This is a genomic window from Nocardia testacea NBRC 100365, from assembly GCF_000308775.1.
GTDB classification, from domain to species: Bacteria; Actinomycetota; Actinomycetes; order Mycobacteriales; family Mycobacteriaceae; genus Nocardia; species Nocardia testacea.
In genome coordinates, this window is record NZ_BAGJ01000029.1 from 1 (window position 1) to 57,671 (window position 57,671).

General features: G+C 68.8%; 45 protein-coding genes and 1 pseudogene (1 of these 46 running past the window's edge). 31 read left to right on the forward strand and 15 right to left on the reverse strand.

Going from position 1 to position 57,671, the window contains the following annotated elements; all coding sequences use genetic code 11:
• Positions 1–1,511: AMP-binding protein (locus ON38_RS03815; protein WP_039822421.1), on the forward strand; the 1,511-nt coding region annotated here is incomplete at its 5' end.
• A gap of 298 nt (positions 1,512–1,809) precedes the next feature.
• A complete protein-coding gene (locus tag ON38_RS03820) occupies positions 1,810–2,832 on the forward strand; it encodes an alpha/beta hydrolase (protein ID WP_039822422.1) in 1,023 nt (340 codons plus the stop codon).
• Positions 2,833–2,973: 141 nt separating this feature from the next.
• Here the strand turns inward: ON38_RS03820 and ON38_RS03825 are convergent, their stop codons facing one another.
• Positions 2,974–3,783 (reverse strand): enoyl-CoA hydratase-related protein, encoded by an 810-nt coding sequence (locus tag ON38_RS03825; RefSeq protein ID WP_039822423.1) that lies wholly within the window; start codon positions 3,781–3,783, stop codon positions 2,974–2,976.
• A 134-nt stretch (positions 3,784–3,917) separates the two neighbouring features.
• On the opposite strand from ON38_RS03825, the gene ON38_RS03830 reads away from it, so the two are divergent.
• The 3 genes from ON38_RS03830 (at position 3,918) to ON38_RS03840 (ending at position 7,443) form a co-directional block, all read left to right on the forward strand.
• Positions 3,918–5,153: a TetR/AcrR family transcriptional regulator gene (locus ON38_RS03830; protein WP_039822480.1), complete on the forward strand. Its 1,236-nt coding sequence runs from the start codon at positions 3,918–3,920 to the stop codon at positions 5,151–5,153.
• A gap of 141 nt (positions 5,154–5,294) precedes the next feature.
• Positions 5,295–6,674, forward strand: coding sequence for a serine hydrolase domain-containing protein (locus tag ON38_RS03835; protein ID WP_039822425.1), 1,380 nt, complete (start codon positions 5,295–5,297; stop codon positions 6,672–6,674).
• A 40-nt stretch (positions 6,675–6,714) separates the two neighbouring features.
• Complete coding sequence (locus tag ON38_RS03840; protein WP_039822426.1) at positions 6,715–7,443, forward strand: MerR family transcriptional regulator; 729 nt, start codon at positions 6,715–6,717, stop codon at positions 7,441–7,443.
• Between the two features lie 187 nt (positions 7,444–7,630).
• On the opposite strand, the gene ON38_RS03845 is transcribed toward ON38_RS03840, so the two are convergent.
• Positions 7,631–9,148 carry an aldehyde dehydrogenase family protein gene (locus ON38_RS03845; RefSeq protein ID WP_083872219.1) on the reverse strand — a complete coding sequence of 506 codons (1,518 nt, stop codon included), beginning with the start codon at positions 9,146–9,148 and terminating at the stop codon, positions 7,631–7,633.
• Positions 9,149–9,415: 267 nt separating this feature from the next.
• On the opposite strand from ON38_RS03845, the gene ON38_RS03850 reads away from it, so the two are divergent.
• The 3 genes from ON38_RS03850 to ON38_RS03860 all read left to right on the forward strand — a co-directional run bounded on the left by ON38_RS03850 (position 9,416) and on the right by ON38_RS03860 (position 12,590).
• Positions 9,416–10,522, forward strand: a complete 1,107-nt coding sequence (locus ON38_RS03850; protein WP_083872221.1) for an ATP-binding cassette domain-containing protein — start codon at positions 9,416–9,418, stop codon at positions 10,520–10,522.
• A 128-nt stretch (positions 10,523–10,650) separates the two neighbouring features.
• Entirely contained in the window at positions 10,651–11,478 is an 828-nt protein-coding gene (locus tag ON38_RS03855) for an ABC transporter permease (RefSeq protein WP_051164350.1), read from the forward strand.
• Positions 11,479–11,717: 239 nt separating this feature from the next.
• Positions 11,718–12,590, forward strand: a complete 873-nt coding sequence (locus ON38_RS03860; RefSeq protein WP_039822484.1) for an ABC transporter permease — start codon at positions 11,718–11,720, stop codon at positions 12,588–12,590.
• A gap of 10 nt (positions 12,591–12,600) precedes the next feature.
• On the opposite strand, the gene ON38_RS03865 is transcribed toward ON38_RS03860, so the two are convergent.
• Entirely contained in the window at positions 12,601–13,803 is a 1,203-nt protein-coding gene (locus tag ON38_RS03865; RefSeq protein WP_039822485.1) for a lycopene cyclase family protein, read from the reverse strand.
• Positions 13,804–14,390: 587 nt separating this feature from the next.
• Entirely contained in the window at positions 14,391–14,870 is a 480-nt protein-coding gene (locus ON38_RS03870) for a hotdog fold domain-containing protein (protein WP_039822428.1), read from the reverse strand.
• A gap of 464 nt (positions 14,871–15,334) precedes the next feature.
• Here ON38_RS03870 and rpsJ point away from each other — a divergent pair, with 464 nt between their 5' ends.
• The 12 genes from rpsJ (at position 15,335) to ON38_RS38150 (ending at position 21,446) form a co-directional block, all read left to right on the forward strand.
• Positions 15,335–15,640: a 30S ribosomal protein S10 gene (rpsJ, locus tag ON38_RS03875; RefSeq protein ID WP_003938093.1), complete on the forward strand. Its 306-nt coding sequence runs from the start codon at positions 15,335–15,337 to the stop codon at positions 15,638–15,640.
• 14 nt (positions 15,641–15,654) lie between these two features.
• On the forward strand, positions 15,655–16,320 hold the full coding sequence (gene rplC / locus ON38_RS03880; RefSeq protein WP_039822429.1) for a 50S ribosomal protein L3: 666 nt from the start codon (positions 15,655–15,657) through the stop codon (positions 16,318–16,320).
• On the forward strand, positions 16,317–17,018 hold the full coding sequence (gene rplD, locus ON38_RS03885) for a 50S ribosomal protein L4 (protein WP_039822430.1): 702 nt from the start codon (positions 16,317–16,319) through the stop codon (positions 17,016–17,018). Before rplC ends, rplD begins: the two co-directional genes overlap by 4 nt.
• Positions 17,015–17,320: a 50S ribosomal protein L23 gene (gene rplW, locus ON38_RS03890; RefSeq protein WP_030522697.1), complete on the forward strand. Its 306-nt coding sequence runs from the start codon at positions 17,015–17,017 to the stop codon at positions 17,318–17,320. Before rplD ends, rplW begins: the two co-directional genes overlap by 4 nt.
• 33 nt (positions 17,321–17,353) lie before the next feature.
• A complete protein-coding gene (gene rplB / locus ON38_RS03895) occupies positions 17,354–18,190 on the forward strand; it encodes a 50S ribosomal protein L2 (protein ID WP_039822431.1) in 837 nt (278 codons plus the stop codon).
• A 14-nt stretch (positions 18,191–18,204) separates the two neighbouring features.
• Positions 18,205–18,486: a 30S ribosomal protein S19 gene (gene rpsS, locus ON38_RS03900; RefSeq protein WP_030522695.1), complete on the forward strand. Its 282-nt coding sequence runs from the start codon at positions 18,205–18,207 to the stop codon at positions 18,484–18,486.
• Positions 18,483–18,881, forward strand: a complete 399-nt coding sequence (gene rplV / locus ON38_RS03905; protein WP_039822432.1) for a 50S ribosomal protein L22 — start codon at positions 18,483–18,485, stop codon at positions 18,879–18,881. Before rpsS ends, rplV begins: the two co-directional genes overlap by 4 nt.
• Positions 18,882–19,679, forward strand: a complete 798-nt coding sequence (gene rpsC / locus ON38_RS03910; RefSeq protein WP_039822433.1) for a 30S ribosomal protein S3 — start codon at positions 18,882–18,884, stop codon at positions 19,677–19,679.
• A 3-nt stretch (positions 19,680–19,682) separates the two neighbouring features.
• Positions 19,683–20,099, forward strand: coding sequence for a 50S ribosomal protein L16 (gene rplP, locus ON38_RS03915; protein WP_039822434.1), 417 nt, complete (start codon positions 19,683–19,685; stop codon positions 20,097–20,099).
• Complete coding sequence (gene rpmC / locus ON38_RS03920; RefSeq protein ID WP_039822435.1) at positions 20,099–20,338, forward strand: 50S ribosomal protein L29; 240 nt, start codon at positions 20,099–20,101, stop codon at positions 20,336–20,338. The genes rplP and rpmC overlap by 1 nt, the downstream gene beginning before the upstream one ends.
• Entirely contained in the window at positions 20,335–20,604 is a 270-nt protein-coding gene (rpsQ, locus tag ON38_RS03925; RefSeq protein ID WP_039822436.1) for a 30S ribosomal protein S17, read from the forward strand. The genes rpmC and rpsQ overlap by 4 nt, the downstream gene beginning before the upstream one ends.
• A 224-nt stretch (positions 20,605–20,828) precedes the next feature.
• A complete protein-coding gene (locus tag ON38_RS38150) occupies positions 20,829–21,446 on the forward strand; it encodes a helix-turn-helix domain-containing protein (RefSeq protein WP_373281189.1) in 618 nt (205 codons plus the stop codon).
• Here the strand turns inward: ON38_RS38150 and ON38_RS36600 are convergent.
• Both ON38_RS36600 and ON38_RS03935 read right to left on the reverse strand, forming a co-directional pair.
• Positions 21,385–21,594 (reverse strand): hypothetical protein, encoded by a 210-nt coding sequence (locus ON38_RS36600; RefSeq protein ID WP_039822437.1) that lies wholly within the window; start codon positions 21,592–21,594, stop codon positions 21,385–21,387. The two genes, ON38_RS38150 and ON38_RS36600, sit on opposite strands and share 62 nt — an antisense overlap.
• On the reverse strand, positions 21,591–21,917 hold the full coding sequence (locus tag ON38_RS03935; protein WP_039822438.1) for a winged helix-turn-helix transcriptional regulator: 327 nt from the start codon (positions 21,915–21,917) through the stop codon (positions 21,591–21,593). Before ON38_RS03935 ends, ON38_RS36600 begins: the two co-directional genes overlap by 4 nt.
• Positions 21,918–22,036: 119 nt before the next feature.
• Here ON38_RS03935 and ON38_RS03940 point away from each other — a divergent pair, with 119 nt between their 5' ends.
• From ON38_RS03940 to ON38_RS03950, 3 genes are all read left to right on the forward strand, one after another.
• Complete coding sequence (locus ON38_RS03940) at positions 22,037–23,167, forward strand: oxidoreductase (protein WP_039822439.1); 1,131 nt, start codon at positions 22,037–22,039, stop codon at positions 23,165–23,167.
• Positions 23,168–23,171: 4 nt separating this feature from the next.
• The gene (locus ON38_RS03945; protein WP_039822440.1) at positions 23,172–23,654 is read left to right on the forward strand and encodes an NUDIX domain-containing protein; all 483 of its coding nucleotides are present in this window, start codon (positions 23,172–23,174) and stop codon (positions 23,652–23,654) included.
• A gap of 94 nt (positions 23,655–23,748) precedes the next feature.
• A complete protein-coding gene (locus ON38_RS03950) occupies positions 23,749–24,345 on the forward strand; it encodes a hypothetical protein (protein ID WP_245563902.1) in 597 nt (198 codons plus the stop codon).
• Between the two features lie 18 nt (positions 24,346–24,363).
• Here the strand turns inward: ON38_RS03950 and ON38_RS03955 are convergent, their stop codons facing one another.
• The 3 genes from ON38_RS03955 to ON38_RS03965 all read right to left on the reverse strand — a co-directional run bounded on the left by ON38_RS03955 (position 24,364) and on the right by ON38_RS03965 (position 26,982).
• Positions 24,364–25,107: a CPBP family intramembrane glutamic endopeptidase gene (locus tag ON38_RS03955; protein WP_039822441.1), complete on the reverse strand. Its 744-nt coding sequence runs from the start codon at positions 25,105–25,107 to the stop codon at positions 24,364–24,366.
• A 114-nt stretch (positions 25,108–25,221) separates the two neighbouring features.
• Positions 25,222–26,223: an RluA family pseudouridine synthase gene (locus tag ON38_RS03960; RefSeq protein ID WP_218000732.1), complete on the reverse strand. Its 1,002-nt coding sequence runs from the start codon at positions 26,221–26,223 to the stop codon at positions 25,222–25,224.
• 51 nt (positions 26,224–26,274) lie between these two features.
• Positions 26,275–26,982 (reverse strand): siderophore-interacting protein, encoded by a 708-nt coding sequence (locus ON38_RS03965; RefSeq protein ID WP_039822442.1) that lies wholly within the window; start codon positions 26,980–26,982, stop codon positions 26,275–26,277.
• A gap of 160 nt (positions 26,983–27,142) precedes the next feature.
• Between ON38_RS03965 and ON38_RS03970 the strand changes: the two genes are divergently transcribed.
• The 6 genes from ON38_RS03970 (at position 27,143) to ON38_RS03995 (ending at position 38,419) form a co-directional block, all read left to right on the forward strand.
• On the forward strand, positions 27,143–28,999 hold the full coding sequence (locus ON38_RS03970) for an ABC transporter ATP-binding protein (protein ID WP_039822443.1): 1,857 nt from the start codon (positions 27,143–27,145) through the stop codon (positions 28,997–28,999).
• On the forward strand, positions 28,996–30,732 hold the full coding sequence (locus ON38_RS03975) for an ABC transporter ATP-binding protein (RefSeq protein ID WP_039822444.1): 1,737 nt from the start codon (positions 28,996–28,998) through the stop codon (positions 30,730–30,732). The genes ON38_RS03970 and ON38_RS03975 overlap by 4 nt, the downstream gene beginning before the upstream one ends.
• Before the next feature lie 260 nt (positions 30,733–30,992).
• Positions 30,993–32,045, forward strand: coding sequence for an acyl-CoA synthetase family protein (locus tag ON38_RS03980; protein WP_039822445.1), 1,053 nt, complete (start codon positions 30,993–30,995; stop codon positions 32,043–32,045).
• A 114-nt stretch (positions 32,046–32,159) separates the two neighbouring features.
• Positions 32,160–33,101 (forward strand): methionyl-tRNA formyltransferase, encoded by a 942-nt coding sequence (locus tag ON38_RS03985; RefSeq protein WP_039822490.1) that lies wholly within the window; start codon positions 32,160–32,162, stop codon positions 33,099–33,101.
• A 337-nt stretch (positions 33,102–33,438) separates the two neighbouring features.
• Positions 33,439–36,957 carry a non-ribosomal peptide synthetase gene (locus ON38_RS03990; protein WP_039822446.1) on the forward strand — a complete coding sequence of 1,173 codons (3,519 nt, stop codon included), beginning with the start codon at positions 33,439–33,441 and terminating at the stop codon, positions 36,955–36,957.
• Positions 36,958–37,117: 160 nt separating this feature from the next.
• Positions 37,118–38,419, forward strand: coding sequence for a SidA/IucD/PvdA family monooxygenase (locus ON38_RS03995; RefSeq protein WP_039822492.1), 1,302 nt, complete (start codon positions 37,118–37,120; stop codon positions 38,417–38,419).
• A gap of 128 nt (positions 38,420–38,547) precedes the next feature.
• Here the strand turns inward: ON38_RS03995 and ON38_RS37350 are convergent, their stop codons facing one another.
• The 4 genes and pseudogenes from ON38_RS37350 to ON38_RS04010 all read right to left on the reverse strand — a co-directional run bounded on the left by ON38_RS37350 (position 38,548) and on the right by ON38_RS04010 (position 44,902).
• Complete coding sequence (locus ON38_RS37350; protein WP_306306650.1) at positions 38,548–39,549, reverse strand: class I SAM-dependent methyltransferase; 1,002 nt, start codon at positions 39,547–39,549, stop codon at positions 38,548–38,550.
• A gap of 210 nt (positions 39,550–39,759) precedes the next feature.
• A pseudogene (gene nbtC, locus ON38_RS04000) lies at positions 39,760–42,756 on the reverse strand (nocobactin polyketide synthase NbtC); the annotation flags it as partial.
• A 55-nt stretch (positions 42,757–42,811) separates the two neighbouring features.
• The gene (locus tag ON38_RS04005) at positions 42,812–44,134 is read right to left on the reverse strand and encodes a beta-ketoacyl [acyl carrier protein] synthase domain-containing protein (protein WP_039822447.1); all 1,323 of its coding nucleotides are present in this window, start codon (positions 44,132–44,134) and stop codon (positions 42,812–42,814) included.
• Positions 44,135–44,161: 27 nt separating this feature from the next.
• Entirely contained in the window at positions 44,162–44,902 is a 741-nt protein-coding gene (locus ON38_RS04010) for a thioesterase II family protein (protein ID WP_039822448.1), read from the reverse strand.
• 302 nt (positions 44,903–45,204) lie between these two features.
• Between ON38_RS04010 and ON38_RS04015 the strand changes: the two genes are divergently transcribed.
• Together ON38_RS04015 and ON38_RS04020 are read left to right on the forward strand one after the other, a co-directional pair.
• Positions 45,205–49,785 (forward strand): non-ribosomal peptide synthetase, encoded by a 4,581-nt coding sequence (locus ON38_RS04015; protein WP_444543706.1) that lies wholly within the window; start codon positions 45,205–45,207, stop codon positions 49,783–49,785.
• Between the two features lie 41 nt (positions 49,786–49,826).
• On the forward strand, positions 49,827–54,926 hold the full coding sequence (locus ON38_RS04020; RefSeq protein WP_039822450.1) for a non-ribosomal peptide synthetase: 5,100 nt from the start codon (positions 49,827–49,829) through the stop codon (positions 54,924–54,926).
• A 118-nt stretch (positions 54,927–55,044) separates the two neighbouring features.
• Here ON38_RS04020 and ON38_RS04025 read toward each other — a convergent pair whose 3' ends face one another.
• Positions 55,045–56,418 carry a SagB family peptide dehydrogenase gene (locus ON38_RS04025; protein ID WP_245563903.1) on the reverse strand — a complete coding sequence of 458 codons (1,374 nt, stop codon included), beginning with the start codon at positions 56,416–56,418 and terminating at the stop codon, positions 55,045–55,047.
• A 334-nt stretch (positions 56,419–56,752) separates the two neighbouring features.
• Positions 56,753–57,671: the 3' portion of a M13 family metallopeptidase gene (locus tag ON38_RS04030; protein WP_051164353.1), read on the reverse strand. It continues 1,097 nt past the right edge of the window; only the last 919 of its 2,016 coding nucleotides appear in the window; its start codon lies beyond the right edge, outside the window — the gene reads right to left on this strand; the stop codon is at positions 56,753–56,755.

The following is a 57,671-nucleotide window of genomic DNA, read 5'->3' on the forward strand; positions in this document are numbered from 1 at the left end:
GCGCAGCCGATCCGGCTCCGGCCGGGCTGCCGCGGCGCGAGCCGCGCGACGAGGCCGAATCGGCGCCGGTCGAGCTCCCACCGGCGTTGCCGCGGCGCCGGCCGCAACCCCTCCGGGACGAGACGGCGTCGTCCGAACCCCGCGACTGGACCCTGAAGCGCTCGAAGCCCGCGGCCCCCGAACCCGAACCGGTGGACGCCCCCGGACCCGAGCTCACCGCCGACCCGGAGCCCACCACCTACCTGCGGCCGATCCCCGATGTGGAGACGACGGCCTATATGTCCCCGGTCACCGACCTCGCCGCGCGCGACGACCAGAGCACCCTGCTGTCGCTGTTCGACGAACAGGTGAGCCGGACCCCCACGGTCCCGGCCGTCCGGCAGGGCGCGCGGGTGCTGAGCTACAGCGAACTGGACCGCAAGTCCCGGGCGCTGGCCGTGGAACTGATCCGGTTCGGCGTCGGCGACGGGACCTTGGTCGCCGTGGCCATGCGTCCCGGTATCGACCTGGTGGTCGCGGTCTGCGCGGTACTGCGCGCGGGCGGTGGGTACGTGCCGGTCGATCCCGGCCGTCCGGCCGCGGAAGTCGACGAGGTACTGGCCGCGGCGGCCCCGATCTGCGTGCTGAGCACCTCGGACGAGGGCCTCACCACCGGTACCGGTATCTCGGTGGTCGCCATCGACCTGCTGTACCTGGACCTGCCGACCGATCCGTCCGCCGACCCGCCGGTCGCCGCCGACGACCTCGCCGATATCCGGTACGTCCCCGGCGGATCGGCGGGTGTCACGAGCACCCATCGGCAACTGGTCGAGCGATTGCGGCGGGCGCAGCGCAGCCACCCCTACGATTCGTCGGATCTGGTGCTGCACGCGGCGCCCACCGTCACCGACATCACGTTGTGGGAGCTGTTCCGGCCGCTGCACCACGGCGCCCAGATCCTGATGCCCGACCATCCGGGCCGGGCGGCCGACCTGTCCCGTTCGATCGCCGCCCACCGGGTGACGATCGTGCACGTGGTCCCGTCCCTGCTGGACCGGTTCCTCGATTCGGTGACCGACGGCGGCGGCCGCGCCGCGCATCCGAGCCTGCGCCGGGTCGTCGTGGACGGCGCCGCGCTCCCGCCCGGCGGTGTCGAACGGTTCACCACCGTGCTGCCCGGCGCGGAATTGGTTATCTGGTACGGCCACAACGAGACGGGTGTGATCACCGTGGGGTCGGTCGGCGGGCGGCCGGTCACCAACGACCGCGTGTATCTCCTGGACGAGCAGCTGCGACCGGTACCGCCGGGCACCGTCGGTGAGATGTACATCGGCGGTCCGCAGCTGGCCCGGGGCTACCACGCCGCCGCCGCGGAAACGGCATCGAGGTTCGTCGCCACCGGCGGCGGGGGACGGCTGTACCGGACGGGGGATCTGGTGCGCCGCCGGGACGGTGTGCTGGAATATCTCGGGCGTGTCGAACGCGTCGGCGGGTCGCTGATGAGCGGCTCCCGGCGTGGCGGGCATGATTGATCTCGCTCCGCGGTGTCACGAGTCACCTACCGGGGCGGGCGCCGGTACCGAATCCCCACAGTCCGGTCGACCGAACCGGGATATTCGGGCAACGCTACGGTAACGATATGTCCGCAAAGTACGACTACAGGGACAGAACTCCCGGGGTGGGTGAATCCTGCCCCGTTACTGTGAGGCGTTCGGGTTCCGGAGCCGGAAGTTGCGGTGTGGAAAGAGCCCGGATGAAAATTCGAGACGAAGCGAAGGTGCGAAATTGATACGTCGACTCACCCGGCGTGGCGGTAGGCGCGCCGCGGCGATGGTCGCGGCCACGGCAGTGCTGACCGGTGTGATGACCGGCCTGGGCGGTAGTACCGCCGGGGCGGACCCGATCATCGAATCCAAGACGCTGCTCGCCGACCCCACCGCGCCCGACGGGTCACGCATCGTGAAGGCCGAGTACAAGGACGACCGCAATCTGCGGTTGTACGTGAACTCGGTGGCCATGGACAAGGACATCGTCGTCGACGTCCAGCGTCCGGCCGACGCCTCGGAGCCCCGGCCGACCCTCTACCTGCTCAACGGCGCGGGTGGCGGCGAGGATTCGGCCTCCTGGCAGGCCCAGACCAACACTCTCGATTTCTTGTCCGACAAGAACGTCAATGTGATCCAGCCCATCGGCGGCGCGTGGAGCTACTACACGGACTGGATCAAGGACGACCCGGCACTGGGCCGTAACAAGTGGCGGACCTTCTTCACCGAAGAGCTCCCGCCGCTGATCGACGGCGCGCTGGGCACCAATGGCGTGAACGCCATCGCCGGTCTGTCGACCTCGGGCACCACCGTGCTGGCCCTGCCGATCGCCAAGCCCGGTCTCTACAAGGCGGCCGCCGCCTACAGCGGTTGCGCCCAGACCAGCGACCCGGTCGGTTCGGAGTTCGTGAAGCTCACCGTGAACACCTGGGGTGGTGGCGACACCGACAATATGTGGGGTCCGCAGGGTTCGCCGGAATGGGCCGCCAACGATCCGTACGTGCACGCCGAAGGCCTGCGCGGTCTGGAACTCTACGTCTCCACCGGTAACGGCCTGCCCGGCCGGTGGGACACGCTGAACGGCCCGCACACGCTGCCCGGCTCCTACGGGCTGGCCAACCAGATCCTGGTCGGCGGCGTCATCGAGGCGGGTACCAATTTCTGCACCCATAACCTGAAGACGCGGCTGGATTCCCTCGGTATCCCGGCCACCTTCAACTTCCGGGACACCGGTACCCACTCCTGGGGTTACTGGGAAGACGAGTTCAAGGCTTCGTGGCCGGTGCTGGCCCGCGGCCTGGGACTCTAGTCCCACCGCTGTTCCTCGAGCCCGTGCCGGGGCGGCCGTGCGCCGCCCCGGCACGGGCGTTTTCGTATCCGGCCGCGCCTCGGCCACGAAAACACCCGCCCTGCCGGCGGGCAGAGCGGGTGCGTGTGGCCGAAGTAGTACTTACTCCGCGAAAACGGCCTTGCGTTTGCCCAGCATGGCACCGGCGCCTTCGAAGAAGTCGGGGGACTGCAGCAGTTCGACCTGACCGGCTTTCTCGTCGGCCAGGGCCGAATCCAGAGCGCTGAGGGTGGCCCGGTTGAGCGCCTTCTTGGTGAGTTCGAGCGCGCGCCGCGGACCGTGGGAGATCTTCTCGGCGGCGGCCTCGACCGCGGCGTCGAGCTCCTCGGTGGTGGCCAGCACCTCGGTGAGCAGGCCTTCGGCGCGGGCGGTGGGAGCCGGGAGGCGTTCGCCGAGCAGTGCCATCCGCGCGGCCAGCGGGCGGCCCGCGGCCGCGGCCACCAGTGCCGCGGCGCCGCCGTCGGGCATCAGGCCGATATTGATGAATGCCAGCAGCAGGTAGGAGTCGGCTTCGGCGTAGACCAGGTCGGCGGCCAGCGCGATACCCACACCCACCCCGGCGGTCGCGCCGCGGAGGCGGACGATAACCGGTACCGGTAGGTCGACGATGGCGCGGACGAGCCGGTTGGCGGCGTCCATCACCTGGTCGGGGGTGATGCCGCGGGCGCCTTCCTCGGCGCTGGCGGCCAGATCGGCGCCGGTGCAGAAGTCGCCCCCCTCACCGGTGAGCACGACCACCCGCACGGCTTTGTCCTGTGCGGCCGCGAGGAAGGTGTCGCCGAGCGAGACGAGGGAGTCGTAGTCGAGCGCGTTCTTGCGTTTGGGCTTGGTGAGGGTGACCCGCAGTACCCGGCCGTCCTGCACGGCGGAGAAACCCGCCGGCTGCGTGGTGGGGGAATCTGTGTTGACCATGCGCGCTCCATCGAGTGCCCTCCGGTGCCGACCGGGTGGCGAATAGCGGTTAACGTTGCGAATTGTGGTTAACTTAGGTTGACTTGTCGGGCGCTGTCAACACCGGCGGCGCCGCCGAGGCGAACGGAGAATGCATGGTCGCGGATAGCAGCCGGGTGGACCCGGTGCGCGTGCGTCCGGCCGACCGTGGCAACGGCCAGGGCGGGCGGCGCCGGCCCAAGGACCGCAAGGTGCAGATCATGCGCGCCGCGGCCCGGGCTTTCAGTGAACGTGGCTACTACCCGGTCGGTGTGGACGAGATCGCGGCCGAGGTCGGGATCTCCGGCCCCGCACTGTACCGCCATTTCGCCAATAAATACGCCCTGTTGGTCGCCGCCGCGGAAGAAGGCGCCCGGCAACTGCTCGAGGCCGCCCGGGCCGCCGACGAGCCGGAAGCGAAGCCGGACGAACGTCTCGACGCCCTCATCCGGGCGGTCGCCGAGCACACGATCGAGATCCGCCGCGAGGCGGGGCTGTACCGGTGGGAGGGCCGCTATCTGGAGCAGCCCGACCGTGCCCGTATCCGCACTCTCTACAACGAGATCAACGACACGCTGGCCGCGCCGATCGAACAGCTCCGCCCGGATGCCCCGCCGGAGGACATCGCGCTACTGGCTGCCGCCGTACTCAGCGTGATCGGCAGTATCTCGGCCCATCGCACCGCCCTGTCCAGCGCCAAGCTGCTGCCGCTGCTGCACGATATGGCCTGGTCGATCGTGCGTACCGAACTGCCGCCCGCCCCGGGGGCAGGCGAACCCGACAACACTCCGCGCGGTCTGCCGGTGACGTCCAAACGGGAGCAGTTGCTCACCGAGGCGATCCGGATCTTCGGTCGCCGCGGCTACCACGAGGCCAGTATCGAGGAGATCGGCGCGGCCGTCGGGATCAACGCCTCCAGCGTCTACCGGTACTTCAGCAGTAAATCCGATCTGCTGGCGGCGGCCTTCCATCGCACCGGCGACCGGCTGGCCTTCGCCATCACCGAGGCGCTCGCCGAGGCGAGCGGGCGCGCCGACGCGGTCGACAAGATCGCCGACCGCTATGTCCGGCTGAGTTTCGCCATGCCGGAGATAATGCCGGTGTACTACGCGGAGTTCCCGAACCTGCCTCCGGCCGAACAGCACAAACTGCGGGCCATCCAGCGGCAGAACGTGCACGAATGGGCGAATCTGCTCGACGGTGACCCGACCGAGGCGCGCTTCCGGGTGCATTCGGCGATCGGCCAGGTCATCGATGTGGGCCGGTTGATCCGGTTCGATTCCCGGCCCCAGCACATGGCTCGGGTGCACGCGCTCATGATGGCGGCCATGCTGGGTTCACCCACGCGTTGACCGGCGTCGCGGGCGCCGGACCACGATACGGCGAATCCACCACCGGCGATCCTCGGAAGGGTCGCGCGACCACCGGCTCGACCGGCCGATTCCGGGGAAGGGCTTGACCTTGCCCCTGGGGCAACGTTCGACCATCGTTCCATGAGCGAAATCGAACAGGAATTGGCCGAATTCGTCGCGGTGTCGGCGGCCGGATTCGGGGTGCCGGGGGCAGCGGTGGGTGTCTCGGTCGCGGGCCGGGAGTACGTCGCGTGCCACGGTGTGACCAGTGTGGACAACCCCCTTCCGGTGGATACCGACACCGGGTTCGTCATCGGCTCCGTCAGTAAGACGTTCACCGCGACCGCGCTGATGCGACTGGTGGATCAGGGACTCGTGGAGTTGGATGCCCCGGTGCGGCGCTATGTTCCGGAATTCGCCGGTCCCCGGGTCGCCGCGCGCGAGGTGACCGTAGCGCAGCTGCTCAACCACACCGCCGGAATGGAATGGAAGCTGAGTGCCGATCCCGGCGAAGGCGACGACGCGCTGGCCCGGCATGCGGAGATGCTCGCGGCGGCGCCGCTGGTCGCGGAGCCGGGTGCGCGGGCGTCCTACAGCCAGGCCGGATTCAACCTGGCGGGCCGGATCGTCGAGAACGTCACCGGACAGACCTTCGAGGGGGCCGTCGCGACTCTGCTGTTGCGGCCCCTGGGCCTGACGCACAGCGGCTATCTGCACAACGAGGTGATGACCCGCCGCTTCGCGGTCGGCCACAACAGCGGCGGCAACGGCGACCTGGCGGTGGCCGCGCAGTGGAAGGACAACCGTTCCAACAATCCCGGTGGCGGGTTGGTGTCCTCGGTCGGCGATCTCCTGCGCTGGGCGCGGTTCCATCTCGGTGACGGCCGGGCCGCCGACGGCGACCGGATCATGCGCACCGAAAGTTTGCACCGTATGCGGGAGCAGACGGTGGAACTGCGCGGCAGCACGCTGGGCGACGCGTTCGGCATCTGCTGGTTCCTGCGCGAGGTCGACGGTGTCGCGACCATCGGGCACGGCGGATCGGGCAACGGGCAGTTCGCCGAGCTGCTGCTGGTCCCGGAACGGGACTTCGCCGTGGTCGTGATGTCCAACGCGGGCCCCGACGCGGGACTGGAATTCGATCGTGCGACGGTGCGGTGGACGCTCGAACATTTCCTCGGAATGGTGGAACGCGATCCCACGCCGCTGCCCTACGACCCGGTGCGGGCGGCCGAGATCACCGGGACCTACGAGAACGAGATGATGCGGCTCACCCTGGAAACCGACGGCACCGCGCTGGCGATCGGATGTGCCATCAAACCGGAGATCCGGGCGGCCGCGGATACTGAGCTGCCGCCCGATCTGCCGGCCGCGGCTCTCGGCCTGCTGCCCGGTGGCGCCGACGAGTACATCGTGACGGCCGGTGGCCTGGTCGGACAGCGCGGGTACTTTACCCGGGACGGCTCCGGTGCCGTGGTGGGAATCGACCTCGCCGGCCGGTTCTTCGGCCGGGCGCGGTGACGGGCCGGGTCGAGCGGCGCCGCGTCGGAAGGGAACAGTCGTGATCACCATCGGGCAGCTCGCGCGGTACGCGGGCGTGACGACCAAGGCCGTCCGCGTCTACCACGAACGCGGCCTGCTTCCCGAGCCGTCGCGCGACTCCTCCGGCTATCGGCGTTACCGTGCCGAGGACGCCGTCCAACTGGTCCGGATCAGGACGCTGGCGCAGGCGGGAGTACCGCTGGCGCGGATCGCGGAATTGCTGGCCGCCGGGCCCGGCGAATTCGCGGCGGCGCTCGCCGAGATCGATGCCGGGCTCGCCGAACGTGCCGCCGAGATCCGCCGCACCCGGGCCCGGCTCACCGAGCTGGTCAGTGGCGACCGGCTTTTCGTCTCCGCCGAGGTGGCCGGGTACCTCGATCGGCTGCGGCAGGCGGGTGCGAGCGAACGTGCCGTACGGATGGAGCGCGATATCTGGATCCTGCTGCATTCGGTGGCGCCCGAGCAGGCCGCGGCATGGGTCGCCGACAAGCTGGATGCCCTCGAAGATCCCGAGTTCGGCGCCCTGTACCTCGCGCACGATGCCGCGTTCGACTGGTCGCCCGACGATCCGCGGCTACCGGACCTGGCGGAGCGCACCGCGCGCTGGCTGGCGGGGCGGGGCGGTGTGGCGGACCGGACGATCCCCGCCCTGGATCCGGAGCTGCTCCGACTGGTGACCGGGTCGCTCGACACCAGCTCACCCGCTTGGGATCGGCTCGCCACCCTGGCGCGTGACCGGGCCGGCTGAAGGTCGCTGTCGCGGTGCGGCGACGGAACCGAACGGCACGAGACGGCCGGACCCGTCGATCACCGCGACGGCTACACCGTTCCCCATCGACCGGCCGGGCGCCGCCGACGATTCCGCGGCGGAACCGTATCCGGCGTACATGGTCGCCGCAGCACGGAAGAGTCGGCCACGGCCGGGAAGCGGTCGATCAGCCGTGGCGGAACCGGAAAACCGTGCGCGCCAGCTGCAGTCGCCGCACATTGCGGTGGAAGCTGGACAGGCCCAGCGGTTCCCCGTACCGGTTGCGGGCGATGGACAGGGTCCGGCTGAATTCGCGGAGCCCGTGTACGCCGTGGCTGTGCCCCTGCCCGTATTCGCCGACCCCGCCGAAGGGTAGCGCCGGAATACTGGCATAGGTGGTGGCGGTATTGACCGTCACCACCCCGACCCGGAGCCGTTCGGCATAGATCTCGACCTCGGCGATATCGCGGGTGAACACCGAGACCGCGATACCGCGGCCGGCATCGTTGATCCGGTCCACCGCGTCGTCGAGGTCGCGCACCTTGTTGACGATGAGGACCGGGCCGATGCCCTCCTCGGTGATGGCGACGCTCTCCTCCGGTACATCGGCCAGCACGATGGGCTCGACGTAGGGTTCGCGAATGGAATCCAGCCCGCCGACCACCGCGCGACCGCCGCGCGCCAGCGCGTCGCGGACCTGTTTGCGCACCACCTCGGTCTGCGATTCCAGGATCATCGGCCCGTAGGACGATCGCCGGTCCGCGCCGGGCTTCAGGGCACGCGCCCGTTCGGCCACCAGGTCGAGGAACTGGTCGTAGATCGAGGCCGCGACATAGGCTCGCTGGACGCCGGTCGCGTTCTGGCCCGCGTTGGCCATGGCTCCGAACACCGCGGCATCGGCGGCGTCGTCCAGTTTCGCGTCGACGTGCACGATCATCGCGCCCTTGCCGGAATTCTCGACCACCACCGGAGTCATGGTCTGCGAGCACAGCGAGATCACTTCGCGGCCTTCTGCTTCCGGCCCCGCGTACGCGATCTTGTCGACCCCGGCGCGACACAGCGCGGCCGCGGTCGAATCGTCGCCGGTGACCGCCGCGAGAACGGGTTTGTCCGGGGCGATCTCACGCCAGGTCTCGGCCAGCCACAGCCCGGTGCCGCTGGTCACCGCGTGCGGTTTGAAGACCACCGCGTTGCCCGCGGCCATGGCGTAGGCGATCGAGCCCATCGGGGTGAACACCGGATTCTGCCAGGGGCCGAGGACACCGATGACGCCCAGTGGCAGGTAACCGACCGACGCCCGCTGATTGCGGGTGAGCCAGTTGGAGGCCAGTGTTTTGCGGCCCAGCGCGGCCGCGGCGTTGCGGGCCGCCCAGTCCAGATTCTCCACGGCGAGCATGACTTCGATCGCCGCGTCGGCCTCGGGTTTGCCGGTTTCCTCGCGCAGGATCTCCACCAGTTGCGCGGCCCGGCGCGCGATGACCCGTTTCCACTCCAGCAGGAGTCGCTTGCGAGTTCCGAAACCCGCTGTCGACCACCAGTTCTCGACTGTGCGCGCGGCATGGACGGCGCGTTCGAGGTCGCTGGGGCCGGCAACGGCATAACTGCCCACCACCTCGCCGGTGCGGGGGTCGTGGGATGTGAGCACGCTCGGTCGGCCGGATCCTCCCGAACGCGCCGCCACCTCGGGCTGCGCGGTATCGGCCATGGCACTCAGATTATGGTGGTGGCGTAGCGCCGACAAGGTACGAGCACTGCCCATGGACTGTCCCAGCACCGCCGACCAGGGTGGATGACCGGCCCCGTTGTCGCTGTGAGCAAAGGCACATCCGGTTCGACCCGGTATGGGGTATAGGGCGCGCTCCGGCGCCCGGTATCTCGGCCGGTAACATCGCGCCCGGCGCCAGGGATCATCCAGGGGGATACCGCTGCGCCGGTCACCCCGCCCGCCGATCAGGCCGATAGTGGAGAGTTGATGCCGAGTTCGAACGAAGCCGTGACAGCCGCCGGCGAGAATGCCCCACCGCTTCGGCCGGTGCATTCCCGCCCCCCCGGTACCGAGACATCGAAGCACGGGAACGGCAGTGCCGCGCCGGCGCCCGCACCCGTTCTCACCAACGGCAGGCCCGCCTGGGCCGATGCCGTCCGCGTCGACGGCATCACCAAATCCTTCGGTGAGGTGCACGCGCTGCGCGGGGTGAGCTTCTCGGCCGCCCGCGGCACCGTGCTCGGCATCCTGGGGCCCAACGGCGCGGGCAAGACCACCACTGTGAAGATCCTGTCCACCCTGCTGCGTCCCGATTCCGGGGACGCGGTGGTGGCCGGTCACGATATCCGCAAGGATCCCGCCGGGGTGCGCCGCTCGATCATGATGACCGGCCAGTACGCCGCTCTCGACGAAAACCTCTCGGGCCGGGAGAACCTGGAACTCTTCGGCCGGCTGATGGGTTTGAGCAAGTCGGCGGCACGCAAGCGCGCGGACGCGTTGCTCGAGGAATTCGATCTCGTCGCCTCCGGTCGCCGCCCGGTGCGCCAGTACTCCGGCGGTATGCGGCGCCGGGTCGATATCGCCTGCGGCCTGGTGGTCCGGCCCGAAGTGGTGTTCCTCGACGAACCGACCACCGGCCTCGACCCCCGCAGCCGGCAGGGTGTCTGGGATCTGGTGAGCGCGCTGAAGGAGCAGGGCATCACCGTGCTGCTCACCACCCAGTACCTGGAAGAAGCCGATGTGCTGTCGGACAACATCATCGTGATCGACAAGGGCACGGTGATCGCGGAGGGCACCGCCGACGAACTCAAGGAGAAGACCGGCGGCAGCTACTGCGAGGTAGTCCCGCTGGACCCGACCCAGCTGGCCCGGGCCGCCACCGCACTGGGGGATCTGGTTCCGCCGGCCGTCGCCGCCGACCTGGCGGGCTCAGGACGTCTCTCCATCCCGGCGCCCGACGGTGCCGCGACGCTGGCCGAGGCGCTGCGCCGGCTGGACGCCGCCGGCATCACGCTGGCCGATATCGGGCTGCGCCGCCCGTCCCTCGACGATGTGTTCCTGTCCATCACCGGCCATGCGGGCGGCACAGCGTGAGCGAGTCAGGCCCGGAGGCGGTAGCGGAGCGTGACCACGTAGGGCCCTCGCTCATGCCCCATGGACACAGCGTGAGCGAGTCAGGCCCGGAGGCGGTAGCGGAGCGTGACCACGTAGGGCCCTCGCTCATGCCCCAGGGACACAGCGTGAGCGCTCCCGCGGTCGCGCGCCCCGACCTGTTCGGCGATCTCCCGCGAACCCGGGTGTCCGCGTTCGCGCAGTGGCGGGCGCTGACCGGACGTGTCGTCTGGACCATGATCACCAAGGGTGAGATGATCGCCGCGATCGTGATGCCGCTGGTCTTCACCGTCGGCTTCTATCTGCCGCTGCGCTATGTGATGCAGTTCCAGGGCATCGACTACGCGCAGTTCGTGATGCCGATCGTGGTGCTGCAGACCATGGCGTTCACCATGATGTCCAATGCGCAGCTGGCCGCCGTCGAGGCGCTCACCGGGTTCAGCACCCGGTTGCAGACGATGCCGATCGGCATGCTGGTACCGCTGACGTCGCGGATCGCGGCCGGGCTGTTCCGCTCGGTCGTTTCCCTGATCGCGGCCTTGATCTACGGCCACGTGATCGGTTTCGAGTTCACCGCCGGCTGGGGCCAGACCGTCGGTTTCTGTGCTTTCGCCCTCGCCGTCGGAACCGTACTGGCGGTAGGCGCGGACGGGCTGGGCAGCCTGACCAAGAGCCCCGCCTCCCTGAGCCAGGCGCTCACCCTGCCGACGCTGATCTTCGGCATGATGTCGTGCGGTTTCGTGCCCGAGACCGGGTTCCCCGAGTGGGTGCGGCCGTTCGTACGCAATCAGCCGATCACCCAGTTCGCCTACGCACTACGCGATATGGCGGGTGACGGGGTGACCTGGGAGGTGCTGCGAGTGGGATTGTTCTGGCTGGTCGGCGCCGCGGCGGTATTCACGCCGTTCGCGGTCTGGGCGAGTGTGAGGCGGTCATGACCGAAGGACACGGCATGAGCGGGTCAGGCCCGGAGGCGGTAGCGGAGCGTGACCACGTAGGGCCCTCGCTCATGACCGAAGGACACGGCATGAGCGGGTCAGGCCCGGAGGCGGTAGCGGAGCGTGACCACGCAGGGCCCGCGCTCATGACCGAAGGACACGGCATGAGCGGGTCAGGCCCGGAGGCGGTAGCGGAGCGTGACCACGCAGGGCCCTCGCTCATGACCAAAGGAAACAGCGTGAGCGTTGTCGATCGACCCACGGCGACCCGAGCGGAGGAAGCCCCGGTGCATATCGCCACGCTCGACCTGCCGCGGGTCACGCCGCGGTCCGAGCGATCGCCGGTGGTGTGGGCGGTGCACAGTTCCATCCAGTGCAAACGGCTGCTGATGGCCTGGTTGCGCGATCCGGCCACCACCATCCAGACGATCGTCTACCCGGCGCTGACGCTGGTGATGTTCTGGATCGTGCTCGACGATTCCATCTCCGGTTTCACCGGTAAGCCCGCCATCTACGGCACCGTCCCGATGATCACTCTCGTCGCGGCGATGACGGGCGCGGTGGTCAGCGCGCTGGGCTTCAAGGTCGAGAAGGCCACCGGGCTGCTCGGCCGGTTCTGGACCATGCCGGTTCATCGGGCAGCGGGCCTCACCGGGCGGCTGCTCGCCGAGGTGATCCGGATCGCGCTCACCACCGTCATCATCATCGCCGTGGGTTTCGCCCTCGGATTCCGCTTCGACCAGGGACCGTGGGCCGCACTCGGCCTGATGGGTATCCCGATTCTGTTCGGTATCGCGTTCGCGGTCTTCATCACCGGGATCGCGGCCTCCACCCAGGGCCCGCTGCTGGTCCAGCTGGTGGCCATCTTCATGAACCTCCTGCTGTTCTTCAATTCCGGTTTCGTCCCGGTGCTCGCCTACCCGAGCTGGCTGCGGTCGACGGTGGAGAACCAGCCCATGAGCTGCGCCATCGAGGCGATGAAAGGGCTGTCGCTGGGCGGTCCGGTCGCCGAACCGCTGGTGGACACCCTGCTGTGGGTGGCAGGCGCCATCCTGGTGTTCGGTTATCCCGCCGTTCGCGGCTACCGCAAGTCCGCCGAGAACAGCGGCTGAGCGCGGTCGGCTACTTCCGGGATTCGGGTGACCGCGTCTCGGAAGTGGCCGGGGCGAACGGGTAGCCGGCCCAGCGGTTCCGGTTGGTCCAGCCGACCAGGTCGTAGCGCCAGCGGAACGGCCAGGTGTGCGAGACGGTGTTGAACAGCACCGCGCCGAGCGCCGCGTAATCGTCGTGGGCCGAGAGTAGGGCGCGCTGCCCGCGCGGCGAGGCGGAGAAAAAGGAATCGAACATGGCGATCGACTGCTCGGTCGTCAACCGGCCCAACCCCCACAGGCCGCGCATCCGCATCCAATAGGTGAGCCGGGCCTGCCACGGCCACAGCGCGGCGATCGGATCCTCGCCGGCGAGGATCGCGGTGACGGCCGTATCGGCCAGCGCGAACGAATCGGCGACGCTGTAGCCGGTGCAGGGATGCATCATCCCGCCGCGCGAACCGTAGGGCACCACCTTTCCCACCCCGCTCTTCGGCGGCGGGGTGTCCAGCGGGTAGTGCGCGGCCTCGCTCGGCTCCGCGCCGGTCAGTTCGATACCGTGCGCGGCCAACCGTGCGAGGGTGCGCCTGCGCAGTTCGTGCTGCGGCATCCCGCCGCGCAGTCCGAGACTGGTCTCCTCGAAGATCACGGTGCCGTCGCCGAGTGGCACCGAGTACAGGAACGACGGCGGCTCGTCGGGCCCGGCCCCGTTCTCCGGCCGCCAGTCCAGCAGCAGGCCCTCACCCTCCCCGACCATCGGGGCCGCGGTCTCGGCGTTCACGAAGATCCCGTGCGCGCTGGCCGCACGCCGGTCGCCGAGCGGCGGCATGCCACGCGAATCCACCACCACCGCCGCGCGGATCACCGTACCGTCGGCCAGCTCGACCTCGCGCGGGTCCACCCGGGTCGCCCGCCCCGCGTACACCTGGGCGTCGTCGAGCGGTAGCGCGTCGCGCAGCAGCGGCTTGGACAGCACGCAATAGGGTCGCTCGATCTTGATCGCGGTGGTCGTCCAGACCACGGGCGCCGGGATCCGGCTCGCGATCACACTGTGCGGCAACCAATCCGGGAGTTCGTCGATCCAGCAGGAGAAAGTCGGCGGCCACAGGCGATCCGGGCGGGGATCGACGGCGGCGACCCGGAGACCGGCCACGACGGCCCGGTGGGCCAGCGCCCGCCCGGACGGGCCCAGCCCGACCACACAGATATCGAACTCACGGACCACGCTGTCTGCCATGTACTGCATTCAACGGGGTGGGGCGGGGGAGGGCAACAAGGGTGGGTTGGCTCCCGCCCGGTGGATCGCGGGGACAGGGCGGTCCTTCGTCTGCGGTTTCACCACTGTTCCGCTGGGTGCCTCGCTTACGGCGCAGGACGCTTGTGAAGGTGGGAAGTGGGTCCCCTCGGGAGACGAGGCGCGTCGATACGCGAAGGCGAGCATGCGCGCTCGCTCGTGAAGGTGCTGGGTTTTTGGCGGCGCCTGCGGCGCCGCGGGGTTGAGGCCCCCTTGTGTCTCGCCGTTTCGGCCTCGAGACTCGCGGCTTCGCCGCATGCGCTTCGAGGCCGAAACGGCGAGACGGGCCTCAACCCTTTGAGGTGTCTCGTAAAACTCGACGCATGGGGTTGCGTCGGCATATGACGCCGGGGTCGGCATGCGGACCTGTGGGTAGGGGTGGACCAGTGGTGTGTGGGGCACCACGGGCGTGGGGGTGGACTACTGGTGTGGGGGTGTACTACTGGCGTGGGGGTGGACCAGTGGTGTGGGGGTGGACTACGGGCGTGGGGGTGGGCCCGCTGTTCTGTGTTCGCAGGTTTTGTGGGTTGTTAGTTCTTCGGGGTTACCCAGGTGGTGATGTCGGCGTGGACGACTTCTTTGCCGGTCTTGTCGTAGATCGAGACCGGCACCGTGAGGTCTCGGCCCTCGGTGATCGTGGCGAAATCCGGGACTTCCGTCAGTTCCGCGACCGCCCGGAGACCCGTGGTGGCTTTGGTCAGGTACTGGACCTGCATCGCCTTGGGGATCCAGCGGTGGGTGGTGGGGACCGTGGCCTCGCTCAGCATGCCCATCGCGATCTCGGCGAGATTGCAGGCGGCGATGGCGTGGAAGGTGCCCAGATGGTTGTGTACGCCGAACCATTTGGGGGCTTTGACCTCGCAGCGGCCGGGTTCCAGCCGGACCACCCGGGGTAGCACGGTGGCGAAGTACGGCACCCGGGCCACCATCGACAGGGAGAACAGGCGGTGGCCGAAGGGGTTGTCGGGCAGCTTGCGCCAGCCTCGGTAGGTACCGGTCTCGTTGGTCATACCGCTATCTTACTCATCGGTAAGATAGCGGTGGCGCGGTATGGTGGCCGCAGTGCCGGACCTCGGCCGACCCCGATTTGAAACGCCTCGGGGGGCTCGTGCATACTGTTCGGGTTGCCTTGCCCCGGGTGGCGGTCGTTTTCGTGAAACGGCCAGGCCGGGCGGGGTGAGCAAAACCAGCGAGTACCTCATCGTTCACCGATGTGGGTACGTCCGGGACGCAGTTCCGAAGGCCAGGATCGAAGTTTTCTTCCGGGGCCGAGGAATGAGCGGAGAGGCGACACGCCCGACCGCGTGGACCGGAGAACCATGACAGATGAACAGCGGCACGGATCGGGGTCATGCCCTCGATCGTGGTCTCCACTGAGACGTCATCGTGTGTTCGGGCTGTGCAAATGAAGGTGGTACGGACGCCCTAGCCGGTATCCGGATCACGGACGAAAGCGGAGAAAAGGACACTTAGCGTGGCGGGACAGAAGATCCGCATCAGGCTCAAGGCCTATGACCACGAGGCGATCGATGCGTCTGCGCGCAAGATCGTCGAAACGGTGACCCGCACCGGGGCCCGGGTCGTCGGGCCGGTGCCGTTGCCGACCGAGAAGAACGTGTACTGCGTCATCCGTTCGCCGCACAAGTACAAGGACTCGCGCGAGCACTTCGAGATGCGTACGCACAAGCGGCTGATCGACATCCTCGACCCGACGCCGAAGACGGTGGACGCGCTCATGCGCATCGACCTGCCGGCCAGCGTCGACGTCAATATCCAGTGACGGGGACTCGAGACATGACTGACAACAAGAGCAGGCCCGCGGCCGGCATCCTGGGCACCAAACTGGGCATGACCCAGGTGTTCGACGACAAGAACCGGGTCGTCCCGGTCACCGTCGTCAAGGCCGGACCGAACGTGGTCACCCAGATCCGCACCGTCGAGCGCGACGGCTACAGCGCCGTGCAGGTCGCCTTCGGCGCCATCGACCCCCGCAAGGTGAACAAGCCGGAGTCCGGCCAGTTCGCCAAGGCCGGTGTCACCCCGCGTCGCCATGTCGCGGAGATCCGGGTCGCGGATGCCTCCACCTTCGAGGTCGGCCAGGAGATCTCGGCCGCCGCGTTCGAAGAGGGCACCTACGTCGACGTCACCGGCACCAGCAAGGGCAAGGGTTTCGCCGGCACCATGAAGCGCCACGGCTTCCGTGGCCAGGGTGCCTCCCACGGTGCGCAGGCCGTGCACCGTCGCCCGGGTTCCATCGGTGGCTGCGCCACCCCCGGCCGCGTGTTCAAGGGCATGCGCATGTCGGGCCGGATGGGTAACGACCGCGTCACCACGCAGAACCTGTCGGTTCACAAGGTCGACGCCGAGAACGGCCTGCTGCTGATCAAGGGTGCGATCCCGGGTCGCAAGGGCGGCGTCGTGATCGTCAAGAGCGCCGTGAAGGGTGGTGCGCACGCATGACCAGCCTCGAGAAGAAGGCCAATCTGACGCTGCCGGTCAAGGAACTCGGTGGCAAGACCAACGGCACCGTCGATCTCCCCGCCGAGATCTTCGACGTGACCGCGAACATCGCGCTGATGCACCAGGTGGTCGTGGCCCAGCAGGCCGCCGCCCGCCAGGGCACGCATTCCACCAAGACTCGCGGCGAGGTCCGCGGCGGTGGTAAGAAGCCGTACCGCCAGAAGGGCACCGGCCGCGCCCGCCAGGGTTCGACCCGCGCGCCGCAGTTCGCCGGTGGTGGCACCGTGCACGGTCCCAAGCCGCGCGACTACAGCCAGCGCACCCCCAAGAAGATGATCCAGGCCGCTCTGCGTGGCGCGCTGTCGGATCGGGCGCGTAACGAGCGGATCCACGTGATCAGCGAACTCGTCGCCGGCCAGGACCCCTCGACCAAGACCGCGAAGACCTTCCTGTCCGAGATCTCGGATCGCAAGAAGTTCCTCCTGGTCGTCGGCCGCGAGGACGTCAACGCCTGGAAGAGTGCCCGCAACCTGGAATACGTGCACACCATCGCACCGGACCAGCTGAACACCTACGACGTACTGGACAGCGACGAAGTCGTGTTCAGCGTCGAGGCGCTCAACGCCTTCGTGCATGGTCCGACGGAGTCGGCCCAGGATGCTCAGTCCGGCTCCGCTGGTCAGGAGGAGAGCAAGTGAGCACCATCGCCGATCCGCGCGACATCCTGCTGGCGCCGGTCATCTCGGAGAAGTCCTACGGGCTGATCGAGGAAGGCACCTACACCTTCATCGTCCACCCCGACTCCAACAAGACCCAGATCAAGATCGCGGTCGAAAAGGTCTTCGGGGTGAAGGTCACCAGCGTCAACACCGCCAACCGTCAGGGCAAGCGCAAGCGGACCCGCTTCGGTTACGGCAAGCGCAAGGACACCAAGCGCGCGCTCGTGACCATCTCGGCCGACAGCAAGCCCATCGAGATCTTCGGAGGCCCGGTCGCGTAGGCGGCGGGGAGTCCAGAAAGCAGAGAAGAACTCATGGCAATCCGTAAGTACAAGCCGACTACCCCGGGCCGCCGCGGGTCGTCCGTCTCGGACTTCGCCGAGATCACCCGGTCGACCCCCGAGAAGTCGCTCATCCGCCCGCTCAGCAAGAGCGGTGGCCGTAACGCCCACGGCCGGATCACCACCCGGCATCGCGGTGGCGGTCACAAGCGCGCCTACCGGCTGATCGACTTCCGCCGGCTGGACAAGGACGGCGTGCCGGCCAAGGTCGCTCATATCGAGTACGACCCCAACCGCACCGCGAACATCGCGCTGCTGCACTACGTGGATGGCGAGAAGCGCTACATCATCGCGCCCAAGGGCATCGCCCAGGGCACGAAGATCGAGTCCGGTCCGACCGCGGATATCAAGCCCGGCAACAACCTGCCGCTGCGCAATATCCCGACCGGTACCACCATCCACGCGGTGGAACTGCGTCCCGGCGGCGGCGCCAAGATGGCCCGCTCGGCCGGTGCCAGCATCCAGCTGCTGGGTAAGGAAGGCCCCTACGCCACGCTGCGTATGCCCTCCGGTGAGATCCGCCGCGTCGACGTGCGCTGCCGCGCCACCGTCGGCGAGGTCGGCAATGCCGAACAGTCGAACATCAACTGGGGCAAGGCCGGTCGTATGCGCTGGAAGGGTCGCCGCCCCACGGTCCGTGGTGTGGTCATGAACCCGGTCGACCACCCGCACGGTGGTGGTGAGGGCAAGACCTCCGGTGGTCGCCACCCGGTCTCGCCCTGGGGTCAGCCGGAAGGCCGCACCCGTAAGCCGAACCGTCCGAGCGACAAGCTCATCGTCCGTCGCCGTCGTACCGGCAAGAAGCGCTAAGGAGGAGGTAAGAAATGCCACGCAGCCTCAAGAAGGGCCCGTTCGTCGACGACCACCTCCAGGCGAAGGTGGACGTGCAGAACGACAAGGGCACCAAGCAGGTCATCAAGACCTGGTCGCGTCGTTCGACCATCACCCCCGATTTCATCGGCCACACCTTCGCCGTCCACGACGGCCGCAAGCATGTGCCGGTGTTCGTCTCGGAGAACATGGTCGGGCACAAGCTCGGTGAGTTCGCGCCGACGAGGACGTTCCGCAGCCACGTCAAGGAAGATCGGAAGAGCAAGCGGCGATGAGCACAGAAACGCAGAATCCGACTGCGCGCGCGACCGCCAAGCACGTGCGCGTGACCCCGATGAAGGCCCGCCGGGTCGTGGACCTCGTTCGCGGCAAGCGTGTCTCCGACGCGCTCGACCTGCTCCGGTTCGCCCCGCAGGCCGCCAGCGAGCCGGTCGCCAAGGTCGTGGCCAGTGCCGCGGCGAACGCCGAGAACAACCTCGGCCTCAACCCCGACACCCTGGTCATCTCGACGGCGTATGTCGACGAGGGCGCGACCATGAAGCGTTTCCAGCCGCGCGCCCAGGGCCGCGCGTTCCGGATCCGCAAGCGCACCAGCCACATCACCATCGAGGTCGAGAGCGTCCCCACCGCCGGTGGCACTCGTGGCCGCCGGAAGGGAGCGGCAAAGTAAATGGGACAGAAAATCAATCCCCATGGCTTCCGCCTCGGAATCACCACCGACTGGAAGTCCCGTTGGTACGCCGACAAGCAGTACTCGGACTACGTCAAGGAAGACGTCGCCATCCGCAAGCTGCTGAGCACCGGTATGGAACGGGCCGGCATCTCCAAGGTGGAGATCGAGCGCACCCGTGACCGGGTCCGTGTCGATATCCACACCGCGCGTCCGGGCATCGTCATCGGCCGCCGCGGCGCCGAGGCCGACCGTATCCGCGCCGAGCTGGAGAAGCTCACCGGTAAGCAGGTCCAGCTGAACATCCTCGAGGTCAAGAACCCCGAGTCCGATGCGCAGCTGGTCGCCCAGGGTGTGGCCGAGCAGCTGTCCAACCGTGTGGCGTTCCGTCGCGCGATGCGCAAGGCCATCCAGTCGGCCATGCGTTCGCCGAACGTCAAGGGCATCCGCGTGCAGTGCTCGGGCCGCCTCGGTGGCGCCGAGATGTCGCGCTCGGAGTTCTACCGCGAGGGCCGCGTCCCGCTGCACACCCTGCGTGCCGATATCGATTACGGCCTCTACGAGGCCAAGACCACCTTCGGTCGTATCGGTGTCAAGGTCTGGATCTACAAGGGCGATATCGTCGGCGGCAAGCGTGAGCTGCCCGCCCCGAGCGCGCCGGCCGGGGATCGCCCGCGCCGCGAGCGCCCGAACCGCCCGCGTCGTTCCGGCTCCTCCGGCACCACCGCGACCAGCACCGAGGCCGGGCGCGCCGCTACCGCGGTGGCCGAGCCCCCGGCAGAAAAGCAGGAGGGCTGACCAATGCTGATGCCCCGCAAGGTCAAGTTCCGCAAGCAGCATCACCCGAGCCGCAGCGGTCTCGCCAAGGGCGGCACCTCGGTGTCGTTCGGTGACTTCGGCATCCAGGCGCTGGAGCCGGCGTACGTGACCAACCGGCAGATCGAGTCGGCGCGTATCGCGATGACCCGCCACATCAAGCGTGGCGGCAAGATCTGGATCAATATCTATCCGGATCGCCCGCTCACCAAGAAGCCGGCCGAAACCCGAATGGGTTCCGGTAAGGGTTCGCCGGAGTGGTGGGTCGCGAACGTCAAGCCCGGCCGGGTGATGTTCGAGATGAGTTACCCCAACGAGGAGATCGCTCGCGAGGCGCTGCGCCGCGCGATGCACAAGCTCCCGATGAAGTGCAGGATCGTGACGAGGGAGGAGCAGTTCTGATGGCAACCGGTACCCCTGCCGCAGAGCTCCGCGAGCTGACCGAGGAGGAGCTCGTCTCCCGCCTGCGCGAATCCAAGGAAGAGCTGTTCAATCTGCGCTTCCAGATGGCGACGGGTCAGCTGACCAACAATCGCCGGCTGCGTGTGGTGCGTCACGAGATCGCGCGTATCTACACGGTCATGCGTGAGCGCGAGCTCGGTTTGGCCACCGGACCCGCTGACAAGGGAGATGCGGCATGAGCGAGAAAGAGCAGGAGCGCGGCCGCCGCAAGGTTCGGGTCGGTTACGTTGTCTCCGACAAGATGAACAAGACGATCGTCGTGGAGCTGGAAGACCGTAACCGGCACGCTCTCTACGGCAAGATCATCCGCACCACCTCCAAGGTGAAGGCGCACGACGAGAACGAGGTCGCCGGTGTCGGTGACCGCGTGCAGCTGATGGAGACCCGGCCCACGTCGGCCACCAAGCGGTGGCGGCTGGTCGAGGTCCTGGAGAAGGCCAAGTAAGGTCGCTCTTCGGCTGAGAAGGTCGTAACCGTAAGGCCCGCTTCCCGGTTGGGAAGGGGGCCTTACGGCGTCTCCGGATCGATTTGGACCTCGCGCCTGGTCGACGTCCATTCGATCCCTGCTCGGTTCCGAGTGGCCCATGTGCGTCTGCCCTGCGCGCAACCGCGGAGCGGGGATACTCTCTGGTGAGGCCGACTGCCGCTGGTGATCCCCGGCTCGGGGAAGTGATCAAGGCGTACATGGAAACTCGGGGTATCGCGACGCATGAGGCAATGGCACGAATCCTGGGTGTCGAGCGCAGTCTGGTGTCCAAGTATGTCAATGGTTCACGATCGTGCCGGGATGTGACCCAGCTGAGGCAGTTCGCGGAGGCCATGGGACTCTCACCGGAGATCTTCGGTCTGCTCGGTCGGCCCGAGGGGGAGGTTTCTCGCAGAGAGGTCGAGGACTGGAAGCTGGTGCGGCAGACACTGAACCGCAACCGACAGGTTCTCACTTCTGTCGCTGCTCGCCTGTACTGGGAGCCGCTGCGAATCGAGGGTACGAACTGCTTGACGACACCGGCCTGGATCGCCCCGATTCCGGTGCCGCTGAATCGTGTGCGGCTCAGTTTGGAGGAAGAGGCCGCCGAACCGCTGCTGGATGGACGCGAGATCGAGACCGAGTCTGTCCGGCCGATGGTGTCGGACGGGAGCTGGTATTGCGAGCGAATCGCCTGTTTGCCTCGAGTCGGTCCGGAGAAATCGGGTCGGCGCCCGTTGCTGTGTGTGGTGCCGGTGGTCAATCCTCGGTGTCGTCACCGCAGTCGCTGCGCTGCCGAGCGTGGTCATACGGGTCGCTGATCGAATCATCGGCGAACCGGTCGAGCTCAGCGATTGTGGCGTTCGTGGAAGACAGGCGGCCGAAGGCCGCGAGTACCTCCGCGCGGGGCACCAGGGCCCGGCGTTCGGTGGGGTGAGGCATGTCGGCGCAATCTTGTGCCGTGGTCATACGGCTGCTCCGCGCCGATAACGCTCGCCCCAGGATTCGAGCAACTCCGCCACCGGCCGCAGGCTCGCGCCGAGTTCGGTGAGGTCGTATTCCACCTTCGGTGGCACTTCGGGGTAGACCGTGCGGCGGACCAATCCGTCGGCTTCGAGTTCGCGGAGTTGGCGGGTGAGCATGCGCTGGGTGATGGTGGGCATGGCGCGGCGGAGTTCGCCGAAGCGCAGGGTGCCGTCGAAGAGATGGTTGACGATCGCCATCTTCCATTTACCGCCGACCACTTCCATCGCGGCTTCGACGGTGCAGTAATCCGGTACGTCCTCGTCCACGTGACCTCCATGGGTATACGGAATGTGCCTACCGCACAGAAAAGACCGTACTTGTACGAAAGACGGGTTGCGCGGAATCTGTTCCCGACCCGATTTTCCGGCTGGTGCGAGGAGTTCCCGTGACTATTCATCCTGTTTTGTCCGAGGTGCGGCTCGGTGCGCTGCGGTTGCGCAATCGTGCGGTCGTGGCGCCCATGTCGCGGGTGAGTACCGCGGGGGACGGTGTGCCCACCGATGCCATGGCGGAGTATTACGCGCGGTTCGCGGCCGGCGGGTTCGGGCTGATCACCACGGAGGGGACCTATACCGATGCGGAGTTCAGCCAGACATATCCCGACCAGCCCGGAATCGTGACCGAGCGGCAGATCGAAGCGTGGCGGGTGGTCACCGACGCGGTGCACGCGGCGGGTGGGGTGATCGCTCTGCAGTTGATGCATGCCGGTGCGCTCGTGCAGGGCAATCGTCACAGTGACCGGAGTATCGCGCCGTCGGCGGTGCAGCCGTTGGGGGTCAAGATGTCGGCGTACGGCGGGGAAGGTCCGTTCGCGGTACCCGAGGCGGCGACCCGCGCGGATATCCGCCGGATCGTGGGCGGGTTCGGCGCGGCGGCAGAGCGGGCCCGGGTGGCCGGTTTCGACGCGGTGGAGATCCACGGGGCGAACGGGTACCTCGTCGACCAGTTCCTCACCGGCTACACGAATCAGCGCGACGACGAGTACGGCGGGGATCCGGCGGGCCGGGTTCGGTTCGCGGTGGAGGTGGTGCGGGCGGTGCGGGCGGCGGTGGGGCCGGAATTCCCGGTGGGGTTGCGGCTCTCCCAGACCAAGGTCAACGATTTCGGCTACCGGTGGGCCGGGGCCGCGGAAGCCGAAACGATCTTCCGCGCGGTCGGCACGGCGGGAATCGACTATCTGCATCTCGCGAGCGAGGGGCGGGACTGGTACGACACCGCGGTCCTGGATACCGGCGAGACCATCACTCGCCTGGCCAGGTCCGTCACCGGGCTACCGGTGATCGCCAACGGTGGTATGCATGCTCCGGATCTCACGCGGACGGTGCTCGGCGAAGGGCACGCGGACCTGGTGGCGCTGGGCCGTGGTGCGCTCGCGAACCCGGACTGGCCGCAGGTGATCGCGGCGGGGGCGCGGCCCCGCGAATTCGATCGCGCGATGCTCGATCCCGTGGTGACGCTCGCCGGTCAGCGTTCCTGGGAGCGAGCGCGGTGGGGAGCCGCCGCTGTGGTCCGATAGCACAGTGGCGACGACCGACCGAAGGCATACGCGGGCGCGGCTGGCGGCCGGTGCGCTGTTCGTGCGTGCCGGGGGCGACGAGGTGCTGCTGGTGCACAAGACGTACGGCATCGGATGGGATATCCCGGGCGGTTATGTGGAACCGGGTGAGTCTCCGGCGCAGGCCTGCCGGCGCGAGGTGGCCGAGGAACTCGGGATCGACCGATCACCCGGGCGGTTACTGGTGCACGATTGGGCGCCGAATCCGGGCGAAGGGGACAAGGTTCTCTATGTGTTCGACGGCGGCGGGATCGACGATCGGGGCATTGTCCTGCAGGCCGCGGAGCTCGACCGTTGGGGATGGGTGCGAACGGACCGGCTGGACGAGTATGTCGTGGCGCGGCTGAGCCGTCGGCTGCGGTGCGCGCTCGCCGCCCGGGCGTGCGGAGTGAGCCTGTATCTGGAGCGGGGCGTGGTCGCCTCGGCGGGATCCCGACCACCGAGTTGACCGCTGTTCACCGTGTGGGTTCCGACACCCGAAATGTGATATAGGGGAGGGCGGTTGACGTACCCCGGGACCTCGGCGCTACGGTGTACGAGCTATGAGGGACGCTGCGACAACGATTTCGGGGGCCTGGCGGATCGACGACGGTACAGCGGTTACCTTCCGCGATGCCGCGGTGGCCTGGGCAATGGCCGCGCACGAGGTGCTGGCCGAGACCGCGACGGAGTACGGATACTTCGTCACCGTGCAGGAACTCGCCGAGCGGGTGCAGGAGATGTCGGGAGTGCATACCGATGCCCCGACTCGCACCTGGATGGACGCGATCCTGCGCAAGGTCGCCCGGCGCTGCCACAACGCGGGCGAGCCGCCGCTCACGGCCCTGTGCGTGAAACGCAATCTGAAGGTCAGCGACAGCTACAAGTATGTGCTGGAGCTGGCGGCGCTACCGGTGCCGGCCGATATCGAAACCCATGCCGCGTACGCGCGCTGGGCCTGCTACGCGGCCCACGGTGCCGATGTGCCCGCCGACGGTGGTACCCCGCCTCTGATTCCGCGCGGTGGTAGTGCCCGGCGGACGGTCGCCACCACCCGGGCCGCCGCGGCCGCGCACAAACCGGAAACCGGGGCCCGCACCGTGGTGTGTTCCAGCTGTTTCATCCAGCTTCCGGCCACCGGGGTCTGCGAACACTGCTGATCCCGCGGCACGGCAAGCTCACGCCAGAGTCGTATGCCAGAGGAGTGCGGCGGTCAGTGCGCCGGCGCCGTTGACCGCCCAGTGCAGGGCGATGGGTGCCAGCAGGCTGCCGCTGCGGTGCCGCAGCCAGGTGAACACGACGGCCGCGGCGGCGGTCGCGGCGACAGCGATCAGGACCCCGGCGAGCTGACCGAGCGGCCCGCCGCCGATCAGTCCGGAAAGGCCGCGGTTACCGGCGGTGAGGCCGAGGGACGAGGCGATATGCCAGAGGCCGAACAGCAGTGATCCGGCCGCGAACACGCCGCGGGCGCCCCACGCTCGATCGAGTGTCCCGTGCAGGACGCCGCGGAAGGCGAGTTCCTCGGGGATCACGGTCTGCAACGGGATCACGATCATCGAGGCGATGAGCGCGCCGGAGATGGTGGCGTAGCGATCGGCCAGGAAGAATGGACGGGTCGCCGGGAGCGCGGCCCCGATGGCCACCGCCGCCAGCACCACCCCGACCGCGCCGAGCGCGTACTTGGTCCCCGTCCGCCAGTGCCGGGGCGACAGGCCCAGCTCCGACCAGAGCAGACCGCGCCGGCGCATGAGCCCCAGCAGCACCAGGGCGGCGATCGGCACGCTCACGATGTTGGCCCACGCGGTGGTGAAATGGGCGACCAGATTGGTGCAGGTGAGCACCACCACGACGACCGCCACATCGGCATAGGCGTGGACTCTGGGGCGCGGAGCAGCTGTTTCCTGGGTAACCGGGTGGAGCATTCGGCCCAGTGTACGGACGGGCCGGGAGCACGCGGTGCGGGCTCGAACACGGCGGTACAGGATCGGGTGACTCCCGTCCGGCCGATGCCGGTCGGAGCGATCGGCGCCCGGTGTTCAGGAACCCGGGGCGGCTTCCGCCTCCGCGGCCCAGCCCTGCGGATCGGCCCAGCCCTGCGGATCGGCCCAGCCCTGCGGATCGGCCCAGGCCTGCAGGTGCCGGCCGCTGTCGAAACGTCTGTGTTCGCCGGTCACCGGGTCTGTGAATTCGAGGGTGGCGGCCAGCAGCTGGAGCGGGCGGGTGAAGTCGTCGACCGGTTTATCGGTGATCACCGGATAGAAATCGTCGCCGAGAATGGGTATACCCAGCGAGTTCATGTGCAATCGCAGCTGATGGGTGCGCCCGGTCGCGGGGTGCAGCCGGTAACGGGCGATATCGCCGCGCCGCTCGATGAGCTCCACCCGGGTGCGCGCGTTGGGTGGCCCGGACACCTCCTGGGCGGCCAGGACGTGCTTCTCCTTGATGATGCGGCTTTCCAGGGACAGCGGGAAGAGCAACCCCTCGCGGTACCCGGCCACGGCCTCGTACTCCTTGCGGACCCGCTGGCGCTGGAACAGCGTCTGGTAGGCGCCGCGACGGGTCGGGTCCACGACGAACAGCACGAGACCGGCGGTGGCGCGGTCGAGACGATGCGCGGGGATCAGGTCGGGCAGGTCGAGTTCCCGGCGCAGCCGCACCAGGGCGGTCTGCAGGATATGGCTGCCGCGCGGGATGGTGGCCAGGAAATGCGGTTTGTCGGCGACCAGGATGGTGTCGTCGCGGTAGACGATCGGCAGGTCGAAGGGGACCGGTTTCTCCTCGGGCAGATCGCGGTGGAACCAGACCGCGCCCCCGGGCACATAGGGCGCGTCGGGCGCGAGCGGGCCCGTCAGATCGACGATCTCACCGGCGTGCAGCATCTCGTCGATTCGCGCGGGGGCGACGCGGGGCAGCCGGTGGACCAGATGGTCGCGCACGGTCGCCCAGTCGCCCTCCTCGGGCAGCCGCAACCGGGCCGGGTCCAGCCCGAACCGCTTCGGCAGCGGCGGCTGCTGCCTTCTTCTCACCGGTCGCAGCATAGTCCGCGCGGCGCGGGGCGCCGGCCGGACGGCCCGCGGCGGTGACGGCGGTTACTTCCAGTAGCCCTGGGCTTTGATCTGCGATTTCGGTAGCGCGTGAGTGGTCCGCAGGCTCTTCACGATGGCGCGGGTGCTGGCGGTGTCGCAGGCGACCCAGGCGAAGGCGTCGGCGGCGACGGTCAGCTGTTCGGCCTGTTCGCGCATGGTGCGGCCGTCGTCGATGCGCTGGATCCAGGTGATCTCGTGATGCGGTTTGTTGCGGACCGGTAGGCCGGTATCCGACTCGTACTGCCATTCCAGCCAGACCCGGGCCGGGACATCGCCGATCGATTCGAGCAGGGTGTTGATCGCCGGCAGGGAAGCGGTATCGCCGAAGATCACGTACTCGCCGGGGGTGGTCGCGGGCAGTTCGAACTTGGAGCCCAGCACCGAGGTTTCGATGACATCGCCGACCCGGGCGCGTTCGGCCCACTGGCTGGCCGGTCCGCTGTGCACGGCGAACTCGATGTGGAAGTGGTCGTTGTCGGGGTCCTGGTCGATGAGCGTGTAACCGCGATGGTGCAGTTTGTCGGTTTCGGCGTCGGGGATCCAGAGCCGGATGAACTGAGTGGGGTGCACCGGGTGGTCGGCGAGCAGACCCCCGGCGGTGAAGCCGATGCGGATGTACTTGTCGGTGATCCGCTCCGTGGAGGTGACTGTCAGCCGGTAGTCGTCGGCCCGCCACACCTTCATGATTACGCCATTACTGCCTCTACCCATGGAGGTTAGCTTAACCTAACTTTGTGCCCGGGTCCGGGTTTCCCGGGCCGGTTCCCGAGGGGCGCCGGGGGCGGATCGGGAAAGTTAGCCTAACCTACCTTTTTGTCGCCGGCTGTGTGAAGATGAGGCGCATTCAGCACAACGGCCGGAAGGCGAGGATATGACGGTGGAGGCTGCGCCGCTGTCGGCGGCGGAGACGGGCAACCGGGCCCCGCGCGCCCAGCAGAAGGCGCAGAAGCGGCGAGAAGCACTGGCGCGCAAGCAGATCCTGGCCCCGGTGAACGGGGCGCTCACGGTGGCGAGCGTAATCGTCGCGGTGGCGTCGGTCGCCGCTGTCGTGCCGTTCGTGCTTATCGTCGAAGCCTGCCGGGAACTGCTGGCCGACCGGATCGATACCGACCGGGTGTGGGCGCTGCTGTGGGCCGCCGTGCTCGTGCTGGTGGTGCGCGGGCTGCTCCAGGCGGTCGCGCTGACCTGGTCGCACCACGTGGACGGCGGTTTCCAGTTGGCGGTCCGGCGCTCGCTCGCGGACAAACTCACCCGGGTTCCGCTGGGCTGGTTCTCCGAACGCACCTCCGGCGATATCAAGAAGTACCTGCAGGACGATGTCGAGGCACTGCACTATCTCGTCGCCCATGCCCGGCTCGATTTCGTCGGCGGCCTCGTGGTCCCGCTGGTCACCCTGCTCTACCTGTTCACTGTGGACTGGCGGCTCACCCTGGTGCTGCTGGTCCCGTTGCTGGCGTATGCGATATCGCTGAGCCGGATGATGGATCGGACCAGCCGTGATCGCCTCGCGGTGTACAGCCGCTGGGAGCGGCGGGTCCAGACCGCGGCCATCGAATTCGTGGACGGCATCCAGGTGGTGCGGGCCTTCGGCCAGGCGGGCAAGGCGCATCACGAGTTCCAGGCGGCGGTGGACGGGCAGACGGCCGCGTTCACGCGCTGGAAGACACCGATGATCCGGCTGCAGGCCGTCTCCGATATCACCGTCGCGCCGGTCTTCGTCATGTCGGTGATCGTGCTCGCCGGGCTGGCGGCGGTGGGCCTGGACCGGGCGCAGCCCCTGGACCTGCTGCCCTTCCTGCTGGTCGGGCTCGGGCTGGGGAGTTCGCTGCTGGGGCTGGGCTATGGCGGGCAGGCCCTGCGGGAGGCCGGGGCGGCCGCGGTGCGGTTGTACGAGTTGCAGCAGACTCCGGAACTGGCCACCGGCGCGCTGGATGCGGCCACGGTCGCCACCGCGCCGACCGAACCGGGTGTGGTCCGGTTCGAAGGTGTGGCGTTCGGATACCGCGAGGACCACCAGGTGCTGCGCGATATCGATCTGGAACTGCGTCCCGGTACGCTCACCGCCCTGGTGGGGCCGAGTGGCTCGGGTAAATCCACGCTGGCCAAACTGCTGCCCCGCTTCTACGACGTCGACGCCGGCCGGATCACCATCGGGGGCCGCGATATCCGCGATATCCCCGCGGCGGAGCTGTATCGCACAGTCGGATTCGTCTTCCAGGATGTCCGGCTGATCCGCGGTTCGGTCCGGGACAATCTGCTGCTGGCCCGCCCCGACGCCGATGTCGCGACGCTGGAGGCGGCCGCTCGGGCGGCGCAGATCCACGATCGCATCACGGCGCTGCCCCGGGGATACGACTCCGAGATCGGCGTGGATGCCAGTCTGTCCGGCGGCGAGGCGCAACGCCTGTCGATCGCCCGGGCGCTGCTGGCCGATACGCCGGTGCTGGTGCTCGACGAGGCCACCGCCTTCGCCGACCCCGAGTCCGAAGCCGCGGTCCAGGACGCGTTGGCCCGGCTCGTGGCGGGTCGCACCGTGCTGGTGATCGCGCACCGGCTGCACACCATCACCGGCGTGGACCGGATCGTGGTGCTGGAGAACGGGTCTCTGGTCGAACAGGGCGACCATGCCCGCCTGCACACCGCGGGCGGAACCTACCAGCGGTTGTGGGAGATCAACGAGGCCGCGCTCGGCGCGGTCGAGGCGGCGGAGAGCGGGAACATCCGATGATCAAGAAACTGCTCGCGCTGGTCCCCGGCGAATTCGCTCCGCTCACCCCCAAACTGTTCGCCGCGATCATCGGTCAGGCGCTGTGCCAGGCGCTGGCGTATCTGCTGCTGGTCCCGGTGCTCGAGGCCCTGTTCGGCGACGACTTGCCGCGGGCCTGGTTCTGGGCGCTGCTGATGCTGGTCGCGGTCGGCGCGGTGGCCGTGTTCGGTTACCTCCAGACGGTCTTCGGTCTGCGTATCGCGGTGGGTATGCAGCGGGGCCTGCAGACCCGGATCGGCGATCATCTCAATGCCCTTCCACTGGGCTGGTTCGAGACCCACGGTGCCGGGCCGCTGTCGCGGCTGACGGTGGAGAACGTGCGCGAGATCCAGCAGGCGCTGGCCTATCTGATGGCGAAGGTGCTCAACAGCATCGTGGTGCCGATCGCCGTGGCGGTGGGGATGTTGTTCGTGGACTGGCGGATCTCGCTGGCGATGCTGCTGTCCGCACCGGTGCTCTTCGTCGTCAACGCGCTGGCGGCGCGGTCCTACGCCGCTTCGGACGCGCGGGCCCATGCGGCGGCGGCCGAGGCCGATGCGCGCGTGGTGGAGTTCGCGCAGGCCCAGCCGGTGCTGCGGTCGCTGGGCGCGGTCGGCGCCGGAAACCGGGCGTTGGACGCCGCGCTGGCCGAACAGAAGTCGGCGTCGGCGAAGCTGGTCTTCGCGTCGGTGCCCGGGCTCATCGTGTTCTCACTGTGCATCCAGGCGGTGTTCCTGGTGCTCGCCTATATCGTGGTGAACCGGGTGACCGGTGGTTCGATCTCGGTTCCGGCGGCGATCGCGCTGATCGCGGTGAGCGCGCGGTTCATCGAGCCGCTGAATCTGGCCGCGCAACTGGGCAACGGCCTGCGCGGCGCCGGCGCCGCGGTCGACCGGGTGACCGAACTGCTGAGCGAGCCGACGCTGCCGGAATCGCGGGAACCGGTCGTACCCGGTGCACCCGGAGTCGAGTTCCACGATGTCGGTTTCTCCTATCGCCCGGGTGAACCGGTGCTCTCCGGCCTGACCTTCAGCGTGCCGCCCGGGACCACCACGGCCGTGGTCGGCCCGAGCGGTGCCGGTAAGACGACGCTGCTCCGGCTGGCCGCGCGGTTCTACGACGTGGAGTCCGGACGCGTCGTGGTCGCCGGGCACGACGTCCGTGAGCAGCCGTCGGAGACGCTGCTGAGCCGGCTGTCGCTGGTGTTCCAGAACGTCTACCTGTTCAACCGGTCGGTGGCCGAGAACATTCGGATCGGCCGGTTGGACGCCACCGACGAGGAAGTACGCCGGGCCGCGGTCGCCGCCCGGGTGGACGAGATCACCGACCGCCTGCCCGACGGCTACGAATCGCCGGTCGGCGAGGGCGGTTCGCTGCTGTCCGGAGGTGAGCGGCAACGGGTTTCGATCGCACGGGCGTTGCTCAAGGACGCGCCGATCGTGCTGCTGGACGAGGCGACCAGCGCACTGGACCCGCACAGCGAGGCGTCGGTGGTGCGGGGTATCCACGAGCTCACCCGCGGTAAGACGGTGATCGTGGTGGCGCATCGACTGGGCACCATCGCGCACGCCGATCAGATCCTCTTCCTGGATGCGGGTCGCATCGTCGAACGCGGCACCCATACCGAACTGCTGGCGCTGGGTGGCCGCTACGCCGATTTCTGGAACGAACGGTCGCGGGCCGGTGGCTGGCGGCTGGAACAGCCTGTGGGATAGCGGAATCGGCGGTAGCGGGCGTGTCGCCACCCGGCGGGTGGAGAACGCGCGCGGCCCACCGCGGAAGTGTGTTAGCTTAGCCTAAGCAATTCTTACCGGAGTGCCCGGGCGCGATCTGGAGAATCGCCCTCTTGCAATGTAAGGTAAGCCTAAGCTTGACGCTGGTTCGGTCCCCGCGGCCGTCCGAGCAGTAGAGGAGAACCGGTGACCGATCCATGTGTATCGGCTCCGGCTCCACTGTCCGTAGCAGGAGGTGACCGATGACCGTCGTCGACGATATCAGGGGTATCGCGCCACTGGTCGTGCCCAGCCCGACGGCTGTCGAGCGCGAACGGATACTGGGCGAATGGGCGACGGGCGTCGAACCCGGTGATGTCTGTGCGCTGGTCACCGTGATCCGGCACGGCCGCATGGTCCCGGAGAGCCGGGTGGCCGCGCGCTGCGCGGACGGTGTGCTGACCTACGGGGACCTGTTCGGCGGCACCGACCGCTTCCGGGGTGTGCACCGCTCGTCCGCCGTCCCCACCGCGACCGGCGTCGCCGCCCTGCTCGCCGAATTCCTCACCGCCTCGCGGGTCGGTGTCGGACGGTTCGGTGGGCACGGGTTGCTGCTGGGCGCCGACGCCCTCGCGGTGGCCGTCGCCGACCGGCGCGGTGTCGCCGCAGATCGTCGCCTGCGCCGCGTCGACCCCGCTTCCCGGCCCGCGGATGTCCGCCTCCTGGCCCTGCCGTGGAGTGATCCGCAGAATGCCGCCGACCTGCTGGCGGCCTGGTCCGCCGGCGCCTCCGTGGTGATCCCGACCGAGACCCAGCGCCGGGATCCGGCGCTGCTGGCCGGTCTGATCGAGTCCTACGGCGTGACCCAGGTGGTCGCGGACGCCGAACTGCCGGTTCTGCTGATGGCCGAGGGGGTCGAGCTGCTGCCGACCGTGGCCCGCTGGGACCTGGTCGGTACCTACGGTGGCTCCGCGCTGATCGAAGCCGTGCGCTGCCTGTCGCCCGATGCGGTGGCGACCGTGGCCTTCCATTCGCGCGCGTACCTCGGCGCGGTCGCCCGCGGTCCGCTCGCGCCCACCGGATGGACCCGGCCCGTACCCGGTGCGAAGGTGCTCGTGCTCGAGGAAGGCCGGCTGGTGCCCCCCGGAGTGGTCGGCGATGTGTACGTCGGTGGCCGGGCGCTCGCGGCGGAGCTGGCCGACGGCGGCGACCGGGACCGGTTCACGGCGGACCCGTACGAACCCGGCGCCCGGCTGTTCCGGACCGCGCAGCGTGGCCGCTGGACCGCGGAAGGCCGGCTGATCATCGAATCGTGAGGACCGGGTGATCTCATCCGGTGGTCGCCGGAGTCACCGTGTTCGCCGATCGATCGAAACTTCTCCGGCCTGCCGGAGGTGTTCCGACCAGATATCCACAGATGGGGTTTCTTCATGCGTATCGTCTCGTTCGGGTTCCAGACCTGGGGGCGTAGGACTCTGCAGGCGTTGATCGACTCCGAACACGAGGTGGTACTCGCCGTCACCCATCCCGCCAGTGCGGATTCCTACAAGGGGATCTGGTCGGATTCGGTGGAGGAGCTGGCCCGCGAGCACGGGATCCCGGTCCATCTGACCGAGCGCGCCGATGCCGCGACCATAGACCTGGCCAAGCGGGCCGAACCGGATGTCATCGTGGTGAACAGCTGGTACACCTGGATGCCGCCGGAGCTGTACAACATGCCCACCCACGGCACTCTCAATCTGCACGACTCCCTGCTGCCGAAATTCACCGGCTTCTCGCCGGTGCTGTGGGCGCTGATCAGCGGTGCCACCGAGTTCGGGTTGACGGTGCACCGGATGGACGAGCAGCTCGACACCGGCGATATCCTCGTGCAGCATTCGCTGCCCATCGGACCCACCGCCACCGGCACCGAATTGGTGCTCGCGGGTATGGAACTCATTCCCGGGGCCGTGCACGAGGCGCTGGCCGCGCTCGAATCCGGTACCGCGCAATGGCGGCCGCAGGACAAGGCGGCGCGCACCTACTTCCACAAGCGTTCGGACCGGGACAGCCGGATCGACTGGCGGGCGCACGCCGCCGATCTGGAGCGGTTCGTCCGGGCGCTGTCCGCGCCCTATCCCCGCGCGTTCACCTATTACCGCGGTCAGCGGATCGAGGTGCTGGAATCGGCCGTGTCGTCCGCGCGCTACGGCGGTACGCCGGGCCGGGTCATCGTGCAGGAGGGCGGGGGTGTCGTCGTATGCGGGCCGGACGCCTACCGCGGCGACAACCACGGATTGCTGATCACCCTCGTCCGCGATGCCGACGGGGCCGAACACAGCGGTGCCGAATTCTTCCGGCGCGGAGGGTATCTCACCGACGCTCCCGAGTGAGGTCACCGGCCGCCGGTTTCGGTCGGCTCCCGCACTCGGCCGGCGTCACCGCCGCTTCCGCGCGACCGTTGTCGGATGGGTGCCGATGACCGTGGTATCCGCCGGACCGGAAATTCCGGTGGTTGTCGGCGACCGCGGTGACAGAGCTGCTGTCGGCTCTCTTGCGCCGTGCCGACCGTCGACCCTCGGCCCTCGACCGCGGTGAGCGGGTCGTCGGACCGGTTCGTGGTGCGAAAAACTTCGCCGAATCCATTTACGTAAGGTTAGGCAACCCTATGTAAATGGGTTACGCTGCTTGCGCGGCATTTCCGCGCAGGACGAAGGAGTGGCAGCGGTGATGGAGTCAGGGCAGCAAGTCTCGGCGGTGGATATCGACGAGGTCCGGGCCGCGGTCGCCGAACAATTGGGTGTCACCCTGGACGATGTCACGGCCGAGGCGGATCTCATCCAGCTCGGCCTGGATTCCATTCGCACCATGAAGCTCGCGGGCCGATGGCGTAAACGGGGCCACGCGGTCAACTTCGCCCAACTGGTCGCGGCGCCGACCGTCGCGGATTGGTACCGCCTGCTCACCGCCGCGGGGCAGCCGGAAAAGGCCGGCGCGGACCCACGGGCCGGCATGGCCGAGCCGGCCCCGGAGCCGGCTGCGACGGGCGAATCACCCGAGTTCTCCGCGGAATCCGAACCGTTCCCGCTGGGGCCCATGCAGCACGCGTACTGGATCGGCCGATCCGATGAGCAGGAACTCGGTGGTGTCGCCGCCCATCTGTACGTCGAGTTCGACGGCGACGCGGTCGACCCGCGACGACTCGAACGCGCGGTATCGGAACTGGTTGCCGCCCATCCGATGTTGCGTACCAGAGTGCTGCCCGACGGCACCCAGCAGACGCTGCCCGAGCCCGGCCGGCCGGTGTTCGCGGTCGTGGACCTGCGGGCGGAGACCGCCGAGGCGGCCGAGGCCGAGCTGGCACGGGTGCGCGACCGGATGACCCATCAGCGGCTGGCGATCGACGCCGGGCAGATGCTGGACGTGGTGCTCAGTCGGCGCCCCGGCGGCCGTACCCGGCTGCATCTGGACGTCGATATGATCGCCGGCGACGCGATGAGTTATCGCATCCTGATCGCCGATCTGGCCGAGCTCTACCACGGGCGTGGAGTTCCCGCGCAGACCTACAGTTACCGGCGATACCGCACCGAGCGGGTCATCGATACGGCGGCCCGGGAGCGCGACCGGCAGTGGTGGCAGGACCGGCTCGCCACGCTGCCGGGCGCCCCGGAACTCCCGGCCGCGCCGGCCGGTCGATCCGCGGGCGGACGCCGCACGGTCCGCTACAACCATTGGCTCGCGCCCGAGGACCGGCAGCGCCTGCTCGCGGCCGCCCACGAGCGCGGTATCACCCCGGCCATGGCGCTGGCTGCGGTATTCGCCGAAACCATCGGCGGCTGGTCGGCGCAGAGCCGATTCCTGCTCAATGTCCCGCTGTTTTACCGGGAGCCGGTCCATCCCGGAGTGGACCGCGTGGTGGGCGACTTCAGCTCCTCGATCATGCTCGAGGTGGATGTCACCGAGAACGTGACCGTCACCGAACGGGCCCGGGCGTTACAGCGTTCGATGCACGAAAGCGGGACGCACACCGCGTATTCGGGATTGGAGGTGCTGCGCGATCTGGGGCGATATCGCGGGGAGCCGGTGCTGGCGCCCGTTGTCTACACCAGCGCGCTGAATCTGGGCGAACTCTTCGCCGATACCGTCACCGAGACGTTCGGCGCGCCGGTGTGGATCATTTCGCAGGGTCCGCAGGTGACCTTGGACGCACAGGTCACCGAGGTGAACGGCGGCCTGCTGCTCAACTGGGACGTGCGCGAATCGGCGTTCCCGGCCGGCATGGTCGAGACGATGTTCGCCCGGTACACCGAGGCGGTGGCGCGGCTGTGTGACGGTTCCGCCGGCTGGGAGGCCGAGGCGCCGGTGCGGCTGCCGGTGGCGCAGGCCCAAGTACGGGCGAAGGTCAACGCCACCGCCGGGCCGGTGAGTGGTCGTGCCCTGCACCAGGGCTTCTTCGATCTCGCCGCGACGGAACCCGGACTGCCGGCGGTGGTGTGGACACGTGACGGGGTCGACGGCGGCCTGACCTACGGCGAACTGGCCGGGCGGGCGCTGGCGGTGGCCGGTGCGCTGCGCGACGCGGGAGTGACCGCCGGGACCACGGTGGCGGTACAACTGCCCAAGGGAGCCGATCAGATCGTCGCGGTACTGGGCGTGCTGGCCGCCGGCGGTGCCTATGTTCCGATCGGTTTCGACCAGCCGGCCGGTCGTCGCGCCGAGATCCTGCGCACCGGCGATATCACGGTGGCGCTGACGGTGGACGGCGCCGATATGGGTGACGAGGCGATCCGCGCGCTGCCGCTGGCCGCGGCCACGCAGTACACGCAGCCGTTGCCGGCGCCGGTCACAATGGACCCGGCCGCCCTCGCCTACATCATCTTCACCTCGGGCTCGACCGGTGTGCCCAAGGGCGTGGAGGTTTCGCACGCCGCCGCGATGAACACCATCGACGCGGTGAACGACTGGTTCGAGGTGGGCCGCGCCGACCGCGTCCTGGCCCTGTCGGCCCTGGAATTCGACGCCTCGGTCTACGACATCTTCGGTATGTTCGCCGCGGGCGGCTCGATCGTGGCGGTGGATGCCCGGCAGCGCGCCGAGGCGACCTCCTGGGTGGAGCTGCTGGTCCGGCACCGGGTCTCGATTCTGAACTGCGTACCCGCCATGCTCGATATGATCCTCGAGATCGGTGGGGCCGGACTCGGCGATTCCTTGCGCGCGGTCACGCTCGGCGGGGACTGGGTGGGCGCCGATCTGGCTCGCCGGCTGGCGCGGCAGGTGCCCGGCTGTCGGTTCGCCGGCCTGGGCGGCGCCACCGAAACCGCCATCCACAACACCATCTGCGAGGTCGCCGAGCCGCCGGAGCACTGGTCCACGGTGCCGTTCGGGGTGCCGTTGCGCAATGTGCGCTGCCGGGTGGTCTCGGCGGCCGGCCGGGACTGCCCGGACTGGGTGCCCGGTGAATTCTGGGTGGGCGGAGCGAATGTGGCCATCGGCTATCGCAACGACCCCGAGCGGACCGCCGAGCGCTTCGTCGAACACGATGGACTGCGCTGGTACCGAACCGGTGATATGGCACGGTACTGGCCCGACGGCACCATCGAATTCCTCGGGCGTGCCGATCACCAGGTGCAGATCCGCGGCTACCGGGTGGAACTCGGCGAGGTCGAGACCGCGTTGCGGACCGTCCCGGGGGTGCGGCACGCGGTGGCGGCCGTGCTGGATTCGACCGCGCCCAAGCTGGTGGCCGCGGTGGCCGGTGCGCACGGCGACGCGGCCGCTATCGTGGCGGCGGTCGCGGATCGGCTGCCCGGCTACATGATTCCGTCCCGGATCGAGTTGCTGGACGCCATGCCGTTGACCGATAACGGCAAACTGGACCGCCGGGCGGTGCTGACCCTGCTGGAATCGGGGGCCGCGGGCGAGGCCGCCGCCGCGCCGCGTAACGAGGTGGAAAGCGCGCTGCTCGATATCTTCGCGGGGGTGCTGGGTCGCACCGAACTCGGTGTGCACGACGATTTCTTCCGGCTGGGCGGGGATTCGGTGCTGGCCACCACCGCCATCGCCCGGATCCGGGAGTGGCTCGACGCCGATTACGCCCTGGTCGCCGATATCTTCGCCGCGCGCACGGCGGCGGCGCTGGCCGAGCGGCTGACCGCGGCAGATCCGCAACCCGGGCGGCTCGGGCAGGTCGCGCGGGTGTACCTGGAGGTCGCCGGGATGAGCGATGCCGAAGTACTCGCGCAAACCTGAAGCGCGCCAGGGCGTTCCGGGCCGGGCGGCGTCGCCGGCCACCGAATTCCTGGGCAGAAAATTTAGGTAAGCCTACGCAAATATAGGTAGAGTTGTCCGGAGTGCGCGGTGCTTCCGGCCGCGGTCGAGTGTCCGGCTCGGCGGCGTGGGAGTGATGGAGATGGGAGAACCGGTGGACAGACTTCTGGTGCTGGGCGCGGGCCCGAAAGCCATGGCGGTCGCGGCGAAAGCGCACGTTCTGCGCCAACTCGGTCTGCCCGCGCCGCAGATCATCGTGGTGGAGGCACACGCGGTGGGCGGCAACTGGCTGCCCAGCGGTGGCTGGACCAACGGTCAGCACCGGCTGGGAACCAGCCCGGAGAAGGACGTCGGTTTCCCTTATCACTCGGTGTGGGCGCGTAACCGCAACCGCGAGATCGACGAGGCCATGCTGGCCTTCAGCTGGACCTCGTTCCTGGTGGAACGCGGCACCTACGCCGAATGGGTCGACCGTGGGCGGCCCAGCCCGCAGCACCATCTCTGGGCCAAATACCTGCAGTGGGTCGCGGACAAGACCGATGTCGAGCTGGTGGCCGGCGCGGTACGCAAGGTTTCGGCGGGGGCCGAGGGCTGGGTGGTCTCGGTGGTGGACGCCGACGGACTCGCGACCGATATCGAAGCGGAACGGTTGATGATCACCGGGCCCGGCAACAGCCGCCGGGCGCTGGCCGATCATCCGAAGATGCTCAGTATCGCCGACTTCTGGGATCTGGTCGGGCGGCGGCAGTTGCCGGTATCCTCGCGGGCCGCGGTCATCGGCGGCGGTGAGACCGCCGGCTCCGCCATGGACGAGCTGGTCCGCCACGACGTGCTGACGGTCTCGGTGATCTCCCCGGCCGCCACGATCTACACGCGGGGTGAAAGCTATTTCGAGAACTCGCTGTTCAGTGATCCGGCCAAATGGCGGGGGCTGAGTATCGAGGAGCGTCGCGATGTCGTCCGGCGCACGGACCGCGGTGTTTTCTCGGTCCGGGTCCAGGAGAACCTGCTCGGCGATGCCCGCGTGCACCATCTGCAGGGGCGCGTCGTTCAGGTCGCGGATCAGGACGGGGGAGTCGCTCTCACCCTGCGCAACGAGAACCGTGCGGACCGGGTGCACACCTTCGACCTGGTGGTGGACGCGACCGGCGGCCAACCGCTGTGGTTCCTGGATATGTTCGACACCGACGCCGCCGATCTGGTGGAGCTGGCTCTCGGTGGTCCGATCACCCAGCGCCGCCTGGAATCGTCGATCGGATACGACCTTGCGGTCTCGGGCCTGGACACCAAGCTCTATCTCCCCAACCTGGCCGGTCTGGCGCAGGGGCCGGGGTTCCCGAATCTCAGCTGCCTGGGGCAGCTCTCGGATCGCATTCTGGGGCCGGAACCGGATCGCGCCCGGTCGATCGCCGGCCGGATGCGGGGGAGTGCCGCGGCGCGCTGAGCGGCCGGTGGCGAAGCCGGCTTTTCCGGCCGGGCGAGCGGAGACCGCGGGCCCGGCCGGAGATCGGTCGCTCGTTCCACCTCGGTGGTTCGCCCGGCCCGCGAGCCCGGCGAACCACCCGGCGGGGCCTAGTCGCGGATCGCGGCGAATACCCGCTGGTCGAGCAGGAACATCGGATGGTCGCGTTCGGGTAGCACCAGCAACGGCGTGAAACCGGCGTCGCGCAGCTGCTCGCACCATTCGTCCTCGGTGAGGAAGATGCGCGCGCCCTGCCGGATGTCCTCCTTACCCGGGTGGGTGCCGCCGGGGGCGGCGGACATGAGGAATTTCATCGAGGTCAGTAGCGGATAGTTGGCCTTGCACGCTTCGACGAACACCACCGCGCCGCCGGGATTCAGCAGATCGTGCAGGTCGCGCAGCATCTCGCCGATATGCAGCGCGTTGTGCAGCACATTCGCGCCGATCACGATGTCGTAGCGGTCGGTGGATCCGCGCAGATCCCGGTTCATGTCCACGATTCCGTAGCGCATCCAGGAATGGCCGGCGAAACGTTCCCTGGCGGCATTGAGGAAAAACGCGGACAGATCGGTGAAGTGGTAATCCACCGGCAGTCCCGGCAGTCCGGCGATCACCTCGTCGGTGGTGCCACCGATACCGGCGCCGAGTTCCAGGATGCGCACCGGGGCACGGTCGGCGGCGATACGCGCGGTGACTCCGGCCACGGTCTCGCGTGCGGCCAGATTCAGGTAGTTACTGATGATGTTCTCGCGGTACGCCGCCTCCGCGGTGAGCATATCGCCGTCGGGGAACAGCAGCTCCTGGACCCGTACCCGATCCTGGGCCAGACCCGTCAGGTTCGCGGCCGAGCTCCGCAGGAAATCGGCGAACTCTCGCGAATACCCGAGATCGGCGCAGATGAGACGCAGGTCGGAGCAACTCGGCTGGGGCGGGGCGGCCGCCGTGCGGTAGCCGCGTACGGGATCGTAGGTCAGACAGCCCTCGCCGGTCAGCTCGTCGAGCCAGCGGCGTAGCAGCCAGTGATGCCGGTCGGCGAACCGCACCGCGGCGGCGATCTCCGCGGCGGTGTGGAACTCGCCGTCGTCCAGTGCCGGTGCCAGCGTGTTCAGCATGGCGCGCAGCCCGGTGATGTCCAGATCGCGGCGCGCGGTCCGGAGCCTGTCGATATCGAGATCGGCGGGGACCGCCTGTTCGGCGGTCCGCCGCGCCAGTGCGGCGATTTCGGCGGGGGCGGTGGGCCGGACGGACCCGGCCGCCGGGCGGTCGACCGGTGTTCGCACCACCTCGGGCCCGCGTGCGGCGGCGGACCGGTCCGGTGCGCGCTGCGCGCGTCCGCCGAGGTCGGCGACGATGGTATCGACGGTCGCGCCGCCGAGCAGATCGGCCACCGGCAGCTCGTGGCCGTATTCGTGTTCGATCCGGCGACGGAACTCCAGGGCCTGCAGGGAGTCGAGTCCGAGGGCCACCAGGGGCCGGGAGGTGTCCAGGCTGTCGCTGTCGTCGGCGCCGAGCACCTCGGTGAGCACTTCGACCACGCGGTTCCCGATATCCGGCGGGCCGGCGGCGGTGGCCGGTGCGGGTGCGGCCGCGGCGGCCACCGTTGCGGGCGTGTGCAATTCGGAGAGGACCGGCCCGTAGCCGTAGGCGTCCAGTACCGACCGGCCACGGTCCCAATCGAACGCGGCGACGACGGCATTGCCCCGCACCCCGCTCAGCCCGAGGGAGATGGCATCGGCCGCGCTCATCGGGAGGTAGCCCACCGCGGCAAGCTGTGCGGTATCGGTGGCGTTCTGCCCCCGGTAGTCCGCCCACTGCCCCCACTGGATCGAGACGCAGTCGTATCCCGCGACGCGGGCCCGGTGGGCGTAGGCGTCCAGCATCCGGTTGGCGGCCGCGTAGATGATCTTGCCCCGGCCACCGAGAGTGGCCGCGAGCGAGGAGAACAGCACGATTCGGCAATCCCGGGCGCGGGGTAGCGAGTCCAGCAGGTTCTCGACACCGATAGTCTTCCCGTGGAGTACCCGCCGCACCTGGTCGGGGTTGATCGCCTCGAGTTCGAGCTCGGACAGGCCCGCGTAGTCGGCGGCAGCGTGCAGTATCAGATCCGCCGGCCGGTCGCGCAGTTCCTCGGCCAGCCGGGCGACCGCGGCCGGATCGCCGATATCGCAGGTACTGACCCGGATGCGGGTGGCGCTCTGCCGGAGGGGCCGCAGCGCCGCGGTGACCTCCGCGCTCTCTCCCGACCGGCTCACCAGGGTGATATGAGTGGCGCCGGCCCGTACGAAATGTTCGCAGATCCGCAGGCCCAGGCTGCCGGTGCCGCCGGTGATGACGATATTCGCCGGGGTGGTCGCCGCCGCGCCGGGTTCGCCCGGGTGCAGACGTTTCGCGTACAGCCCGCCGTCGCGCAGGGCGAGTTCGGTTTCGCCGGCGGTGTGCAGTGCCGTGAGGACCGGCCCCGCCGGGACCGCGCCGGGTTCCAGATCCAGGTGCGCGAAGGCGACGCCGGGGAATTCGGTACCGGTGCAGCGGAAACCGGCACTGGCGGCAGCGGCGACCGGGTGCGGAGCCGGGTCGCCGTCGAGAACCGCCTCACCGCCGGTGGTCACCAGCCAGCAGCCGGTGATCCGGTCGGACAGGCCGGGCCACCACGCCCGGGTGCCGAAGAACTCCGCGGTGGCCGCCGCGGCCGCCGCGGCGGTGGACTCCGGATACTCGGGCAGCAGCACCACAAGGGTGTCGATATCGCCGGTGACCGGCCCGTGCGCGGGTTCGACCACCTGCGCGGTGGCACCGTGATGCGCGGCCTCGGCGCAGAGGCGGGCGGCGAGTTCGGCACGCTCGCCGGTGTGGTCGATAATGCCCAGCCGGCGGGGTGCGGCCATTTTCCGGCGGGTCAACCGGGTCCAGCGCTCGACGATCAGTTGCGCGGGGGCGGTATCGGATTCCGGTGGCACGGCCTGCTGGGCCGGTGCTGCGGCGCTCCGGGCAGCGGCGTGCGCGGTCGCCTGGCCGGGTAGCCACAACCGCACCTCGTTCATCTGCGCGTGCGGGAAATCCGGCAGTGGTAGTGCCGGCGGGGCGTCCGGGCCGACCCGCAGGCCCGCCCAGTCGAAATCCGGTTCGTCGACGGCGAGAACCGCCAGATTACGGGTGAACTCGCGCAGGTCGGTGGCCGCTCGGTGCGAACTGCCCACCACCCGGGCGCCCGATTCACCCAGCGCGGACAGATTCTCCTGGATCGCCAGTTGCAGGGTCGGGTGTTCGGCGATCTCGACGAAGGTGCCGATCTCTCGGGTCGTGGCGGCCGCGACCGCCCGGTCGAAGCGCACCGGATTGCGCAGGTTCCAGAACCAGTAGTCGCCGATCGGCAGGTCGGGTGTGATCTCGGCGCCCAGGGTCGCGCCGATACAGGCGATTTCCCCGCTCGCGAAATACTGGTTCGCCAGCCGGTTCTTCACCGCGTCGTGGATGGCGTCGCGGAACTCGTTGACCATGCTGGTGTGCGCCGGATACCGGACCCGGATGACCCGGGCGAAGGTGCCCTGCTCGGTGCAGGCGCCGACGACCTCGGCGACCGTTTCGCGTTCCCCGGAGAGCGCGACCATATGCGGCGAATTCACCACCGAGACCTGCGCCCAGCCCGAGCGGCGGGCCAGCAGATCTTCACAGGTTTCGCGATCGGCCGCGATCACCGCCATGGCGTAGGCGTCGGAGGAGATGGTGTCCACCGCGCGAGCCCGGGTGCCGACCACCAGTGCGGCGTCCGGCAGCGTCATCAGCCCCGCGACATAGGCCGCGGCGATCTCGCCCTGACTGTGGCCGAGCACGGCGGCCGGTTCCACCCCGGCCGATCGCCACGCGGCGGCCAGCCCGGCCATCTGCACGAACAGCGCGGGCTGCACGATATGTGCGCTGTCGTCGGCGGGGGTGGTGTCGTCGAGCAGGTAGTCCAGCGGAGACTCGCCGAACAGTTCGCGGAAGACCTCGTCGCAGCGGGTGGCCTCGGCGCGGAACGCGGGAATCCGGTCGTAGAAGAGCCGGCCCATCCCGGGGCGCTGCCCGCCCTGGCCGGGAAAGACGAACGCGATACCGCGCCCGGCGGTGGCCGCGCCGGAGCGGACGACCCGGGGATGTTCGCTGTCCGCGGCCACGGCACCCAGGGCATCGATCAATCCGGCGGTATCGGTGACCATGGCCAGCGCGCGATATCGCCGGGCCACCCGGGTCCGGAAGATCATCTCCGCGATCCGGCCGACGGGTACGTCCGGGTGGGTCTCGAGGTATCCGAGCAGGGCACGGGCCTCCGCGGTCAGCAACGCGGGGGTGGGCGCCGACAGGAGAACCGGAACGGTCCCGTCGGGGAGCTGGTACTCAGAAATGGTCGTTCTCCTCGTGCGCGGGGACGGCGATGACGGCATGGGCGTTGGCGCCCCCCGCGCCGAAGGAGGACACGGCGCCGTAGCGCATGCCGCCCGTCGGCTTCCAGGGCTCCACGGTGGTGGCCAACCGCAGGCTCGACCGGGTCCAGTCGACCCGGGTGGTCGGATTGTCGGCGTAGAGGGTCGGTGGGATCTCGCCGTGCCGGGCGGCGAGCAGCAGTTTCGCGAGCCCGAGCATGCCGGCGGCGGCCTGAGCGTGCCCGGCATTGGATTTCACCGATCCGAGCACCGGATCCCCGCCCGCGGCGCCGTAGGTGTTCTGCAGTGCGGTGAGTTCGGCGACGTCGCCGGCCCGGGTGGCGGTGCCGTGACCCTCGATCATGCCGATATCGGCCGGATCGATACCGGCGAGCCGGAGGGTCCGCCGGACCAATCTCTCCTGGGCGTCGGCGCGTGGCACCAGGATCGGCCGGCCTTTGCCGTTGTGGTTGGTATGGCTGGCCAGCACCCGTCCGTAGATCGGATGGCCCAGCGCCCGGGCCCGGGACTCGGGTTCGACCAGCAGGGCCACGGCGCCCTCACCCCACAGCGTCCCGGCCGCGTCGTCGGAGTAGGCCCGGCAGTGCCCGTCCGGGGCGAGCGCGCCGTTCTTGGCGAACTCGTAGAACGCCATCGGCGAACTCATCACGCAGACCGCTCCGGCGACAGCCCAGTCGCATTCGCCGTTGCGGATCGCGGAAACCGCGAGGTGCAGCGCGGTGAGCGAGGAGGCGCAGGCGGAATCGACACACATCGAGGGGCCGGTCAGTCCCAGGGCATGGGAGATACGCCCGGCCACCCCGAGCTGTCCGCCACCCACCGTGCGGAAACCGGTGTGCTCGTTGATCTCGCTCAGGCCGGGTCCGTACTCCATCGGCGAGGCGCCGATGTAGCAGCCGGCCTCCGCGCCGTCGACCGCACCGGGGTTCATACCGGCGTTCTCCAGTGCCCGCCAGGCGACTCGCAGCCCCACTCGTTGCTGCGGGTCGGAAGCCAGGGCTTCGCGCTGTGAGATTCCGAAGAAGGACGGGTCGAAATCCGCGATGCGATCGAGGAATCCGCCCGCGTCGCTGACCCGGCCCCAGCCTTCGAGCTCGCCGAGCGAGAGCAGTTCGTCGATCCGCCAGTCCCGGTCACGCGGAAACGGGCCGATCAGTTCTCGCGCATTCACCAGGGCCGACCAGTACGCGCCGAGGGTATCGATGCCGCCGGGGGCCTCCACGGCCATTCCGGAGATTACTGTGTGATCGCGGTCCGGTCCGGCCGTCGATGTCATGGTTGTCCTCGTCAGGTGTTCGGCGGATCAGACTGTGGGCGCGATCAATTCGGCCAATTCGTGGACATGATGGTTGAGGTAGAAGTGCCCGCCTTCGAATACGGTGATCTCGACCTCGTCGCTGTGTTTGCGCCAGCCGTTGAGTTCGGCCGGTGAAACGATCGGATCGTTGTCCCCGCCGATCACGTGGATCGGCGCCGAGATCCGGATATCGTCGCCGCAGGAATATCTTTCGGACGCGAGATGGTCCTGTCTGACGACGGGCAGGGTCATTCGCATGAGTTCCCGATTGGTCATCACGTCCCCGGTGGTCCCTTCGAGACGGGTGAGATGGTCCAGGAGCGCGTCGTCTTCTTTGGGCGTCGGTGGTTTGGTGTCCGCGATATGCGGTGCGACGGCGGCCGATACGTACGCCTGCCGGATCGGTGTCCCCGCCGCCTCGGCCAGCCGGATGAATTCGAAGGAGACCATCGCGCCCATGCTGTGGCCGAATGTGGTGATGGGCACATTTCCGTAGCCGTTCGAATCACGAAATTCGGCGAATGCGCCCGCGGCGATTTCCGGGAGAGTCGCCAGGGCGGGTTCGTGGATGCGGTCCTGCCGTCCGGGGTATTGGAATACGACGACGTCGTAGTGCGTGCTGAAGGCTTTGGAGAAGGTGCGATAGGCCGAGGCTCCCGCGCCCGCGTGGGGAAATATCAGCAGCGGCGGGTGGCCGGGGGCGGTCGGCTTGTGGAACTGCCTGATCCAACGGGGTCCGGGTGGCATGGTGCTCCTCCACGATCATCTGCTCGCTCGGTGACAGACGGCGGGGCAGCGAAGTCGGCTCGTCGAAGCGGCAGGACGAGCCGTTCATCGCTACGCCCCGGCGCCTGATGAGTTAGGTAAGGCTATCGTAATTTACAGTACGTCGATAGTGGAGAGTCGGCCTTCGCCGGACCGGGAACACCTGACAGTCAGGTTTTGCATAGGCTAACCTAAGTCGCTAGCGTAAGTGGGCCTGCGCGAGACCAGGCTCCCAGGACAACGGCTGAGGAGTCGCCTTCATGACGGAGAAGACGAAGACACCTGTGGCCGACGAGAATCCGGTGCCCGAAATCGAGGATGTCCTCGCCTTGAGCCCCCTGCAGGAGGGGCTCTTCTCCCTGGCCCGCCTGGCCGGTGCGGACGACCTCTACACCATGCAGTTCGCGTTGGAGATCACCGGCCCGGTCGACGGCGACCTGCTGCGGCGCAGTATCGAGGTGATCCTGCGCCGCCACCCCAACCTCCGGGCCGCCTTCTGGGACAGGGACCTGCCCAAACCCGTGCAGATCGTGCCGAGTTCGGTGACGCTGCCCTGGTTCGAGCGCAACGCAGATCCACACGAATACGCCGCGCTGGCCGAATCGGAGGCGCGCACCGGATTCGATCTGGCCCGCGGCCCCGCGCTGCGAGTGGTGTGGGTGACCCTTCCCGACGGCTCGCACCGGATGATCCTGACCGCCCACCACCTGCTCATGGACGGCTGGTCACTGGGTGTGTTCTTCCGGGAGATGTACGCGATCTACCAGGCCGGTGGCTCGGCCGCCGGATTGCCGGCCCCGCGCCCCTACCGGGATTACATCGGCTGGCTCGCCGCTCGCGACAGCGTCGCCGACCTCGGCAAATGGACCGAACACCTGGCCGGCGCCGAACCGCTGATCCTCGGCGACCGTGCGGATTCCGCGATCAACACGATCGTGCCCGAAACCCATGTGCTGCGGATGAACAGCGAGGAGACCGCCCGGCTCCGCGCCTGGGCGGGGGCCGGCGGCCTCACACTGAACACCGCCGTCCAGTATGCCTGGTCGGTGGTGCTGGGCCGGCTCACCGACCGGGACGATCTGGTGTTCGGCACCACGGTCTCCGGCCGCCCCGACGAGCTGGTGGGGGTGGAGACGATGATCGGCCTGTTCATCAACACCATTCCCGTGCGCGTGCGACTCGACACCGGGTCCGGCGGCGCGCCGGGGGTTCTCGACACCTGCCGCCGTATCCAGCGGGAAGCGGTCGCGATGCGGGACGCCGGATACCTCAGTCTCTCGGCCATTCAGCGGGCGGCCGGGCGCGGTAACCTCTTCGACACCCTGTTCGTCTTCGAGAATGTGCCGGTGGGCGATGTGCTGCGGCCGGTCACCCTGACCGACGGCACGCAGTGCACCGTGATCGAATCACAGGGCCTCACGCACTATCCGCTGGCCGTCGTCTCGTATCTGCTCGACGGCGAACTCACGCTGGCGGTGGAGGCCGTACCCGCGCTGCTGGGTCATCTCTCGGCGGCGGATCTGCCCGAACGGCTGGCCCGGGTGCTGCGCCGGCTACCCGACCTCGACGAGACCGGCGCCGCGGCACCGGATGTCCTGCTGCCGGGGGAACAACCGCGCGAACCGGTCGCGCCGGCTCCCGATGTGCGCGATATGGGCGTGGCGCAACTTTTCGCCCAGCAGGTCGCGGCAACTCCGGACGCGCTCGCGCTGAGCACCGCCGAGCGGCGGTTCACCTATCGCGAGCTGGCCGCCGCCGCCCACCGGGTCGCCGCGGCGCTGATCGATCGCGGCGTGGGTGCCGAGGATGTGGTGGCACTGGCCCTCCCGCGGTCGGCCGAATCGGTCGTCGCCGTGCTGGGAGTGCTCGCCGCGGGCGCCGCGTACGTGCCGCTCGATCTCGAGCTGCCGGCCGCGCGGATCGAATCCATCCTCCGCCAGGCCCGGCCGCGCCTGGTTCTGGCCGGCGCCGCCGGCCTCGACGGCATCACCGGCCTCCCACCCGTCCTCGATATGGAGACCGCGGCGGCGGCCGACCCCCGCGGGATGACGCTCCCCGTACCGGTCCATCCGCAGCAGCGCGCGTATCTGATCTTCACCTCCGGTTCCACCGGTGAACCCAAAGGCGTGGTCGGGACCCACGGTGCGCTCGCCGCCTATTTCGCCGATCACCGTGAACGGGTGTACCGGCCGGCCGTGGCCCGGCTGGGTCGGCCGCTGCGGATAGCCCATGCCTGGTCACTGAGTTTCGATGCGTCGTGGCAGCCGTTGATCGGCCTGTTCGACGGCCATGCCAACCATCTGTTCGATACGGCGGAGATGCGGGACGCGGGCCGGCTGGTCGCCGGGATCCGGCGCCACGGGCTGGACATGATCGACACGACACCGTCGATGTTCGCGCAACTCGCCGCGGCCGGCCTGGTCGACGAGCACGGGAATGTACCGCTCGCGGTCCTCGCGCTCGGTGGTGAGGCGATCGGTGTTCCGCTGTGGCGGCAGCTCGGCGCGCTGTCGGGAACCGCCGTCCACAACTGCTACGGCCCCACCGAGACCACGGTCGAGGCCGTGGTCGCCGCGGTGACCGCGACGAGCACCGTACCGGTGATCGGCACTCCCACCGCGGGCAGCGTGGGTTATGTCCTCGACTCCCGGCTCCGCGTCGTACCCGACGGTGTGGTCGGCGAGCTGTACCTGTCCGGCGCGCAGCTGGCGCGCGGGTACATCGGGCGCCCGGCCGGCACCGCGGAACGTTTCGTCGCCGACCCGTACCGGACGGGCGCGCGGATGTACCGCACCGGCGACCTGGTGCGACGGTTGCCGTCGGGCGAACTGGCCTACCTCGGCCGAGCCGACGGCCAGGTGAAGATCCGGGGATACCGGATCGAGACCGGGGAGATCGAGACGGCGCTGGCCGGACTGCCCGGGGTGCGCGCGGCGGCGGTACTGCCGTATCGGCGGCCCGGGGGAATGGCACTGGCCGGGTTCGTGACCGGAACCGATCCCGGATTCCGGGCCGACGGTCTGCGCGGCGCACTCGCCCGCTCCCTGCCCGCCTATATGGTGCCGCAACGGATCCTGGCGCTGGACGCTCTGCCGATGACCGGCAACGGCAAGCTCGATGTGCGCCGGCTCGAGGCGCTGGCCGCCGCGGCCGCGGACCGGGACGGGAGTACCCCCGCCGGCACGGAGACCGAACGCGCGATCTGTGCCGTGATCGCCGAACTGACCGGAGGTCCGGAGCCGGGCGTCGACGAAGACCTCATCGAACTCGGCCTGGACAGTATCGTCGCGCTGTCCCTGGTGAACGGGTTGCGCCGGGCCGGTATCGCGACCACACCCCGGATGATCCTGAGCGTCGGCACCATCGCCGAACTGGCCGAGCGGGTGGACGCGGGCAGTACCGGGGACCGTCGACCGGCGACCGCGGAATACGGGGCGGTCGGGCGGGTCCCGATCCTGTCCTGGATGCACGAGTACGGCGGCTACCGGCGGTTTTCGCTGGGATCGTTGCTGGAACTGCCCGCCGGCATCACCGATCCGCAACTGCTGGCGGTATTGCAGGCGCTGCTGGACGGGCACGATCTGCTGCGGGCCCGGTTCACCGAGACCGCCACCGGATATGAGCTGTACACGCGGGAGCCGGGCGCGGTGCCCGCGGCGGAGATATTCACCGCGGTACCGGGTGGCGCGGATCTTCCCGCCGCTATCTCCGCGCAGGCGCACGCCGACGCCGGCCGGCTCGATCCGCCGGCGGGCCGGCTGGTCTATGCGACCCGGATCACCCGGCCCGGCCCGACCGATCTGCTACTGCTCACGGTGCACCACCTCGCCGTCGACCCGGTCTCCTGGTATGTGATCAGCGCGGATCTCGCCGCGAGCTGGGCCGAACTCACCGCCGATCCGGCGGTCGCGGCCGGACGGGTCTCGGTCCTGCGCCCGCCGGTCGAGCACACCGGATACCGCGAGTACGCGGCGGCCCTGCGCGCGCGCCGGGAGCTACCGGAAGTGCGCGCGCAGCGTGACTATTGGCGGCGGCAGGTGGCGCTTGCCGACCCGGTGCTCGGTCATCGCCGACCCGATCCGGCCACCGACAACTGGGGGTCCTACCGGGCGCTGCGCCTGCACACCTCGCCGGAGACCACCGCCGCGCTGCTGGAGAGCCCGGCCGCCGTCGCCGGGGTGCGTGAGTTCCTGATCGCCACTCTGGTGGTGACCTTGACGACCTGGCGGAGCGAACGCGGGCAGGATGCCACCGGCGGGGCCTATGTCGCGATGGAGGCGCACGGCCGCGAGGACGCGGTGCTGGGCCCGGATATCGACACCTCCCATACCGTGGGCTGGTTCACCAGTATGTTCCCGGCGCGGTTCGGGGCCGGAGTCGAACCGGTGGATCTCGCGGTGGCCGGACAGGATCCGGCCCGGGTCCGGTCCCTGCTGGCGACCGTGGCCGCCGAGGTGGCCGCTGTACCGAACAACGGCCTGGACTACGGGGTGCTGCGCTATCTGGCCGAGGATCCCGATCTGGTCGCGGCTCCCGACCCGCAGATCCTGTTCGACTATCTGGGCCGAGTGGATCTGACCGGGACCGGCACCGCCTGGAATCCGGTCTCCGAGCACGAACTGATCGGCAACCTGCCGCTGGCACCGGAACCCGATTTCGGTCTGCGTTGCGCCCTGGACGTGCTCGCCGGTATCGGCGCGACCCCGGACGGCCCCCAGCTGGTGACCCTGCTGCGCTGGAGCGAAGCACTGTTCGCCGAAGCCGATATCGAGCGGTTCGTCGAGATCTGGCAGGACGCCACCGCGGCGCTGATCCGCGCGTTCGGCCCGGTCGACCTGAAAGCCGCCGGCCCCGTCGGGGCCTGACCCGCGAACCCACACTCACGCAGTTATCTCGAAGGACAGCTATGGCAGACGACATTCTCGAGCGGCGTAGGCGCTTGTTACAGCAGCGACTCGCGGAACAGGCGATCACCTCGCCCGAACCCGCGGTGCCCGCCCGGCGCGCCGGGGACCCCGCCCCGTTGTCGGATGCGCAGCGCCGGATGTGGTTCGTTCAGCGACTCGACCCGGACGACACCACCCTCAATATCTGTGTCGCCTACCGGCTCGACGGCGATCTGGACGCCGCGCGACTCCGGGCCGCCTTCGCCGCCGTCGTCGGACGCCACGAGATCCTGCGGACCGTCTACCAGGTCGACGAGGCGGGCGAGCCCTTTCAGATCTCCCGGGACGATATCGAGTTGTCCTGGCAGGAACACGATCTCACCGAGCTTCCGAAGAGCGGGCGGCAGCGCCGGGTCGAGGTCCTGGCCCGCCGGGAGTTCGCCCGCCCCTTCGACCTCACCCGCGATTCACCGTTGCGCGTCACACTGGCCCGGACGGCCGTCGCCGAAAATGTGCTCATTCTGACCGTGCACCATATCTGCTGGGACGACGATTCCTGGTCGGTCTTCTTCGGCGAGATCAATGCGGCCTACCGGGGTACGGCGCTGCCGGAGCCGACGGTCCAGTACGCCGACCTGGCCGCGAGACGGGCCCGCGACGCGGCGACCGATACCGCCGACCTCGAGTACTGGCGCGAGATGTTGACACCGCTGCCCAGCCGCCTCGAACTGCCGGGCCGATCCGCGGCGGCAGGCCACAGCCGGGACGCGGAGACCCGGGTACGCACTGTGCCGGACGGGCTGATGAGCCGGGTCGCCACGATCGGCCGGCAGTATTCGGCGACCCCGTTCACGGTGCTGCTGGCCGGGTTCCAGGCGTTGATCCGCCGCTATACCGCGGCCACCGATTTCCTGATCTCGGTGCCGGTGAGCAACCGGTCCGGGCGGGGCGCCGACGCGTTGCTCGGCTATTTCGGCAATACGGTGCTGATCCGCGCCGGCGCCGAACGCGATGCCACCTTCGCCACTCTGCTCGAATCCGCCGTCGAGACCTGCACCGGGGCATTCGCTCATCAGGGGGTGGGAGTCGAACAGGTGGTGCGCGCGGTCGGCCCCGACCGGATGGCGGGTCGGGACGGCCTGGCTCAGTTGGTGCAGCTCAGCTTCGCCATGCGCAGCGCGGTCAACGGTTTCGAACTGCCCGGCGTGCGGTCCACCGAGCTCCCGCTCGCCAATGCGGTGGCGCAGGAAGAGCTGGGACTCATGGTGGTCGCGGCCGAATCGGGCGCCCGGGTCGAGGCAACGTACCTGACCGACCGGCTGGACCGGCGGACCGTCGATCAACTTCTCGATCACTACCTCCACCTGATGGACACCGTGCTCGCCGATCCCGGCCGCCGCCTCGCGGAGATCGATATCCTGGGCGCCGACCGCGCCGCGGTGCTCGAGGTATCGCACGGGCCGCTGGCCGAGTACGTCCCGACCACCCTGGTGGCGCAACTGCAAGCGCGAGTGGCCGCGACTCCGGACAATCCCGCGCTGGTCTCCGACGAGGTCGAACTCAGCTATGCCGAACTCAACGCACGCGCGAACCGGCTGGCGCACTGGTTGATCGGTCAGGGAGTGGGCCCGGAGGACATCGTCGCGCTCGGCCTGGCCACCTCGGTGGACTTCGTCGTCGCGGCCTGGGCGATCCTCAAGGCGGGCGCCGCCTATCTGCCGATCGATCCGGGCTATCCCGCGGAGCGGGTCGACTATCTGATCGGCGACGCGCGGCCGCGGCTGCTGTTCACCGAGAGCGCCTACGCCGAGGCGGTCGCCGCCGCGGAATCCCTGGCCGATACCGACCCCACCGACCGCGATCGGGTGGCGGCATTGCACCCGGGCAATATCGCCTATGTCATCTACACTTCCGGTTCCACCGGGCAGCCGAAGGGCGTTCCGGTCCCGCACGCCGCGATCGCCGACCATCTGGCGAGTTTCGCCGCGGAATGGGAACTCACGCCCGCGGACCGGGTACTGCAGTCCACCTCGGTGAGTTTCGACGCCTCGCTCATGGATATCTTCGTAACGCAGTACGTCGGCGCGTGCGTGGTGATCCCGAAACCCAACGCCTACCGCGATATTCCCTATGTCGCGGATCTGGTGACCCGGCACGCGGTCTCGGTACTGCACATGGTGCCCTCGATGCTGGCGACGTTCCTGATGCTGCCGGAGATCAACAACTGGACCTCCCTGCGGCATATGCCGGTGGGCGGCGAGGCGTTGCCGGGAGAGGTGGCCGACCGGTTCACCGCGCGGTTCGACGCCCAGTTGCGCAACCATTACGGCCCGACCGAGGCGGTGGTGTGTTCCACCCATATGCCGGTCGAGGGCCCGCAGGGACCCGGGATCGTGCCGATCGGTGTCCCGAATCGGAATGTGCATCTCTACCTGCTCGACGACGCGCTGCAACTCGTACCCAACGGGGTGGTCGGCGAGATCTACCTGGGCGGCGACCAGCTGGCCCGCGGCTATCACGACCGGGCGGCGCTGACCGCGCAACGGTTCGTCGCCGACCCGTTCCGTCCCGGCCGGCGCCTCTATCGCACGGGTGATCTGGGCCGGCGCGGGGCCGACGGGGTCATCGAATTCATCGGGCGCACCGACGAACAGGTCAAGGTGCGCGGTCACCGGATCGAACTGGGCGAGGTCGAGGCCGCGATCAGCAATCATCCGGAGGTGGCGCACGCGGTCGTGGTGGTCACCGACCATCCCTCGCTCGGCCAGATCCTGGCCGCGTACCCGGTGCCGGTCCCCGGCGCCGAACTCGACCTGGACGCGCTACGCACCCGGGTGGCGGCCCGGCTACCCGAGTACATGGTCCCCGCGGCGTTCACGGTGATCGACCGGATCCCACTCACCACCCACGGCAAACTGGATCGCCGGGCGCTGCCCGTTCCGGAACTCACCCTGGCCCGGGAATTCCGGGAGCCGCGTACGCCCACCGAGCGGCGTATCGCCGAACTGTACGGCCGGTTGTTCGACCGGCCGCGGATCGGCGGCGATGATTCGTTCTTCGAACTGGGTGGCCATTCCCTGCTCGCCGCGCGACTCATCTCCATGATCCGGGCCGAATTCGGGCTCGAGATCGATATGCGGGTGCCGTTCGATACCCCGACGGTCGGCGGTCTCGCCGCGTATATCGTCACGGAGTTCCAGAACGAGTTCGGTATCGATATCGACGATATGGCCGATTTCGACGAGGCCGACGCCGAGCCCGCGGATGACCCGGCGGCGGAGAATCCGGGTCCGGCCCGCGGCCCGGTCCGGCCCGCCCTGGTGCGTCGTGACCGTCCCGAACGCACTCCGCTGAACTATTCACAGCGCATGTACTGGCTGCAACGGCGGATGGAAGGCGCGATCGACGGCGAGAACGTCACCTACCCGGTACGTTTCGACGGACCCCTCGATATCGAGGCGCTGCGCGCCGCGATCACCGACGTCTCGGCCCGCCACGAGTCGCTGCGTACGACCTTTCCGGAGCACGAGGGCGTTCCGTACCAGCACATCGCCCCGCCGGCGCCGGTCCCGCTGCCGGTGATCGACCTGCGCGGGGGCGGGGCCGATCCCGCCGAACGGCTGGAGACCGAACTGGCCGCCGACGCCGCCTACGTTTTCGATCTGGGCACCGAGATCCAGTTGCGGGTGCGCTTACTGGTGCTCGACGAGCACACCCATGTGCTGTCGATCCTGATGCATCACATCATCGCCGACCGCGCCTCCTGCGATATCTACGTCGAGGACTTGACCACGGCCTACCGGGCGCGGCTGGCCGGCCGGGCGCCGGATTGGCCGGAACTGGACATCCAGTTCGCCGATTTCGCCCTCTGGCAGCGGGAGGTCTTCGACCGGGCGCCCGGGCAGGGCGCGGTGAGCGAATACGGCCGGGAACTCCTGGACTACTGGTGCGCGGCACTCGACGGAATGCCGGACGAGATCGCGGTCGCCCACGACCGTCCGCGTCCGGTCGTGCTGGCCCGCAACGGGGCGAGCGCGACCCGCGTGGTGCCCGCCGCCACCTGGCAGGCCGCCCGGCAGCAGGCCGAAGCGGCCGGAGCCACCGATTTCATGCTGTGCCAGGCGATGAGCGCGGTGACCCTGCACGCGCTCGGCGCCGGGGACGATCTGCCGATCGGGGCCGCGGTGGCCAACCGGCTCGACGAGCAGACCGACCGGATGATCGGTCTCTTCGCGAATATGGTCGTCCTGCGCAACGACCTCTCCGGCGATCCCACCCCGCGCGGGGTGCTGGCCCGGGTCCGGGACGCGGCGCTGGACGCGATCACCCGGCAGGGCGTGCCCTTCGAACGGCTGGTGGAGACGATCAATCCGCCGCGTACGCTCTCACGCAACCCGCTGTTCCAGGTGGTCATGCATTTCCGCCACCGGCTGCCGGCGGCAGATTTCACGGCCGACGGTGCCACCACGGTCACCAGTATCGCCAAGCACTACGAAGTGTCGTTCATGGATATCCATTTCGACTACACGGTGGAGACCAACGGCGATCTCACGACTCGTGTCGTGGTCAACACCGACCTCTACGAGCCGGCGACCGGCGCGGTCTTCGCCGATGTGCTGGCCCGGGTGGTGGAAAGCTTCGCCACCGAACCGGCCCGCCCGCTCGGTGATCTCCGGGTACTGCCGGAGGGCTGGGACACCGGACGTGTCGTGGTGCGCCACGAGCAGCCGGTCGCGATGGCCGGCGCCACCGGATCGGACGCGACCCTGCTGACCGATACCGAGCGGACCATCGCCACATTGCTGGCCGAACTGCTCGAGATCGACGAGGTCGGGCGCGATGACGGTTTCTTCGCACTGGGCGGCGACAGCGTGATCGCGATCCAGCTCGCTTCCCGCGCGAACGAGGCCGGGCTGCCGCTGGCTCCGCAACTGCTGTTCGAATACTTCACCATCGCCGATCTGGCCGCGGCAGTGGACGAGATCATCGCGAATCCGCCCGCGCCGGGCGCGGATTCCGGCGGCGGGTCCGAACAGCAGCATCTCGCTCCCATGGCGGCGTCGGGTCTCGATGCCGATGCGCTGAAGAATCTGCAGAGCGCCTGGTCGGCCCGGAACTGATCGGCGCCGGAGGTCGTCCGGCAGCCCGAGGGCTCGTCGGACGGCCTCCCGGTGGTCAACTCACTCGAACGGTTCGGCCCGGTCGCGGATCACCGCGGCCGGGCCGGAGAGTTTCGGGTCACCCTGGGACGGGGGAGCCGACGATAATGCTGCCGACCCCGCATTCCTCCAGTTCGTCCACTCCGGCGGCCGCGACGAACGCGGCCGTATCGCTGAAGCCCTGGGCGCAGACACCCAGCCCCATGGCCGTCCCCGCCAGGTAGACCGTCTGCATCAGCACTCCGACATGTTTGAGAATGCTGGCGTAGGCCACCTGCTCATAGGTCCACATCACCCGTCCCGCACGCGCGGCGAGCAACAGTACGACCTGCGGTTCCGCCCCGCCGACCAGGGTCGCCGAAGTGGACCGAATCAGCCGGCCCACCTCGGGGGAGTCCGGTTCGGCGATCCGGTGCAGGGCGTGCCCGAACGAGTCGTAGTGGTACATACCGGGTTCCAGACCGGCCACGGAACGCACGATCGGATAGACCTCGATCTCGTAGACCCCGCCACCTGAGGGATAGGGGCGCGACAGCAATTCCTCGCCCGGCCCGACCGGTTTCGTCTCCCGGGTGCGGGCCGTGCGGTACAGCAACTCGGCCAGCTGGGATCGGGTGATCGGGGCGGCATCGTCGTACTCCCGGCACGAGTAGCGATCCTCCAGGACCGCGGTCAGGCTCGGGTCCGCCGCGCGCAGCGCGTCCAGGTCGGGCACCGGCAGCGCGACCGGTGTACCCGGATACGCGGGTTTGCGGGCCGGGGGCTGCGGGAATTGGCCCTTGGCCCATTTCGTGGGGCCGAAGTGTTCCCAGGTGACCGTGCGCGGGCCCAGGGTACTGCGCCGATGGAACCAGAGATCCGGTGCGCTCCAACTGCGCCGGGGGAATCGCGCGGCCTCCTGCGCCGGATCCGCGGTGAATCCGCCCCAGTGCAGATCGCCGGCGAGTCTTCGAACGAGTTCGGCCGGGAGTCCCGATTCGGCGGGGTCCTGACCGCCCAGCAGCGCGACGATCCGGGGATCAGCGATCCGCAGATCGCACCACGACAGCGGATGTTCGAGGACGAATCCGGACGTATCCCGATGCAATATCGCGAATTTCGACAGGGCGCCGGGCGCGGGTGGTGGACCGTCCGGCCGGTCCGGCGGCGTGGTGAAGGGGTCGAGGGTGTAGAGGTCGCGCTCGCCGTCCAGGACGGTGGCCGCCAGCCAGCCCTCCGCGGCCAGCTGCCCCAGCAACCGCGCCACCTCGCCGTCCGGTTCGGGTGCGAGCGCCGACAGCAGGGCCGGCCCCCGGTTGAGGGTTTTCAGCGCCTCACGGCCTGCCGCGGACAAACCGGTCAATTGCTTCTTCTGCGGGGGATTCAGCAGCACCGCCCCGCGGAAGAGGGTGAGGCAGGTTACTCCGGTGCGTAGCGCGTACCGGAGTTGCCCGTGCGCGAGGGTGGACGACAACCGCTTTCTCCGTATCGATCGAACCTGGATCGCCGCGCGGGTGCTCGTTCCACCCGTCGGCGGGTGCCGGCGCGAGCTCGTCGACGGCGCGGGACAGCGGCGTAGGTGTCCCGACGATCGCGACGACCCCGGCCGGCGACCTACCGCGGGAATGGCGCACCGTCTGCAACATCGCCACTCCTCGGCACGGGCTGCCGGCGCGGTCTTCCGCGTGGCGTCCCCAGCATAGGACAGGCTTGGCTAACTTGGTTGCCCAGTGGTGGTGGACTGGGCGGTTACGGTCGCCGGATCGCGAATTGTGCGGGGAACGGAGGGCCGCCGTTCCCCGGTGGGCTCACAGTTCGATGCGCTGATCCTCGGGCAAGAAGAGCTTGTCCGTCTCCACCACACCGAAGGTGCGGTAGAACTCCGCGATATTGCGGACCACCTGGTTCACCCGGAACTCGTCGGGGGAGTGGGTGTCGCCGGCGAGCAGCCGCTCGGTGACCTCCGGGGTCTGCTTGGAACGCCAGATCCGCGAATAGGAATTGAACATGGTGCGGTAATCGGGGTTCGTCACCCCCTGGCGCTGCTCGGCGATCCGGTAGGCGGCCAGCGCGATCTGCAGCCCGCGCAGATCGGCCAGGTTCTCGCCGACGGTGAGCGCGCCGTTCACATGCTGTTCCGGCGACAACCCCTCGGGAACCAGGGCGTTGTACTGCTCGATGAGCGCCTGGGATTTGGCGTCGAAGGCGTCCCGGTCGGCGGGGGTCCACCAGTCGCGCTGGTTACCGTCCCCGTCGAACTTCGACCCCTGGTCGTCGAAACCGTGCCCGATCTCGTGCCCGATCACCGCGCCGACGCCGCCGTAGTTCACCGCGATCTCGGCGTCCTTGTCGAAGAACGGCGGCTGCAAGAAGGCGGCGGGGAACACGATCTCGTTGTTGGTGGCGGAATAGTAGGCGTTCACCGTCTGCGGTGAAGCACTCCACTCGGCCTTGTCCACCGGCTTGCCCAGCCGGTCGAAGGATCGCTTCACCTCGAAATCATTGATGGCGCGGAGGGATTCGATCAGCTTGCCGCGGGTCACCTTCAGTCCGGAGTAGTCCACCCACTTGTCCGGATACCCGAGTTTGGTGCCGATCTTGTCCAATTTCTGGATCGAGGCCATACGGGTCTCGGGGGACATCCAGGTCGAGTTGGTGAAATTCTCTCGGTAGGCCGCCATCAGATCGTCGACCATCGCCTCGACCCGTTCCTTGGCCTCGGGTGGG

What these genes read in the sequence shown, in the direction of transcription:
- ON38_RS03820 (WP_039822422.1), top strand. Translation starts at nt 1,810, where the DNA reads ATGGTCGCGGCCACGGCAGTGCTGACCGGTGTGATGACCGGCCTGGGC.
- ON38_RS03825 (WP_039822423.1), bottom strand. Translation starts at nt 3,783, where the DNA reads ATGGTCAACACAGATTCCCCCACCACGCAGCCGGCGGGTTTCTCCGCC.
- ON38_RS03830 (WP_039822480.1), top strand. Translation starts at nt 3,918, where the DNA reads ATGGTCGCGGATAGCAGCCGGGTGGACCCGGTGCGCGTGCGTCCGGCC.
- ON38_RS03835 (WP_039822425.1), top strand. Translation starts at nt 5,295, where the DNA reads ATGAGCGAAATCGAACAGGAATTGGCCGAATTCGTCGCGGTGTCGGCG.
- ON38_RS03845 (WP_083872219.1), bottom strand. Translation starts at nt 9,148, where the DNA reads ATGGCCGATACCGCGCAGCCCGAGGTGGCGGCGCGTTCGGGAGGATCC.
- ON38_RS03850 (WP_083872221.1), top strand. Translation starts at nt 9,416, where the DNA reads ATGCCGAGTTCGAACGAAGCCGTGACAGCCGCCGGCGAGAATGCCCCA.
- ON38_RS03855 (WP_051164350.1), top strand. Translation starts at nt 10,651, where the DNA reads ATGCCCCAGGGACACAGCGTGAGCGCTCCCGCGGTCGCGCGCCCCGAC.
- ON38_RS03865 (WP_039822485.1), bottom strand. Translation starts at nt 13,803, where the DNA reads ATGGCAGACAGCGTGGTCCGTGAGTTCGATATCTGTGTGGTCGGGCTG.
- ON38_RS03870 (WP_039822428.1), bottom strand. Translation starts at nt 14,870, where the DNA reads ATGACCAACGAGACCGGTACCTACCGAGGCTGGCGCAAGCTGCCCGAC.
- rplC (WP_039822429.1), top strand. Translation starts at nt 15,655, where the DNA reads ATGACTGACAACAAGAGCAGGCCCGCGGCCGGCATCCTGGGCACCAAA.
- rplD (WP_039822430.1), top strand. Translation starts at nt 16,317, where the DNA reads ATGACCAGCCTCGAGAAGAAGGCCAATCTGACGCTGCCGGTCAAGGAA.
- rplB (WP_039822431.1), top strand. Translation starts at nt 17,354, where the DNA reads ATGGCAATCCGTAAGTACAAGCCGACTACCCCGGGCCGCCGCGGGTCG.
- rpsS (WP_030522695.1), top strand. Translation starts at nt 18,205, where the DNA reads ATGCCACGCAGCCTCAAGAAGGGCCCGTTCGTCGACGACCACCTCCAG.
- rplV (WP_039822432.1), top strand. Translation starts at nt 18,483, where the DNA reads ATGAGCACAGAAACGCAGAATCCGACTGCGCGCGCGACCGCCAAGCAC.
- rpsC (WP_039822433.1), top strand. Translation starts at nt 18,882, where the DNA reads ATGGGACAGAAAATCAATCCCCATGGCTTCCGCCTCGGAATCACCACC.
- rplP (WP_039822434.1), top strand. Translation starts at nt 19,683, where the DNA reads ATGCTGATGCCCCGCAAGGTCAAGTTCCGCAAGCAGCATCACCCGAGC.
- rpmC (WP_039822435.1), top strand. Translation starts at nt 20,099, where the DNA reads ATGGCAACCGGTACCCCTGCCGCAGAGCTCCGCGAGCTGACCGAGGAG.
- rpsQ (WP_039822436.1), top strand. Translation starts at nt 20,335, where the DNA reads ATGAGCGAGAAAGAGCAGGAGCGCGGCCGCCGCAAGGTTCGGGTCGGT.
- ON38_RS36600 (WP_039822437.1), bottom strand. Translation starts at nt 21,594, where the DNA reads ATGACCACGGCACAAGATTGCGCCGACATGCCTCACCCCACCGAACGC.
- ON38_RS03950 (WP_245563902.1), top strand. Translation starts at nt 23,749, where the DNA reads ATGAGGGACGCTGCGACAACGATTTCGGGGGCCTGGCGGATCGACGAC.
- ON38_RS03955 (WP_039822441.1), bottom strand. Translation starts at nt 25,107, where the DNA reads ATGCTCCACCCGGTTACCCAGGAAACAGCTGCTCCGCGCCCCAGAGTC.
- ON38_RS03960 (WP_218000732.1), bottom strand. Translation starts at nt 26,223, where the DNA reads ATGCTGCGACCGGTGAGAAGAAGGCAGCAGCCGCCGCTGCCGAAGCGG.
- ON38_RS03965 (WP_039822442.1), bottom strand. Translation starts at nt 26,982, where the DNA reads ATGGGTAGAGGCAGTAATGGCGTAATCATGAAGGTGTGGCGGGCCGAC.
- ON38_RS03970 (WP_039822443.1), top strand. Translation starts at nt 27,143, where the DNA reads ATGACGGTGGAGGCTGCGCCGCTGTCGGCGGCGGAGACGGGCAACCGG.
- ON38_RS03975 (WP_039822444.1), top strand. Translation starts at nt 28,996, where the DNA reads ATGATCAAGAAACTGCTCGCGCTGGTCCCCGGCGAATTCGCTCCGCTC.
- ON38_RS03980 (WP_039822445.1), top strand. Translation starts at nt 30,993, where the DNA reads ATGACCGTCGTCGACGATATCAGGGGTATCGCGCCACTGGTCGTGCCC.
- ON38_RS03985 (WP_039822490.1), top strand. Translation starts at nt 32,160, where the DNA reads ATGCGTATCGTCTCGTTCGGGTTCCAGACCTGGGGGCGTAGGACTCTG.
- ON38_RS03990 (WP_039822446.1), top strand. Translation starts at nt 33,439, where the DNA reads ATGGAGTCAGGGCAGCAAGTCTCGGCGGTGGATATCGACGAGGTCCGG.
- ON38_RS03995 (WP_039822492.1), top strand. Translation starts at nt 37,118, where the DNA reads ATGGGAGAACCGGTGGACAGACTTCTGGTGCTGGGCGCGGGCCCGAAA.
- ON38_RS37350 (WP_306306650.1), bottom strand. Translation starts at nt 39,549, where the DNA reads ATGCTGAACACGCTGGCACCGGCACTGGACGACGGCGAGTTCCACACC.
- ON38_RS04005 (WP_039822447.1), bottom strand. Translation starts at nt 44,134, where the DNA reads ATGACATCGACGGCCGGACCGGACCGCGATCACACAGTAATCTCCGGA.
- ON38_RS04010 (WP_039822448.1), bottom strand. Translation starts at nt 44,902, where the DNA reads ATGCCACCCGGACCCCGTTGGATCAGGCAGTTCCACAAGCCGACCGCC.
- ON38_RS04020 (WP_039822450.1), top strand. Translation starts at nt 49,827, where the DNA reads ATGGCAGACGACATTCTCGAGCGGCGTAGGCGCTTGTTACAGCAGCGA.